Origin of the sequence: Rhodanobacter sp. Root179 (assembly GCF_001428465.1) — a bacterium.
Taxonomy (GTDB): domain Bacteria; phylum Pseudomonadota; class Gammaproteobacteria; order Xanthomonadales; family Rhodanobacteraceae; genus Rhodanobacter.
Window position 1 is genome coordinate 1 of the sequence record NZ_LMHR01000072.1, and the last position, 55,738, is coordinate 55,738.

General features: G+C 66.2%; 50 protein-coding genes, 2 tRNA genes and 3 pseudogenes (1 of these 55 cut by a window edge). 25 read left to right on the plus strand and 30 right to left on the minus strand.

Features of this window, described 5'->3' with window-relative positions; all coding sequences use genetic code 11:
* The 8 genes and pseudogenes from ASD82_RS07935 to grxD form a co-directional block, all read right to left on the minus strand.
* Positions 1-342, minus strand: a pseudogene (locus ASD82_RS07935) (nitrite reductase, copper-containing); the annotation flags it as partial.
* Between the two features lie 124 nt (positions 343-466).
* Positions 467-1,228 (minus strand): helix-turn-helix domain-containing protein, encoded by a 762-nt coding sequence (locus ASD82_RS07940; protein WP_007807994.1) that lies wholly within the window; start codon positions 1,226-1,228, stop codon positions 467-469.
* Positions 1,229-1,441: 213 nt separating this feature from the next.
* Positions 1,442-1,518, minus strand: a tRNA-Asn gene (locus tag ASD82_RS07945).
* A 71-nt stretch (positions 1,519-1,589) separates the two neighbouring features.
* Positions 1,590-2,990, minus strand: a complete 1,401-nt coding sequence (ppnN, locus tag ASD82_RS07950) for a nucleotide 5'-monophosphate nucleosidase PpnN (RefSeq protein ID WP_056717299.1) — start codon at positions 2,988-2,990, stop codon at positions 1,590-1,592.
* A gap of 129 nt (positions 2,991-3,119) precedes the next feature.
* Positions 3,120-6,416: a TonB-dependent receptor gene (locus ASD82_RS07955; RefSeq protein ID WP_056717300.1), complete on the minus strand. Its 3,297-nt coding sequence runs from the start codon at positions 6,414-6,416 to the stop codon at positions 3,120-3,122.
* A gap of 469 nt (positions 6,417-6,885) precedes the next feature.
* Complete coding sequence (locus ASD82_RS07960; protein WP_056717347.1) at positions 6,886-7,485, minus strand: YhgN family NAAT transporter; 600 nt, start codon at positions 7,483-7,485, stop codon at positions 6,886-6,888.
* A 70-nt stretch (positions 7,486-7,555) separates the two neighbouring features.
* Positions 7,556-8,326, minus strand: coding sequence for an SDR family NAD(P)-dependent oxidoreductase (locus ASD82_RS07965; protein ID WP_082585280.1), 771 nt, complete (start codon positions 8,324-8,326; stop codon positions 7,556-7,558).
* Complete coding sequence (gene grxD / locus ASD82_RS07970) at positions 8,323-8,646, minus strand: Grx4 family monothiol glutaredoxin (protein WP_056717302.1); 324 nt, start codon at positions 8,644-8,646, stop codon at positions 8,323-8,325. The genes ASD82_RS07965 and grxD overlap by 4 nt, the downstream gene beginning before the upstream one ends.
* 111 nt (positions 8,647-8,757) lie before the next feature.
* Between grxD and ASD82_RS07975 the strand changes: the two genes are divergently transcribed.
* Positions 8,758-9,336: a Fe-Mn family superoxide dismutase gene (locus ASD82_RS07975; protein ID WP_007807983.1), complete on the plus strand. Its 579-nt coding sequence runs from the start codon at positions 8,758-8,760 to the stop codon at positions 9,334-9,336.
* A 73-nt stretch (positions 9,337-9,409) separates the two neighbouring features.
* Here the strand turns inward: ASD82_RS07975 and ASD82_RS07980 are convergent, their stop codons facing one another.
* From ASD82_RS07980 to purE, 3 genes are all read right to left on the minus strand, one after another.
* Entirely contained in the window at positions 9,410-10,912 is a 1,503-nt protein-coding gene (locus tag ASD82_RS07980) for a SulP family inorganic anion transporter (protein WP_056717303.1), read from the minus strand.
* 156 nt (positions 10,913-11,068) lie between these two features.
* Positions 11,069-12,223, minus strand: a complete 1,155-nt coding sequence (locus tag ASD82_RS07985; RefSeq protein WP_056717304.1) for a 5-(carboxyamino)imidazole ribonucleotide synthase — start codon at positions 12,221-12,223, stop codon at positions 11,069-11,071.
* Positions 12,220-12,723: a 5-(carboxyamino)imidazole ribonucleotide mutase gene (gene purE / locus ASD82_RS07990; RefSeq protein ID WP_056717305.1), complete on the minus strand. Its 504-nt coding sequence runs from the start codon at positions 12,721-12,723 to the stop codon at positions 12,220-12,222. Before purE ends, ASD82_RS07985 begins: the two co-directional genes overlap by 4 nt.
* Before the next feature lie 64 nt (positions 12,724-12,787).
* On the opposite strand from purE, the gene ASD82_RS07995 reads away from it, so the two are divergent.
* From ASD82_RS07995 to ASD82_RS08010, 4 genes are all read left to right on the plus strand, one after another.
* Positions 12,788-13,057, plus strand: a complete 270-nt coding sequence (locus ASD82_RS07995; protein WP_056717306.1) for a Trm112 family protein — start codon at positions 12,788-12,790, stop codon at positions 13,055-13,057.
* A gap of 122 nt (positions 13,058-13,179) precedes the next feature.
* The gene (locus tag ASD82_RS08000; RefSeq protein WP_056717348.1) at positions 13,180-15,462 is read left to right on the plus strand and encodes a DUF1631 domain-containing protein; all 2,283 of its coding nucleotides are present in this window, start codon (positions 13,180-13,182) and stop codon (positions 15,460-15,462) included.
* Entirely contained in the window at positions 15,459-16,316 is an 858-nt protein-coding gene (gene nadC, locus ASD82_RS08005) for a carboxylating nicotinate-nucleotide diphosphorylase (protein ID WP_056717307.1), read from the plus strand. The genes ASD82_RS08000 and nadC overlap by 4 nt, the downstream gene beginning before the upstream one ends.
* A 70-nt stretch (positions 16,317-16,386) precedes the next feature.
* Entirely contained in the window at positions 16,387-16,773 is a 387-nt protein-coding gene (locus ASD82_RS08010) for a DUF3301 domain-containing protein (RefSeq protein ID WP_056717308.1), read from the plus strand.
* Positions 16,774-16,836: 63 nt separating this feature from the next.
* Here the strand turns inward: ASD82_RS08010 and ASD82_RS08015 are convergent, their stop codons facing one another.
* The 5 genes from ASD82_RS08015 to petA all read right to left on the minus strand — a co-directional run bounded on the left by ASD82_RS08015 (position 16,837) and on the right by petA (position 20,648).
* Positions 16,837-17,292: a ClpXP protease specificity-enhancing factor gene (locus ASD82_RS08015; protein WP_056717309.1), complete on the minus strand. Its 456-nt coding sequence runs from the start codon at positions 17,290-17,292 to the stop codon at positions 16,837-16,839.
* Positions 17,279-17,917: a glutathione S-transferase N-terminal domain-containing protein gene (locus ASD82_RS08020; RefSeq protein WP_007807971.1), complete on the minus strand. Its 639-nt coding sequence runs from the start codon at positions 17,915-17,917 to the stop codon at positions 17,279-17,281. The genes ASD82_RS08015 and ASD82_RS08020 overlap by 14 nt, the downstream gene beginning before the upstream one ends.
* Before the next feature lie 70 nt (positions 17,918-17,987).
* Positions 17,988-18,728, minus strand: a complete 741-nt coding sequence (locus ASD82_RS08025) for a cytochrome c1 (RefSeq protein ID WP_056717310.1) — start codon at positions 18,726-18,728, stop codon at positions 17,988-17,990.
* A 13-nt stretch (positions 18,729-18,741) separates the two neighbouring features.
* Complete coding sequence (locus ASD82_RS08030) at positions 18,742-20,043, minus strand: cytochrome bc complex cytochrome b subunit (protein ID WP_056717311.1); 1,302 nt, start codon at positions 20,041-20,043, stop codon at positions 18,742-18,744.
* Complete coding sequence (gene petA / locus ASD82_RS08035; RefSeq protein WP_007807968.1) at positions 20,043-20,648, minus strand: ubiquinol-cytochrome c reductase iron-sulfur subunit; 606 nt, start codon at positions 20,646-20,648, stop codon at positions 20,043-20,045. The genes ASD82_RS08030 and petA overlap by 1 nt, the downstream gene beginning before the upstream one ends.
* A 164-nt stretch (positions 20,649-20,812) precedes the next feature.
* Here petA and ASD82_RS08040 point away from each other — a divergent pair, with 164 nt between their 5' ends.
* Complete coding sequence (locus tag ASD82_RS08040; RefSeq protein ID WP_056717312.1) at positions 20,813-21,985, plus strand: trypsin-like peptidase domain-containing protein; 1,173 nt, start codon at positions 20,813-20,815, stop codon at positions 21,983-21,985.
* Positions 21,986-22,010: 25 nt separating this feature from the next.
* On the opposite strand, the gene ASD82_RS08045 is transcribed toward ASD82_RS08040, so the two are convergent.
* Positions 22,011-23,168, minus strand: a complete 1,158-nt coding sequence (locus ASD82_RS08045) for a lytic transglycosylase domain-containing protein (RefSeq protein ID WP_056717313.1) — start codon at positions 23,166-23,168, stop codon at positions 22,011-22,013.
* Positions 23,169-23,439: 271 nt separating this feature from the next.
* Here ASD82_RS08045 and miaB point away from each other — a divergent pair.
* Positions 23,440-24,783: pseudogene (miaB, locus tag ASD82_RS08050) on the plus strand (tRNA (N6-isopentenyl adenosine(37)-C2)-methylthiotransferase MiaB); the annotation flags it as partial.
* Positions 24,780-25,271, plus strand: a complete 492-nt coding sequence (locus ASD82_RS08055) for a GNAT family N-acetyltransferase (RefSeq protein WP_056717315.1) — start codon at positions 24,780-24,782, stop codon at positions 25,269-25,271. The pseudogene miaB and the gene ASD82_RS08055, both read left to right, overlap by 4 nt.
* Positions 25,272-25,291: 20 nt before the next feature.
* Here ASD82_RS08055 and ASD82_RS08060 read toward each other — a convergent pair whose 3' ends face one another.
* From ASD82_RS08060 to ASD82_RS08075, 4 genes are read right to left on the minus strand one after another with little or no spacing between them, the layout of a single operon-like run.
* The gene (locus ASD82_RS08060) at positions 25,292-26,401 is read right to left on the minus strand and encodes an ABC transporter permease (RefSeq protein WP_056717316.1); all 1,110 of its coding nucleotides are present in this window, start codon (positions 26,399-26,401) and stop codon (positions 25,292-25,294) included.
* Positions 26,398-27,357, minus strand: coding sequence for an ABC transporter ATP-binding protein (locus ASD82_RS08065; RefSeq protein ID WP_056717317.1), 960 nt, complete (start codon positions 27,355-27,357; stop codon positions 26,398-26,400). Before ASD82_RS08065 ends, ASD82_RS08060 begins: the two co-directional genes overlap by 4 nt.
* Entirely contained in the window at positions 27,354-28,322 is a 969-nt protein-coding gene (locus ASD82_RS08070; protein WP_056717318.1) for an HlyD family efflux transporter periplasmic adaptor subunit, read from the minus strand. Before ASD82_RS08070 ends, ASD82_RS08065 begins: the two co-directional genes overlap by 4 nt.
* The gene (locus ASD82_RS08075; RefSeq protein ID WP_056717319.1) at positions 28,319-28,993 is read right to left on the minus strand and encodes a TetR/AcrR family transcriptional regulator; all 675 of its coding nucleotides are present in this window, start codon (positions 28,991-28,993) and stop codon (positions 28,319-28,321) included. The genes ASD82_RS08070 and ASD82_RS08075 overlap by 4 nt, the downstream gene beginning before the upstream one ends.
* A 100-nt stretch (positions 28,994-29,093) precedes the next feature.
* Between ASD82_RS08075 and ASD82_RS08080 the strand changes: the two genes are divergently transcribed.
* The 6 genes from ASD82_RS08080 to ASD82_RS08105 all read left to right on the plus strand — a co-directional run bounded on the left by ASD82_RS08080 (position 29,094) and on the right by ASD82_RS08105 (position 34,595).
* On the plus strand, positions 29,094-30,074 hold the full coding sequence (locus ASD82_RS08080) for a PhoH family protein (protein WP_056717320.1): 981 nt from the start codon (positions 29,094-29,096) through the stop codon (positions 30,072-30,074).
* Positions 30,071-30,532: an rRNA maturation RNase YbeY gene (ybeY, locus tag ASD82_RS08085; RefSeq protein WP_056717321.1), complete on the plus strand. Its 462-nt coding sequence runs from the start codon at positions 30,071-30,073 to the stop codon at positions 30,530-30,532. Before ASD82_RS08080 ends, ybeY begins: the two co-directional genes overlap by 4 nt.
* A gap of 216 nt (positions 30,533-30,748) precedes the next feature.
* Complete coding sequence (locus ASD82_RS08090; RefSeq protein WP_056717322.1) at positions 30,749-31,588, plus strand: transporter associated domain-containing protein; 840 nt, start codon at positions 30,749-30,751, stop codon at positions 31,586-31,588.
* A gap of 75 nt (positions 31,589-31,663) precedes the next feature.
* Positions 31,664-32,866 (plus strand): DUF4105 domain-containing protein, encoded by a 1,203-nt coding sequence (locus ASD82_RS08095; protein WP_056717323.1) that lies wholly within the window; start codon positions 31,664-31,666, stop codon positions 32,864-32,866.
* A 33-nt stretch (positions 32,867-32,899) separates the two neighbouring features.
* Entirely contained in the window at positions 32,900-33,928 is a 1,029-nt protein-coding gene (locus ASD82_RS08100) for a magnesium and cobalt transport protein CorA (protein WP_082542796.1), read from the plus strand.
* 52 nt (positions 33,929-33,980) lie between these two features.
* On the plus strand, positions 33,981-34,595 hold the full coding sequence (locus tag ASD82_RS08105; protein WP_200950252.1) for an NUDIX hydrolase: 615 nt from the start codon (positions 33,981-33,983) through the stop codon (positions 34,593-34,595).
* 10 nt (positions 34,596-34,605) lie between these two features.
* On the opposite strand, the gene ASD82_RS08110 is transcribed toward ASD82_RS08105, so the two are convergent.
* The 6 genes from ASD82_RS08110 to rsmD all read right to left on the minus strand — a co-directional run bounded on the left by ASD82_RS08110 (position 34,606) and on the right by rsmD (position 39,536).
* A complete protein-coding gene (locus tag ASD82_RS08110) occupies positions 34,606-35,655 on the minus strand; it encodes a TMEM43 family protein (protein ID WP_056717325.1) in 1,050 nt (349 codons plus the stop codon).
* 101 nt (positions 35,656-35,756) lie between these two features.
* Positions 35,757-37,475, minus strand: a complete 1,719-nt coding sequence (gene ggt / locus ASD82_RS08115; RefSeq protein WP_056717326.1) for a gamma-glutamyltransferase — start codon at positions 37,473-37,475, stop codon at positions 35,757-35,759.
* Positions 37,472-37,732, minus strand: coding sequence for a YfhL family 4Fe-4S dicluster ferredoxin (locus tag ASD82_RS08120; RefSeq protein WP_056717327.1), 261 nt, complete (start codon positions 37,730-37,732; stop codon positions 37,472-37,474). The genes ggt and ASD82_RS08120 overlap by 4 nt, the downstream gene beginning before the upstream one ends.
* Positions 37,733-37,877: 145 nt before the next feature.
* Complete coding sequence (locus ASD82_RS08125; protein ID WP_056717328.1) at positions 37,878-38,381, minus strand: hypothetical protein; 504 nt, start codon at positions 38,379-38,381, stop codon at positions 37,878-37,880.
* Positions 38,374-38,925, minus strand: coding sequence for a pantetheine-phosphate adenylyltransferase (gene coaD / locus ASD82_RS08130; RefSeq protein ID WP_007807937.1), 552 nt, complete (start codon positions 38,923-38,925; stop codon positions 38,374-38,376). The genes ASD82_RS08125 and coaD overlap by 8 nt, the downstream gene beginning before the upstream one ends.
* A 29-nt stretch (positions 38,926-38,954) precedes the next feature.
* Positions 38,955-39,536, minus strand: coding sequence for a 16S rRNA (guanine(966)-N(2))-methyltransferase RsmD (gene rsmD, locus ASD82_RS08135; RefSeq protein WP_056717329.1), 582 nt, complete (start codon positions 39,534-39,536; stop codon positions 38,955-38,957).
* Positions 39,537-39,625: 89 nt separating this feature from the next.
* Here rsmD and ftsY point away from each other — a divergent pair, with 89 nt between their 5' ends.
* The 5 genes from ftsY to ASD82_RS08160 all read left to right on the plus strand — a co-directional run bounded on the left by ftsY (position 39,626) and on the right by ASD82_RS08160 (position 43,436).
* Positions 39,626-40,762, plus strand: a complete 1,137-nt coding sequence (ftsY, locus tag ASD82_RS08140; protein ID WP_056717330.1) for a signal recognition particle-docking protein FtsY — start codon at positions 39,626-39,628, stop codon at positions 40,760-40,762.
* Between the two features lie 23 nt (positions 40,763-40,785).
* Positions 40,786-41,874: an AsmA family protein gene (locus ASD82_RS08145; protein WP_056717331.1), complete on the plus strand. Its 1,089-nt coding sequence runs from the start codon at positions 40,786-40,788 to the stop codon at positions 41,872-41,874.
* Complete coding sequence (mutY, locus tag ASD82_RS08150) at positions 41,871-42,962, plus strand: A/G-specific adenine glycosylase (protein WP_056717332.1); 1,092 nt, start codon at positions 41,871-41,873, stop codon at positions 42,960-42,962. The genes ASD82_RS08145 and mutY overlap by 4 nt, the downstream gene beginning before the upstream one ends.
* 37 nt (positions 42,963-42,999) lie before the next feature.
* A complete protein-coding gene (locus ASD82_RS08155) occupies positions 43,000-43,278 on the plus strand; it encodes an oxidative damage protection protein (protein ID WP_056717333.1) in 279 nt (92 codons plus the stop codon).
* 82 nt (positions 43,279-43,360) lie between these two features.
* Positions 43,361-43,436, plus strand: a tRNA-Phe gene (locus ASD82_RS08160).
* Positions 43,437-43,667: 231 nt separating this feature from the next.
* Here the strand turns inward: ASD82_RS08160 and ASD82_RS08165 are convergent.
* A complete protein-coding gene (locus tag ASD82_RS08165; RefSeq protein WP_157599218.1) occupies positions 43,668-44,378 on the minus strand; it encodes a DUF4760 domain-containing protein in 711 nt (236 codons plus the stop codon).
* Between the two features lie 243 nt (positions 44,379-44,621).
* A pseudogene (locus ASD82_RS17700) lies at positions 44,622-45,002 on the minus strand (hexameric tyrosine-coordinated heme protein); the annotation flags it as partial.
* Between the two features lie 432 nt (positions 45,003-45,434).
* On the opposite strand from ASD82_RS17700, the gene ASD82_RS17705 reads away from it, so the two are divergent.
* The 3 genes from ASD82_RS17705 (at position 45,435) to ASD82_RS08175 (ending at position 47,944) form a co-directional block, all read left to right on the plus strand.
* On the plus strand, positions 45,435-45,800 hold the full coding sequence (locus ASD82_RS17705) for a hypothetical protein (protein ID WP_157599219.1): 366 nt from the start codon (positions 45,435-45,437) through the stop codon (positions 45,798-45,800).
* A 114-nt stretch (positions 45,801-45,914) separates the two neighbouring features.
* Complete coding sequence (locus ASD82_RS08170; RefSeq protein WP_056717335.1) at positions 45,915-46,208, plus strand: hypothetical protein; 294 nt, start codon at positions 45,915-45,917, stop codon at positions 46,206-46,208.
* Positions 46,209-46,291: 83 nt separating this feature from the next.
* Positions 46,292-47,944, plus strand: coding sequence for a M28 family metallopeptidase (locus ASD82_RS08175; RefSeq protein ID WP_056717350.1), 1,653 nt, complete (start codon positions 46,292-46,294; stop codon positions 47,942-47,944).
* Positions 47,945-48,015: 71 nt separating this feature from the next.
* Here ASD82_RS08175 and ASD82_RS08180 read toward each other — a convergent pair whose 3' ends face one another.
* The gene (locus tag ASD82_RS08180; RefSeq protein WP_056717336.1) at positions 48,016-49,638 is read right to left on the minus strand and encodes an alpha-glucosidase family protein; all 1,623 of its coding nucleotides are present in this window, start codon (positions 49,636-49,638) and stop codon (positions 48,016-48,018) included.
* Positions 49,639-50,067: 429 nt separating this feature from the next.
* On the opposite strand from ASD82_RS08180, the gene ASD82_RS08185 reads away from it, so the two are divergent.
* From ASD82_RS08185 to ASD82_RS08195, 3 genes are all read left to right on the plus strand, one after another.
* A complete protein-coding gene (locus ASD82_RS08185) occupies positions 50,068-52,968 on the plus strand; it encodes a TonB-dependent receptor (protein WP_056717337.1) in 2,901 nt (966 codons plus the stop codon).
* Between the two features lie 120 nt (positions 52,969-53,088).
* Positions 53,089-54,597 carry a tryptophan halogenase family protein gene (locus ASD82_RS08190; RefSeq protein ID WP_056717338.1) on the plus strand — a complete coding sequence of 503 codons (1,509 nt, stop codon included), beginning with the start codon at positions 53,089-53,091 and terminating at the stop codon, positions 54,595-54,597.
* Positions 54,598-54,619: 22 nt separating this feature from the next.
* A protein-coding gene (locus ASD82_RS08195; protein WP_056717351.1) for an alpha-amylase family glycosyl hydrolase crosses the window boundary here: on the plus strand, positions 54,620-55,738 show its 5' portion. Its footprint extends 414 nt past the window's final position; the window shows 1,119 of its 1,533 coding nt (coding positions 1-1,119); its start codon is at positions 54,620-54,622; the stop codon falls past the right edge of the window.

Sequence of the window (55,738 nt, forward strand, 5' to 3'; positions counted from 1 at the left end):
CTGGCGCACCCGGATGAAGCTGCCCGGCACGGTGCCGCCGAAGGTCCAGAAGGTGTAGCTGACACCTTCGGAAATCGGCATCTCCTTCTCGACCACTTCCAGCTCGACGATGACCTTCGCCGGGTAGTTGCGCTTCAGCGGTGGCGGCACGTGCGGCGGGCTGGTCAGCACCGCGTGGATCGGCTCGCCCTGGGGCGGGCCGAAGTCGCCGTGGGTGGCGGCGATCGCGGCCGGGCTGGCGGCCACCTCCCCCACCGGCGACACCGAAGACGACTTGCCCGAACAGCCGGCCAGCGTCAACGCACCCGCCGCGGCAAGAACGAGTAACAACGAACGTGACATGGGTTTCTCCCTGTGGTTTCTGGACGAAATCGTAGGGAGGCGTCGAAAACCGCGCTTGACGCAAGTCATCTTTGTCGATGGAAAACTGCGCGTGCGTCAAGCCGCCACAGGCACCGAAAATCGCTCAGCGCGGAAGCAGGTTCCTGCCGAGCTGTTGCAGGCGCTCGGGATCACGCAACACCAGCTCGCGACCTTCCAGTTCGATCAGTTCCTGCTGGCGGAAACGGCTGAGCACGCGACTCACGGTTTCCGCGGCCAGGCGCAGATAGTTGGCGATGTCGCCGCGCGACATGCTCAGGTGGAAGCGCGTGCCGGAGAAGCCCCGCTCCTCGTAACGCCGCGCAAGATCGGTGAGGAACGCCGCCATGCGCGCGTCGGCGTTGTGATCGCCGGCCAGCAGGGTGGCCATGCCCAGCTCCTTGCTGATCAGGCTGAACAGGCGCTGCTGCACCGCCGGCATGCGCGTGGCCAGCGCGCTCATCGCGGGGAACGAGAAGCGGCAGAAGTAGGCGGTGTCCAGCGCCACCGCATCGCAGGGGAAGTGGTCCGGATAGATCGCATTGAGGCCGATCACCTCACCCGGCAGATAGAAGCCCAGCACCTGCTCGTGGCCCTCGGCGTCGACCATGCTGGTCTTCACCGTGCCGGCACGCACCGCAAAGATGGAGCGGAACGGATCGCCGGTGCGGAAGACGTGCTCGCCGGCATGAAACGGCCCGACGTGCTCGACCAGGCAATGGAGTTCCAGCAGCTCGGGCTTGCCATAGCCTTCGGCAATGCAGGCGCCGGAAAACGCGCAGGTGCGACAGAAATGGGTTTCGTCGCCGTCGTCGGCAATCGGATTCGGTGGCTCGGGCAGGCGGCCTGCCGGGTTGTTGCGGCGCATGGGAGACCTTGCAAATCGCGCGAATCGGACCAGGCGCGCTGATGTCGGCATATCGCCACCGGCGCGCTGCGAATACCCCGCGATGATACGCAATGCCGACCGCCTCTGCGGCCCGGCCCGCCGGTCATGTCGTCGCACTGCCCCGGCGGCGCGCCGGTTTGCGTTCCGCAAAAAGAACAGGGGCCAGCATCACTGCCGACCCCTGTTTGCATTTGGCGCCCGAAGTTGGACTCGAACCAACGACCCCCTGATTAACAGTCAAGTGCTCTAACCAGCTGAGCTATTCGGGCGTGAGCTGCGTAGTTTGCTGAGCAGGCCGCTGGCTGTCAAGACATCACCGGCGATTCCTGCCACTTTTTCTTCAGGCACCGAGCACCCGGTAGCACGGCTCGTACGCGCTGCCGCCGGGAAGCTTCATGCGGTGCTGTGCCACGAAGGCCTGCAACAGCTTGTCCAGCGCACGCATGATGTCGGCATCGCCGTCGATGTCGAACGGCCCGTTCTTCTCGATCGCCTGCACGCCCTCCTCCTTCACGTTGCCCGCGACGATGCCGGAAAACGCGCGGCGAAGGTCCGCGGCGAGCTCGTGCAACGGCCGGCCATGCCGGATCTGCAGCGCGCGCATCGCCTCGTGGGTGGGCCGGAACGGTTGCTGGAATTCCAGCGGAATCTGCAGCGCCCAGTTGAAGAAGAACGCATCCTTGGTGTCGAGCCGGTTGTGACGCACCTTGTCCAGGCCCTTGATCATGGTGCGCGCCACTTCCTGCGGATCGTCCACGATGATCTGGTAGTGCTGCGCAACCTCGTCGCCCAGGCTCAGCCGCAGGAAACGGTCGATCTGCTCGAAATAGGCGGCCGACTGGCGCGGCCCGGTGAAGATCAGCGGGAAGGGCGTGCCGGCATTGTCCGGGTGCAGCAGGATGCCCAGCAGGTAGAGGATTTCCTCGGCGGTGCCGACGCCACCGGGGAACACGATGATGCCGTGCCCGAGGCGCACGAAGGCCTCCAGCCGCTTCTCGATGTCCGGCATGATCACCAGGTGGTTGACGATCGGGTTCGGCGATTCGGCCGCGATGATGCCCGGCTCGGTGATCCCGATGTAGCGGTTGTGCCGGCGGCGCTGCTTCGCGTGCGAGATCGTGGCGCCCTTCATCGGCCCCTTCATCGCGCCCGGGCCGCAGCCGGTGCAGATGTCCAGTCCGCGCAGGCCGAGCTGGTAACCGACCAGCTTGGTGTAGTCGTATTCCTCGCGCGAGATCGAGTGGCCACCCCAGCACACCACCAGGTTCGGATCCACCTGCGGCTTCAGGATGCGCGCGTTGCGCAGGATCTCGAACACGCCCTGGGTCAGCCCTGCGGATTCGTCCAGGTCGAAGCCGACCTGCTCCAGTTGGGTCGACACGTAGACGATGTCACGCACCACCGCGACCAGCAATTCGTTGATGCCGCGGATGATCTGGCCGTCCACGAAGGCCTGCGCCGGCGCGTTGGTCAGCTCGATCTTCATGCCGCGATCCTGCTGCAGCACCTGGATGTCGAAATCGGGGTACTGCTCGAGGATCGCCCGCGGGTCGTCGCTGATGTTGCCGGAGGTCAGCACCGCCAGCGCACAGCGCCGCAGCAGTGCGTGCAGACCGGAGCCGCTGGCACCGCGCAGGCGCGCCACTTCATGGCGCGAGAGCACGTCCAGGCCACCGATCGGCGAAATGCGGGCGCTCACGACGCCGGTTCTGGCTGGCGCGCCCTTGTAGGTGTCATTCATTCGATTGCTTCTCCATGGCCGCTCCATCGCGGCCGACCTGTTAGCTTCCTGCGTGAACCACGATATGGTCAAGCATAAAAAAACCGGCGCCCTCGCGGGCGCCGGTTGCGTTTCAGACCCGGGACCGAATCAGAACGTGTACTTCACCGTCAGCTGCACCGCCCAACGCTGAGCCAGATCGCTCGGGAAGGTCGAGGTCGGCACCTGCTCCGGGCTGTAGCTGCCATCGTGGAGGTACTTGGAGCCGGAGATGTCGTAGATGTACTTGCCGTCGGCATCCACGCCGTAGAAGTCAGCCAGGTTGCGGTAGCCCGGGAAGTTGGCGCGCTTCTCGATACCCCAGTGCTTGTTCAGCAGGTTGGTGAAGTTGTAGACGTCGAGCTTGATCTTGCCCTTGTTGCCCTTGAACAGGCCAGGAATTTCCTGACTGAAGCTCAGGTCGATCTGGTTGAGCCAGCCTGCATGATCGCCATTGCGGCCGGCGGGGCCGCCCTGATGATCCTTCAGGTAGTCGTTCCCCTTGATGTAGTCGTAGAACTGCTGGATCAGCGCCGGATCGGTACCGGTGCGGAACGACACCTGGCCCGGGTTCGGGATGAATACCAGGTCGTTGCTGAAGCCGTCACCATTGGCATCGTTGCCAAAGGTCCAGCTGTACGGCGAGGCATTGTGGCCGTCATAGAACACGCTGGCGCTGGTGGCGTAATCGCCGAAGAATCGATGCTGCCAGTTCAGGCCGGCGATCACGCGGCGCGGGATCGAGTAGTTCGACGGGCTCGCCTTGTCCTCGTTCGGGTTGAACACGTAGTTGTTGACGTAGTTCGAACGGGCGACGCTGCTGGTACCCGGGTTCACTTCCGTGGCGCGGCTCCAGGTGAAGCCCACCATGCCCGACCAGTCGGTCGAGAACGGCTTCTTCAACGACAGCGCCAGGCTGTCCGCACTGCCGCGGCTGCTGTTGGCCAGGTTGATGGTGCCGTCGGAGAAGGCGCCATTGGCGAGGTAACGCGACTGCTGACCCGACGAACGCGGATCCTTGGTCGGGTTCTTGTAGTAGGTGAAGCGACCATCCGGCAGCACACCGGTGGGAGCACCGATGTTCATGTTCTGATAGTAGATCGCGTCACGCACCTTGATGTGCTGGTAGTCGGCCGTGGCGACCAGGCCCCACCACGGCAGCTCCTTGTCCATGCCCACGCTGAACTTCCACACGCTCGGCAGGCGGAAGCCCGGCGAGACGGTGTTGACCGTCTGCTGACCCGAACCGACCACGCCGTCGTTCTGGTTGTGCGCATCCGGGCTGAACGCCGGCAGATTCGTATTGCAGGGAGCCCTCTGCGTCGGGCCACAGTTGAACTGGGTCTGCGTCGCACCCGAGTTGGAGAAGATGTTGCCGATCCACACGCCTGGCGGGTTGGAGATGAACAGGCCCGCGCCACCACGCAACTGGGTCAGACGCTCGGTGTCGAAGTTGTAGTTGAACGACAGGCGCGGCTGCACCACGCGGTTGCCGTTGATCGTGGTCTGGTTGGTACGACCAAAGCCGCCGGTGGCAGCACCGGTCACCGGATTGGTGCCCGGCGCCGCAGCGAACAGCGGGTTGTAGATCGGCTTGTCGCTCATCAGCGGGATGTCGACGCGGATGCCGTACTGGACCGACAGGTTGTTGGTGACCTGCCAGGTGTCCTGCAGGAACACGCCCCACTGCTTGAGCTCAAAGTTGGCGGCAACGTCATTCAGGCTCAGGCCATCGGCCGGGCGGCTGTAGCGGTACTGGTAATAGTCGCCATTCGCGAAGTTCTCAAGACCGCTCAGGCCGTTGCCGTCCTCGAACGTGTAGCTGCCGAAATAGTTCTGCAGGAACAGGTTGTAGGTCGTGTCGCGCTCGTAGTCGAAGCCGCCCTTGATGGTGTGGTCACCCGCGTAGTACGTGCCCGCCCAGGCGGCGTTCAGCGTCTTCACGTCCAGGATGTTGGCCTGGTACGAATAGTTGGTGCCGAATTCCACCTGCGCGCCGTCGCTGAAACCGACCGGATAGATGGTGATGTCCGGCAGGGCGCCGCCCGCCACTGGATTGCTGCCCTTGTGGAACTTCGCGTACGAGATGGTGGTGTCGGTCGAGAACGAATCGGACCAGTCGTCGTAGAAATGCAGCGCGTAGCTGGTGTTCTTGGTATCGGAGTTGTACCAGCCGCTGGACAGCACCAGCTTGCTGCTGCTGCCGCCGATGGTCGGCTTGCTTTCCTTGGTCTGGCTGAAGGTGAAGCTGGCACGATGGCTGTCGCTGATGTTCCAGTCGATCTTGCCCAGGTAGCGCTTGTCTTCCAGGTCGGTGTTGCCACCGCCCGCGGAGCCGATGTCGGTGATGCCGTACTTGCTGGCGGCAATGTCGCGCACCTGCTGGATCATGTCCGGGGTGAGCCCGTCCACGATGACGCTGGCGCCGCTGCCTTCCGCACCGTAGGGGCTGCCCGAACCGATCTGCTTGCTCTTCTCGGCCGAGATGAAGAAGAACAGCTTGTCCTTGATGATCGGGCCACCGACGGTGGCGCCGCCGGTCCACTGGCGATCGAAGCCATTGAACTTGGCGTCGGCCTCGTTCTTGCCGATCATGTTCTGGTTCTGGAATACGTAGTAGACCGAGCCGTGGAAATCGTTGGTGCCGCTCTTGGTCACCGCATTGACCACGGCGCCCACGCCGCGGCGGGTCGCCACGTCATAGTTCGCGGTGGAGATGTTGTATTCCTCGATCGTGTCCTGCGAAATCGGCGTGGACAGGGTCGGCAGGCCGTTCGCATTCAGGCCGAACGGATCGTTGGCGCTGACCGAATCGACGGTGATGTTGTTGTAGCGGCTGTTCTGGCCGATGGCCGAGAACGAACCGGCGGCGCGGTCGGTGACCACGATGCGCGGATCGAGGCGCACGATGTTCTGGATCGAGCGGTCCGGCGTCGGGGTCGCTTCGATTTCGCGGCTCGACACGTTGGTAGAGATGCCCTTGTTGTCAGCCGAAAAAGTCTGGGCCAGCGAGTTGGCCGAAACGGTGACGCCGCTGAGGTTGGTGGCTGCCTGCTCACTGGCGCCGCCCATCGTCAGATTGACCGGGGTTTCCTGAGCCAGCTGCAGATAGACGTTGTCCTGTTCCGCCTGCGCCATGCCGGCCTTGGAGACGGTCACGTCGAACGGACCGCCCACGCGCAGACCCTGCGAGGAATAACGGCCATCCGGACCGGTGGTGGTGATCTTGGTGGTGCCTGAGGGCTCATGCACGATCTGCACGGTGGCGCCGGCGACCGGCTGGCCGTTGGCGTCGAGCACGCGGCCGCTGATCGAGGAAGAGGTGTCCTGCGCCATGGCAGGCACCGACGCTGCCAGCAACGAGGCAATGGCAAACGGAAGGAGTTTGGTGCGAATTCGGTTATTCATTCTTGATCGACCCTCAGGCTCGCAACGAAAAGGAAACTCAGGTTTGAAGGTCAAAAGCGTGGCTCCGCCCGGCGCAGGCCAGGCAACATCGACACGATCTGCAACCCCAATTGATTTGCGCGGTTCCAAAAGCAGCACGAACCGCAAGAACTCCAGCACGCTGGACCAACCCGCCCGCGGCTTTGTTAAATGATTGTAACGACATTGTATGACATTTTTGTAACGTTTACACGTCACCCCGGCGCGGCGAACCCCTCCCCCAAACGCGAGCACGAAGCTTTTCAAATCAGTCACATGGCGAGCCTTCCCGGGATCGCCATGGCCGTCGTGCGACACCTTATCCAGGGACGCGCCTATACCGAACGGAGAATGTTTGCCGCGGTTTGGCGCACACCAGCCGGATGTCGATTTCGCGAAATCCTCGCGACCGCGTTGCCGCGCCGAAACAACTTGCGGCAGGGGCGAAAGCTCAGGTGCTCGCGTGCAGGAACGAGGCCACGCCGGCCATGAACATCTGCACCGAAAGCGCGATCAGCAGCATGCCCATCACGCGCTCCAGCGCCGTCAGCACGCTCTCGCCGAGCCAGCGGAACAGGTAGGTCGAGCTGAGCAGGATCAGCGCGGTGGCGAGCCATGCCAGCAGCAGGGCCAGCACCCAGTCGGCGGTGCGACCGGGCTGGGTGTTGGTCAGCAGCAGCAGCGCCGCCATCGCCGAGGGGCCGGCAACGCCAGGTATCGCCATCGGCACGATGAACGGCTCGCCGCCACCGGATTTGCCGAAGATGCCGCCGCCATCAGCGGGCGGGAACACCATGCGGATGCCGATCAGGAACAGCACGATGCCGCCGGCGATGCTGATCGACTCCTGCCTGAGCTGCAGAAGATGCAGGATGTACTGGCCGCCGAACAGGAAGGCCAGCAACACGCCCAGCGCGATCAGCAGCTCGCGCACCATCACGTGGCGGCGGCGCTTGGGCGGCACGTCCTTCAGCAGGCTGAGGAACAGCGGGATATTGCCCAGCGGGTCCATGATCAGGAACAGCAGGATGCCCGCGGACAAGGTGGTCATCTGCGCTTCCATCTCGACTCCATGTTTGATCGACGCCGGTGTGGCGCCCTTTCGGAGGACCTGCTGCCGATCAGCCGGCCCGCAGGTCCAGTATCGTGCCGCGCGCCGGGGCGCCCCGCGCGCCCAGCAGGTGAATCGCCGCGGCGGCGGTGGCATCTGGCAACGGTCGCTGCAGCAGGTCTTCGCCGAAGTAAGCCAGCTGCCGCAGCGCCGTGCGCATTGGCGCCGGCAACAGGGCATGCACCCGCAGCGGGCCGGTGTCGGTTTCCTCGTGGAGGATCGCCGCGAAACGCTCCAGCGCCGCCTTCGATGCGCCGTAACCGCCCCAGTGCGCGCGCTGCAGCAACTCGGGGTCGTCCAGCACGAACACCACGGCACTGTCATCGGCCTGGGTCAGCAGCGGCAGGCAGGCCTGGGTCAGCGCGAACGGTGCGTTGGCGTTGACATGCATCGCGCGCAGCCAGGCGTCCGGCTTGTGCATGGTGATCGGCGTGAGGCCGCCGAAACTCACGGCGGCGTGCACGATGCCGTCGAGGCGACCGAAGTCGCGCTCCAGCCCTTCGGCCAGCGCGGCATAGTCCTTCGGCGTGGCCACTTCCATGTCCAGCGGGTGGATCACCGGCTCGGCCAGGCCTTCGGCGAGCATCGCGTCGTAGAGTTGCTCGAGCTGGCGCTTGCGCTTGCCGGTGATGACGACGGTGGCGCCCGCACGCGCCGCGGCCCGCGACACCGCCCCGCCGAGGCCACCGTAGGCGCCGGTGACCAGCACCACGCGGCCGGCCAGGATATCGCTGGCGGGCTGCCAGTCATCGGGCAGGCGAGAAAAAGGCAGCATGCTCAAAGTGCGACTCCGGCAACGTCGCTGGCCATGCGCGACAGCTCGCCGGCAGCCTTCAGCTCCTCGATGATGTCGCAACCACCGATCAGCTCGCCCTGGATGAACAACTGCGGAAACGTGGGCCAGTTGGAAAAGTGCGGCAACGCGGCGCGGATGCGCGGATCGGCCAACACGTTCACGGCCTGGAACACCGCGCCGGCTTCGGTCAACGCCTTCGCGGCGCGACACGAAAAGCCGCACATCGGAAACTCCGGCGTGCCTTTCATGAAAAGCACGATGGGATGCGCGGCCAGCATCGCCCTGATTTGCTCGTTGATGTCCATAGTTCGGTGATTCATCTTTACAATGCAGGCAGAGCGCTATTGTATCAGCCAGCCGTCGGCTGCCGTCCGCTGCGCCGACCTTTTTCCCAGCCAACGTCAAGGAGCCTCAACATGGCGATCGAACTTCCCCCGCTTCCGTACGAAAAGAACGCGCTGGAGCCGCACATTTCCGCTGAAACGCTGGACTTCCACTACGGCAAGCATCACCAGGCCTACGTGACCAACCTCAACAAGCTGATCGAAGGCACCGAGTTTGCCGACGCACCGCTCGAGGACATCATCCGCAAGTCGTCCGGTGGCGTGTTCAACAATGCCGCCCAGATCTGGAACCACACCTTCTACTGGAACTCGATGAGCCCGAAAGGTGGCGGCGAACCCGGCGGCAAGCTCGCTGACGCGATCAACAAGGCGTTCGGCTCGGTCGACAAGTTCAAGGAAGAATTCAGCAAGTCCGCCGCCGGCAACTTCGGCTCCGGCTGGACCTGGCTGGTGCAGCGACAGGACGGTTCGCTGGGCATCGTCAACACCTCGAACGCGGCCACGCCGATCACCGGCACCGACAAGCCGCTGTTCACCGCCGACGTATGGGAACACGCCTATTACATCGACTACCGCAACGCCCGCCCGAAGTATCTGGAAGCGTTCTGGAACCTGGTGAACTGGGACTTCGCGGCAAAGAACCTCGCCTGAAGTCCGGCCATCTGAAAACGGGAAGCGGGGCCGCCAGCGGCTCCGCTTTTTTCATGCCTGCGCGAAACCCCGATCAACCGAGCCGATCATCGGCCAAGTGGTAGTGCGGGTCTTCGGCGGCGTTCGATTCGATCATGCCGCCCGCCTTCAGCAGCAACTCGGCGCAATCCGGACTCAGGTGGCGCAGCTGCAGTCGTTTGCCGAGCTTCTGATAGCGCTCGGCCAGCGTATCGATGGCCTCGATGGCGGAGTGATCCATCACCCTGGCCCGGCCGAATTCCACGATCACCTGCTGCGGGTCATCTTTGGGATTGAACAGGTTCTGGAAATTGCGGGTCGAGGCGAAGAAAAGCGTGCCCTTCAGCTCGTAGATGCGGCGGCCTTGCGCATCGGTGTGCGTGTCCACCTCGATCTGGCTCGCGTGCTGCCAGGCGAATACCAGCGCCGAGATCACCACGCCCAGCAGCACCGCCAGCGCCAGGTCGGTGAAGATGGTCACCACGGTGACCGCCACGATCACCAGCGCATCCGCGCGCGGCACCTTGCCCAGCACGCGCACGCTGCCCCAGGCGAAGGTCTTCGCCGACACCACGAACATCACCCCGATCAGGGCCGCCAGGGGAATCCGTTCGATCAGCGCCGAGCCGAACAGGATGAAACTGAGCAGGCCCAGCCCGGCGACGATGCCGGACAGGCGATGCGTCGCGCCGGCACCGACGTTGATCATGCTCTGCCCGATCATGGCGCAGCCGCCCATGCCGCCGAACAAGCCGGTCACCACGTTCGCCGTGCCCTGCGCCAGGCATTCACGGTTCGGCTTGCCGCGGGTATCGGTCATCTCATCGATCAGGTTCAGGGTCAGCAACGACTCGATCAGCCCGACCATGGCCATGATCAGCGCGTACGGAAACACGATGCGCAGCGTGTCGGCATTCCATGGCACATCGGGAAGGTGAAAGCTGGGCAAGCCGCCCCTGATCGACGCGAGATCGCCCACCGTGCGGGTTTCGATGCCGAAGGCATTGGTCAGCACCGCAACCGCCAGGATCGCCACCAGCGCCGAAGGCACTGCCCGGGTCAGCCGCGGCAGCAGGTAGATGATCACGATCGCCATCGCGACCAGGCCGAGCATCACCCACAGGGTGTGACCCGCAATCCACTGGCCATGCTGCTGGAAGTGCGGCATCTGGGCCAGGAAGATCACGATCGCCAGGCCGTTGACGAAGCCCAGCATCACCGGGTGCGGCACCATGCGGATGAACTTGCCCAGCCGCAGCGCACCGAACAGCAACTGCAGCAGGCCCATCAGCACCACGGCGGCAAACAGATATTGCACGCCGTGCTGCACCACCAGCGCCACGACCACCACCGCGATCGCACCGGTGGCTCCGGAAATCATTCCGGGCCGGCCACCCAGCACTGCAGTGATCAGGCACATCATGAAGGCCGCATACAAGCCCGTCAGCGGATTGACGTGGGCGATCACCGCAAAGGCGATCGCCTCGGGCACCAGCGCGAAGGCCACGGTGAGACCGGACAGCGTGTTGCTCTTCGCCTGGGCGAGCGAAAGGGACATGGGGGTTCCTGGAATGATGAATGGCCCCGACGGCGCACGTGGCTCGGGCCGGCAATCCGCCGTGCCGTCGGGCCGCGGGAATATCGGGAAGAAGGCGAATGACATGTCTGGCCGGCGTGGGCGTTCGGCCAGGCCGCCAGGTTTCGGACTGCGGCTTTAGGACAACGCCTCGATGGTCGGACGCGCCTGCGCCTGACGTCCCATCGCGTCCGCCATGTCCGCCAGCCGCGTGGCCAGCACGGCCGCCTCGTCGGCGCATACGGTGGCGTGTCCCACCTTGCGTCCGGGTCGTGCCTGCTTGCCGTAATCGTGCCAATGCGCGTCGAGGGTCCCCAGCACGCCGACCGGCTCGGGCAACTCACCGATCCAGTTGAACATCGCCGACACGCCGCGCGCACCGGTATCCCCCAGCGGCATGCCGAGCACGGCCCGCACGTGGTTCTCGAACTGGCTGGTGCGGGCGCCCTCGATCGTCCAGTGCCCGGAGTTGTGTACCCGCGGCGCCATTTCGTTGCCGAGCAACTCGCCATCCCTGACGAACAGCTCCAGCGCGAACACCCCCACATAACCCAGCCGTTCGGCCAGGATGCGGGCCAGTTCGGTGGCGCGCCCCTGCAGCACGTCGATGTCCGGCGCCGGCGCCAGGCTCATCGACAGCACGCCGTCGACATGCCAGTTGCGGGTCAGCGGCCAGGTGCGGAAGTCACCGTCGCGGCCGCGCACGGCAAGCACCGACAGCTCGCGCTCGAACGGCACGAAGGCCTCGAGGATCAGTCCATGGGCCGGTGCCTGTGCGCCGAGCGCCGCCCAGGCCGCGTCGGCATCGGCTGCCTCACGCAAGCGGAACTGGCCCTTGCCGTCATAGCCGAGCCGCCGCGTTTTCAGGATGGCCGGCGCGCCGACCCGGGCCAGGGCCTGGTCCAGCTGCTCACGGGTGTCCACCGTCATGAAATCGGGCGTGGGCAAACCGCATTCGCGGAACAGGGTTTTCTCCGCCAGTCGATCCTGCGCCACTGCCAGCGCCTGTGGCGCGGGAAACACCGCCACGCGCTCGGCCAGCCAGTGCGCGGTTTCGGCAGGCACGTTCTCGAAATCGAAAGTCACCACATCCACCTGCGCGGCAAACTTCTCCAGCGCCGCGTAGTCGGTCCAGTCGGCCACCACCAGCGGCGCGACCTGGCCTGCGCAGGCATCGGCCGCGCTGTCCACCACCAGCGACTTCACTCCCAGCGGCGCCGCCGCCAAGGCCAGCATGCGCGCCAGCTGGCCACCACCGAGTACGCCCAGTACGGGCTGCTGCCGTTCGCTCATTGGCGCGGGTCCGGCTGTTCCAGCACGGCCTGGGTCTGGCGCTGCCGCCAGTTCTCCAGCGCCGTCGCCAGGGAAGGATCGTGCAGCGCCAGCACCGCCGCCGCCAGCAGGCCTGCGTTCACCGCGCCGGCGCGACCGATGGCCAGCGTTCCAACCGGGATGCCGGCCGGCATCTGGGCGATCGACAGCAGGGAATCCATGCCGTTGAGTGCCTTCGACTGCACCGGCACGCCGAATACCGGCAGGCGGGTCTTGGCCGCCAGCATGCCTGGCAGATGGGCGGCGCCACCGGCGCCGGCGACCACCACCTGGATGCCGCGAGCCGCCGCCTGTTCCGCGTAGCTGAACAGCAAGTCGGGCGTGCGGTGCGCGGAGACCACCCTGACCTCATGGGCAACGCCCAGTTCGGTCAGCACGTCGACCGCGTGCTGCATGGTTTCCCAGTCCGAGCGCGAGCCCATCACGACGCCGACGCGCGGCTGCATGCTTGTTCCTGTCATGGCCGGAATGCCCAAAAACGGCTATTGTACGGGCTTTCTCCACCCCGGCACACCCAAGCGAACCATGGACAAGCGCCTGCTAGACATTCTGTGCTGCCCGGTCAGCAAAACTCCGTTGCGTCCCCTGAGCAAGCGTGAACTCGAGGCACTGAACGAGGGCATCGGCAGCGGCAAGGTCGACACCGTAGCCGGCGTGGCGGTGGGCCAGCGGGTCAGCGAAGGCCTGATCACCACGGACGGCAAGGTGATCTACCGGGTCGAGGACGGCATTCCGGTCATGCTGCCCGAAGAAGGCATCGGCACGCTGCAACTGGCCGATTTCCCTGCGGCCTGAGGCCGCAGCACCGGCCTGAAACGCCGGACCGCGCATGACACGGGGGCGTCATTTCGCTTATCGTCAGCACCTGCGCGATCCATTGTGGGTCCTGCCGCACGCCATGTTCCAGGGGTTTGGCGATGAATGAAGCCACCGATACGTCCCGAGTCGTCAGCCTGAGCCAGCGCATGGATCCGGCCAGTGAACGCGTGGGCGAATTGCTGAGTGCGGTGCGGAACATCGCCGGCAAGCACTTGCAGCAGTGGACCGGCAATGCGTTCGAGCACGTCGACGACGCCTTGTTCGACCTGGCCGAAAAGGCCGAGAACAATGCCACCCAGATGCACTATTTCGACGGCATGCGCGAGGTGCGCAAGCGCCGGCCCGCGGTGGAGCGCAGCTTCCTCGGCGCGGTAAGCCGCAACATTGCCGAGCTGGCCCATCCGCCCAAGACGGAATCGATGAACGTGCCGTCGCCGCTCGGTGGCGTAGAACTTTCGCTGGTGGCGGACAACGAACTGGAAGAATCGCTGGCAATCACCAGCATGATCGGCAAGAACGAATCGCGGCTTTCGCGCGACCTGTTCTCGGTCAACCAGCGGCTGTCGGTCATCTGCGGCGGCCACAAGGTGGACGATGCAGGCAATCCGGTGGGGCCGGCCGTGCTGGCGCAAGCCTTCCGGCAGGCCCTGCACGAACTCAGCGCCGACATGCGCGTCAAGCTGATCATCTACAAGCTGTTCGATCGCTACGTGCTGTCCTGCCTCGAAGAGCTTTACCAGGACATCAACACCGAGCTGGTGCGCGCCGGCGTGTTGCCGCAACTGCGCCACGAGATCACCCGCGGCGGCGCCAAGTCGGGGGCGTCGAGCGCGCTGGCCGGAGGCGCGGATTCCGCCAACGGTGGCGCCGACGAAGCCGGCGATATTCCGAGCGACCTGCTGCAGACCCTGCATGCCCTGTTCAGCGCGCGGCGCCCGCACGCCGGCGTCGGCCTGGGCGCGGCGAGCCTGCCCAGCGGCCCGCTGCCGTCGGCCAACGAGTTGCTCGGTGCATTGAGCGTGCTGCAGAGCCAGATCGCGACCGCCGGTCCACTGCCGCATGCGCAGCCGGATGATGCCGCGGAACTGAGCCGCGAGGTGCTGCAGCTGAAGGGCCAGTTGCTGACCCAGCTCGGCGCCCTGCGTGGCGAGAAGCCCAGCCACGTCGCCACCATCGATGAAGACACCATCGACCTGGTCGGCATGCTGTTCGAATTCATCCTGGAAGACCGCAACCTGCCTGCCGCGATGCAGGTGATGCTGGCGCGCCTGCAGATCCCCTACCTCAAGGCGGCGATCCTCGACCGCAAGCTGTTCGCCCATCGCCAGCATCCTGCGCGGCGGCTGCTCGATTGCCTGGCCGAGCAGGCCAAGGGCTGGTCGCAGGAATCCGACCGCGACCAGCGCCTGCACGACAAGGTGAAATGGATCGTCGACCAGTTGCTGCACGATTTCGACGATGACATGGGCATCTTCGACCGCCTGCTGGTCGATCTGCAGCAGTTCCAGGATGCCAACAAGCGACGCTCCGAACTGGCCGAGCAGCGCGTGGCCGAGTCCACCCGCGGCCGCGAAAAGCTCGAGCAGGCGCGCCGCCGCGCCGCCCGCGAGATCCTCGACCGCATCGGCGAGAACAAGTTGCCGCCGCTGGTGCACGGTGTGCTGGCGCGGGCCTGGGCCAACCACCTGGTGCTCACCCTGTTGCGCGAGGGCGAGGATTCGCCCGCCTTCAAGAGCGCCCTGCGCTTCATCGACGAATTCATCGCCAGCACGCGCACGCCACACGATGTCCAGAGCCAGCAGGTGCTGCGCCAGATGCTTCCGGGCATCGAGCGGGCGTTGCGGCAGGGCCTGGCCAACGTAGCGTTCCAGGAACAGGACGTGGAGCGCCTGCTGGCGCAACTGCACACGTACTACCGTCAACAACTGGGCGAAGCGCTCGGTCCGGCCGAGGTCGTCACCGTCGAGGAAGACGCTGCGATGCTGGCGATCCCCGACAACATCCAGCCGATCGTCGAAAGCCGCAATTCGCAGCAGGACGAACTGGAGGAAGAGGTCGCCGAGGTTCCGCTGGACAGCCCGGAATGGCATCAGGTGCTGGCGCTGCAACCCGGCACCTGGCTGGAGTTCTGCCTGCCCGACGAGGCCATGACCCGCGCCAAGCTGTCCTGGATCAGCCCGATGAGCGGCCGCTACCTGTTCGTCAACCGGCGTGGCCTGAAAGTGGCCGACTACTCGCCGCAGGAGCTGACCGGGCTGATGACCGATGGCCACGCCCGCGTGCTCGCCGCGAACGCGCTGTTCGACCGGGCGATGAGCGCGATCGTGGGCAAGCTCAGCCAGCCCGACCACCCGGCCCCCGCAGATACCACCACCGAATGACCCAGCCGTCGCCGCTCACGCCACCTGCCGCCGATCAGATTGCCCTGGATATCGAACGTGCCCTCGCCGAGGATCTCGGTGCAGGCGACGCGACGGCGGACCTTCTTCCCGTCGATGCCCAGGCCCATGCGGTCCTGACCTGCCGCGACGATGCCGTGATCGCCGGCACGGCCTGGTTCGACGCCTGTTTCCGCCGCATGGACCCCGCAGTGCGGATCGACTGGCAGGTCCGTGATGGTGAGCGCGTGGCGCCGGGCACGGTGATCTGCCGGCTTTCCGGCCATGCCCGCTCGCTGGTCACCGCCGAACGTTCGGCGCTGAACTTCCTGCAGCTGCTTTCCGCCACCGCCACCCTCACCGCAAGCTACGTGGCAGCGGTGGCCGGCACCGGCACGCGCGTGCTGGATACCCGCAAGACCATCCCGGGCCTGCGGATCGCCCAGAAATACGCGGTGCGGTGCGGCGGTGGCCACAACCATCGCATCGGGCTGTACGACGCGATCCTGATCAAGGAAAACCACATCATCGCCGCCGGCAGCATTGCCGCCGCCGTCGCGGCGGCGCGCCGCTCGCACTCCAGCCTGCTGCTGGAGATCGAGGTGGAGAATCTCGACGAGCTGGAGCTGGCCCTCGAGGCCGGCGTGGACCGCGTCATGCTGGACAACTTCACGCTGGCGGACATGCATGAAGCGGTGAGCCGTACCGCCGGACGGGTGGCGCTGGAGGTCTCCGGCAACGTCGACCTGGGGACGATCGGCGAATACGCCCGCACCGGCGTGGACTTCATCTCGGTCGGCGCGCTGACCAAGCACGTGCACGCCGTCGACCTGTCGCTGCGCCTGCAACTGGGCTGACCGGAGCGCCGGCCGGGGCCATCGGCTCCGGCGGCTTGCACTGGGTCGGCGGCACCCACACACTGAAGGCATGAGCGACGTCTTCAACCTCCTGCTGCTGCTTGGCCTTGTCGCCATCGTGGCCGCGTGGCTTAAGCTCAGCACTGCCCGCGAGCGGGCGGTGCTGGAGGCCCGGCGCCAGTGCGAGCAACACGGCCTGCAACTGCTCGATGAAACGGTCGGGCTGCGCGCCCTGCGGCTGCGCCGGGTCGATGGCCTGCTGCGGGTCGAACGCTGCTACGGTTTCGAGGTGAGCATCGATGGCCACGATCGCGAGCCGTGCCGACTGTGGATGCTGGGAAACAGCCTCAGCGGCCTCAGCCTCCCGGTGATCGAGCTGCTGCCCCACGAGGTCCCGGCCAACCGGACCGACAATGTGGTGCCGCTGCGTCCACGCAAGATCGACCGCCTGCACTGACCGGCGGTCACGCCGGCCCGCCGGCCCGCCGGCCCGACGGCGCGGGGCCGCGAATCCTCCGCGCTACTTCACCACCCGCAGATGCGGCGCGCTGCGCTTCGGCTTGGAACCCGCATCCTCCGCGCCGCCGGTGCCCGGCGTGCTGTCGTCCGGCTCGGGCGCGGACGGCGGCGGGTCGCCGCCCTCCTCGTCGGCGGGGAACATCATGCCCTGGCCGTTCTCCTGCGCGTACAGCGCCAGCACGGCCAGCACCGGGATCTGGATGGACTGGCTGACACCGGAGAAACGCGCCTGGAAGCTGATCCAGTCATTGCCCAGGTCGAGGTTCGCCACCGCCCGCATCGCCAGGTTCAGCACGACCTGGCCGTTCTTGATCACCTGCGGCGGCACCCGCACGCCGGCAAACGTCGCATCCACCAGGATGTAGGGGGTCAGTTCGTTGTCGCTGATCCAGTCGTAGATCGCCCGCAGCAGATACGGCCGATTGGACGTCATTGGCACTACTTCATTCTTGCTCATGGTCCTGCCGCATCGCCTTTTCCTGATCGGTCATGCTGCGCGCAAAACCCTGACTGTGAAACAACCGCTCGCCGTAATCGATCAGCGGCTTGCCTTCCCTGCCCAGATCCACGCCCAGCCACGGCAGTCGCCAGATGACCGGCGCCACCAGGCAATCGGCCAGGCTCATTTCGGGATTGAGGAAGAACTTCGCCGCCTTGAACAGCGGCACGGAAGCCAGCAGGTGCTCGCGCAGGCGCTTGCGGGCCGCGTCCGCCGGCCGGCCACCGGCACGGATGATGTCGACCTCGACCAGCCAGTCCTTCTCGATGCGCACGGCCGCCACGCGCAGCCGCGCCCGCGACTGCGGATCGATCGGCATCAGCGGGGGGTGCGGGTAGCGTTCGTCGAGGTACTCGCAGACCACCGAGGTATCGAACAGGGTCAGGTCGCGATCGACCAGGGTCGGCGTGCTGGCGTAGGGATTGAGGTCGATCAGGTCCTCGGGAGGACGTGCCGGATCAACCAGGACGCGTTCGTAGCTGACCCCCTTGGCGGCAAGAACCAGCCGGGCGCGATGACATTGCACGTCATCGGCGGTGGTGTAGAGCGTCAATACGGTACGCGAGCGAGCGCTTGGGACCATGCGCAATTCCCCATCGGTGAGACGACTGCGGCGGCTCGTGGCCGCCGCAGTCGGTTGATGCCATCGGGCTTCAGTGAACGTCCTTCCAGTATTCCTTCTTCAGCATGGCTGCCAGCAAGGTGAAGAACGCCAGGAACAGCAGCACCCAGATGCCGTAATGGTGACGCTCCAGCGCCGCCGGCTCGGAGGCATATTCCAGGAACGTGGTCAGGTCGCGACTGGCCTGCTGGAACTGGGCCGGCGTCAGCTTGCCCGGCTGCGACAGCACCAGCTTCTCGACCCTGGCGTCCTCGCCCGGCTTGGCCTCGGTCATCACCGCCGTCTGCAGGCCCTGCAATTCCCACAGCGGGAACGGCATCGATGCGTTCGGGAATACCGTGTTGTTCCAGCCGACCGGACGGCTCGGGTCCAGGTAGAACGAGTTGAGGTACGCGTTGACCCAGTCCGGGCCCTTGGCGCGCACTTCCAGCGAAAGATCCGGCGGTGCCTTGCCGAACCACTTGGCCGCCATGTCCGCCGGCATGTGGGAAACCACGGGTTCACCGAACTTGGCGCCGGTGAAATTGAGGTTTTCCATCACTTCGGCTTCGGTCAACCCCAGGTCGCTGGCGATCCGCTCGTAACGCATGTACTTGAGCGAGTGGCAGCCGACGCAGTAGTTGAAGAACAGCTTGGCACCGCGCTGCAGCGAAGCCTGGTCCTGCACGTTGGTGCCGGCGGGCGGCAGGCCGCCCTCTTCCGACGCCTGCACCGAGGCACTGCCGACGATCAAACTGAACGCCAACGCCACCGGGAAGATGTATCGCTTCATTAGCAGCTGCCGCTTAGTCATGCGTCGTCACCCGTTCCGGAACCGGCTTGGTCTTTTCCCAGCCGAAGTGTGTATAGACCCAAAGGAATGCGAAGAAGCCGAAGTAGATCAGCGTCATCAGGCGACCGAACAGGTTTTCCCAGAACGTCACGTCGACATCGCCGAACCAGACCGGGATCACTTCGGCGGTGATGCCCGCGCCGACCGCACCCAGCGCGATGAACGACACCACGAACAGGCCCAGTGCCACCTTGAAGCCGGTGCCGCGGTAGCGGATCGACTTGACCTTGCCGCGGTCGAACCAGGGCAGCGCGAACAGCACCGCGATGGCGCCGAACATCGCCAGCACGCCCCACACGGCGGAGCCGAGGAAGGACGGGATCATGCGCACGATCGCGTAGAACGGGGTGAAGTACCACACCGGCTTGATGTGCGACGGGGTCGCCAGGTTGTTCGCCGGGATGAAGTTGTCGTGCTCGAGGAACCAGCCGCCGAAGGTCGGCGCAAAGAAGATGATGAAGGCGGCGATCAGCAGGAAGAAGCCCACGCCAACCAGATCCTTCACCGTGTAGTACGGGTGGAACGGGATGCCGTCGGCCGGCTTCAGCGCATCCCAGCGGTTGCCCTTGGGACCCTTCTTGATCTCCACGCCATCGGGGTTATTCGAACCCACTTCATGCAGGGCCGCGATGTGCAGCACCACCAGCAGCAGCAGCACGATCGGCAGCGCGATCACGTGCAGGGCGAAGAAGCGGTTCAAGGTGGCGTCGGCGGGCAGGAAGTCGCCCATGATCCATTCCACCAGCGTGTTGCCGATGTAGGGAATGGTGCCGAACAGCGAGATGATCACCTTGGCGCCCCAGAACGACATGTTGCCCCACGGCAGCACGTAGCCCATGAAGGCTTCCGCCATCAGCACCAGGAAGATCAGCATGCCGAGCAGCCACACCAGCTCGCGCGGCTTCTTGTACGAGCCGTACATGATGCCGCGGAACATGTGCAGGAACACCACCACGAAGAACAGCGAGGCGCCGGTGGAGTGCATGTAGCGGATCAGCCAGCCCCACTCCACGTCACGCATGATGTACTCGACCGAGTTGAAGGCTCCCGCCGCACTCGGGTTGTAGTTCATGGTGAGGAAGATGCCGGTGACGATCTGGTTGATCAGCACCAGCAGGGCGAGCGAACCGAAGTAGTACCAGAGGTTGAAGTTGTTCGGCGCGTAGTACTCGGTCATGTGCGCGCGGTACATCGGCGCCATGCCGGGTGCGCGTTCGTTGACCCAGTCACCGACTCTCGTGAATACGTTGGCCATTAGCCAGCCTCCTTCGGATCCACGCCAATCTGGATGGTGCTGTCATCGATGAAGTGATACGGCGGCACCGGCAGGTTCTTCGGCGCCGGAACGCCCTGGAACACGCGACCGGCCAGGTCATAGCGCGACTTGTGGCAGGGGCAGTAGAAACCGCCCTTCCATTCCGGATCGAACGGCTCGGGCTTGATCTCCGGCACGAAGTCCGGGACGCAGCCCAGATGCGTGCAGATGCCGATCATGACCAGCCATTCCGGCTTGATCGAGCGCGCTTCGTTCTGCGCGTACTTCGGCTGCTGGTCGGCGGAAGCGCCGTCGGACTTGGGGTCGACCAGACGCGAGTCAACCATCGGCAGGGTCGCCAGCTGGGCCTTCGTGCGGTTGAGCACGAACACCGGCAGGCTGCGCCACGATACGGTCAGCAATTGCCCCGCCTCGATCTTGGCCAACGATTGGGTAACCGGAGCGCCAGCGGCCTTGGCACGCGCGCTGGGTTCCCACGACTTGATGAAGGGCACAGCCGCCGACACGATTCCGATACCACCAACCACCGCAGTGGTTGCTGTCAGGAAACGGCGGCGGCCATGATCGACGACTTCGTTCGCCATCAGGCTCTCCGGATTACATTGCTTGCCATTGAGACACAGGCGTTTTGGTGCCTGCAAAAATCGCGTTAGTGTAGCGTCAGGCCCTGCCCCGTACAATAAACGGCATCACGGCGAAGTCCAGCCGCCACACCACTCGCCACGATCGCCGGGACCCATCCTCCGACATGAAACATGCCGCCGGCACGCTCCTGTTCATCGCCCGCTTCGCCATTCTCGGCCTGGCCATGGCCTTCGTGGTCGGCCTGTTCTGGCCGGGCAGCGGCGAACGGCTGCGTGCGCGCTTCGGGCTGACCGAACCGGCGCACGCACCGGCGACCAGCCAGCCCCGGGTCGGCAACGGTCCCGTCTCCTACGCCGACGCGGTGGCCGCCGCAGCGCCCTCAGTGGTCAACATCTACGCCAACAAGATCGTCACCGAGCAGGCCGTGCGGATGTACGACAACCCGGTGCTGCAGCAGTTGTTCGGTGGCCAGCCGACGACCTACCAGCATCGGGAACAGACGCTGGGCTCGGGGGTGATCGTCAACGCCCAGGGTTACGTGCTGACCAACAATCACGTGATCGCCCATGCGGCCGACATCCAGGTGCTGCTGTATGACGGTCGCATCGCCCAGGCCCGCCTGGTCGGCGCCGACGAGGAATCCGATCTGGCCGTGCTGAAGATCGACGCCAGCAATCCGCCGGTGATCCCGATCGCCAGCGAAGACCCGAGGCCCGGCGACGTGGTGCTGGCGATCGGCAACCCGCTCGGGCTCAACCAGACCGTGACCATGGGCATCGTCAGTGCGATCGGCCGCCAGTTGAACAGCTCCAGCGCCGAGGATTTCATCCAGACCGACGCGGCGATCAACCTGGGCAATTCCGGCGGCGCCCTGGTCAACGCCGAGGGCCAGCTGGTCGGCATCAACACCTTGCTGATCGGCAAGGCCGCCGGCGCCGAAGGCATCGGCTTCGCGATACCGGTCACCACCGCGAAGAAGGTGCTGGACCAGATCATCGCCACCGGCCACGTGGTGCGCGGCTGGCTCGGCGCCGACTATGCCTTCGTGCCGGTCGCGGCCAACAGCGGCTTGCCGGCGGCAGCCCGCGGCGCCCTGGTCACCAACGTCTATCCAGGCAGTCCGGCCGCCGTGGCCGGCATCAAGCCGCGCGACATCCTGCTGCGCATCGGCAGCGAGGACATCCTCGATCCGGCCAGCCTGCGCCGCTCCGAGGCGGCGCTCAAACCGGGCAGCGAGGTCGAGATCTCGGGCTTGCGCAACGGCAGCCCGTTCCACGTCGAGGCCACCGTGGCGCAACGACCCGCGATGGGCACGAACGCGCTGTCCAGCGACTGACGGCATCCGGCGAGAACCTTCCGGCTCAGGGCGCGGAGTTCGGTCCCCGCGCAGCCAGTGACTGGTGGATCGCCGCGCCGTAGCGCTTGCGCAAGGTCCCCACCCGCTCCACGTAGACCTGGGTCTCCGCATACGGCGGCACGCCGTTGTAGCGCTGCACGGCACCGGGGCCGGCGTTGTAGGCCGCGGCGGCCAGTCGCTCGTCGCCGTTGAAGTCACGCAGCAGCAGGCTGAGGTAACGTGCGCCGCCGCGGATGTTCTGATCGCTGTCGAACGCGTCCAGCACGCCCATGTCACCCGCCGTACCGGGCATCAGCTGCATCAGTCCCTGCGCGCCCGCGATGGACAATGCGCGTGGATTGAACGCGCTCTCCGCATGGATGATCGCGCGCAGGAACGCTTCGTCGACTCCATACTCCACGCTGGCGGCGCGAATCGTATCCGCGTACGCGGTCAGGTTGAGAGCCACGCTGCCCCAGCGCACCGTCGAATGCAGGTTGCATGCGGCGCAGGTGGCAATATAGGTGAACAGCATGGTGACGGCGCGGCCACGCGTGCCACCGACCTGGGGCAGGTTGGTGTATTCCACGCTGCCATCCGCCCGCACGATGCGGTAGACCGCACCGCGCAGCACCTTGTCAGCCGCTTGCTCGGTCGCCTTCGGCGCAGCGACGGGAGCCGGTGACTCGCGATAATTCCACTGGCCGGACATGGCTGCGGCGGGGCTTCCGATCGCGGTCGCTGCGGTGGCCACCGAGCCCTGCACGGAAGCCAGGGACACCTTGCCGGCCGGCGCGGGGCCGATCGGCGTCGCGCTGGTCTCGACCGTTCCATGCACGTCGGTCAGCGCCGCGGCTTCCACGCTGCCGTCCACCAGCTTGCGGGCGGAGGTCGTCACCGCGGAGGACACCCCGGTCAGCGACACCCGGGGCCGCGGTGCCGGCTTGCGCCGGAACGCGGGCGCAGCGTAGCTGCTGATCGCGCGGCAACCGTGATAGCCGACCTTGCTGCTGCTGTACACCGTCTCGCCGTTGGCGCCGGTGCATTGATACAGCACGCCGGCCCGGGCGGACGGCCACCACAGCAGGCCGCAGGCCAGCGCGACCCCGCAAAGGATCGTGCGTAATGGGAAGCCCCGGAGCAGTCGACCGACGCTTCCCCCATGACCTGCGACGTCGAACATGGGCGCAGTGTGCCGCCATGCGTCGCCAGCGCCAAGTCCGCGACGGCGATTTCGTGCGCCATGCAGCGTTCCGGCCCCTGGCCGACGCGTGGCCGGCACCGCGTACGGCGGCACCGGGCTGCCGGCCGACAAGCCGCAAGTGCTTGATCCGGCATGGCGAATTACTGGCAGGCGGGCGCTCGCGCGGGTAAACTGCACGGCTAACACGACGGCACCTCGTGCCTCACGAACCACGGTATCCCCAGTCATGAGCGGCAACCCGACGCCTCCAAAACTCTTCATCAAGACCCACGGTTGCCAGATGAACGAGTACGACTCGGCCAAGATGGCCGACGTGCTGAAGGCGTCGCACGGCATGGAGCTGACCCAGGACGAATCCGAGGCGGACGTGATCCTGATCAACACCTGCTCGATCCGCGAGAAGGCGCAGGAAAAGGTGTTCAGCCAGCTCGGCCGCTGGAAGCAGCACAAGAAGGACGGCAAGCCGGTGCTGATCGGCGTCGGTGGCTGCGTGGCGAGCCAGGAAGGCGACGCCATCGTCAAGCGCGCGCCGTACGTCGACCTGGTGTTCGGCCCGCAGACCCTGCACCGCCTGCCCCAGCTGATCGAACAGCAACGCGCCAGCGGCAAGCCGCAGGTCGACATCAGCTTCCCCGAGATCGAGAAGTTCGACCGCCTGCCCGAGCCACGCGCCGAAGGCCCGACTGCCTTCGTCTCGATCATGGAAGGCTGCTCGAAATACTGCAGCTACTGCGTGGTGCCGTACACCCGCGGCGAGGAACTCAGCCGTCCATTCGACGACGTGATCGTCGAGGTGGCCAAGCTCGCCGCCCAGGGCGTGCGCGAAGTGAACCTGCTCGGCCAGAACGTCAACGCGTATCGCGGCGCCACCTTCGATGGCGGCATCGCCGACCTGGCGGTACTGATCCACGCGATCGCCCAGATCGACGGCATCGGCCGCATCCGCTTCACCACCTCGCATCCGCTGGAGTTCTCCGACTCGCTGATCGAGGCCTACGCCAACGTGCCGCAGCTGGCCAACTACCTGCACCTGCCGGTGCAGGCCGGCTCCGACCGCATTCTCTCCGCGATGAAGCGCGGCTACACCGCGCTGGAGTTCAAGCAGAAGATCCGCAAGCTGCGCGCGGTGCGGCCGGACATCTGCGTGTCGTCGGATTTCATCGTGGGCTTCCCCGGCGAGACTGCCGAGGATTTCGAGAAGACCATGAAGCTGATCGACGACATCGGCTTCGACCAGAGCTTCTCCTTCATCTTCTCCTCTCGTCCGGGCACGCCGGCAGCAAACCTCGCCGACGACACGCCGGCCAGTGAAAAGCATGAGCGCCTGTCCCGTCTGCAAGCCGCGATCAACGCGAATGCGAAAGCGATCAGCCAGGCGATGGTCGGCAGCGTGCAGCGCGTGCTGGTCGAAAAGCCCAGCACCCGCGACGCCAGCGAACTGACCGGCCGCACCGAGAACATGCGCTTCGTCAACTTCCCCGGCCATCCGCGCCTGATCGGCCAGTTCGTCGACGTGGAGATCACCGAGGCGATGAGCAATTCGCTGCGCGGGCGGGTAAAGCTGGCCGACGAAGTCGCCGCACTGGCGTCATGAGCGAGCTGGTGATCCGGGAAATCGGCGCGGACGAGTTCGTGCGCGTGTGGCCGTTCTTCCAGGCGATCGCCGCCGGTGGCGATACCTACGCCTATCCGCGCGACATCACCCTCGAACAGGCCCGCTCCATGTGGACCACGCCTCCGGCACGCTGTTTCGTGGCCGAACGCGACGGCCAGGCACTAGGCTGTTACCGGCTGGCGCCCAACCAGATGGGTCCTGGCGACCACGTGGCCAACGGCAGCTACATGGTGGCGCCGCAAGCGCGCGGCCAGGGCGTGGCGTCGGCTTTGTGCGAGCACTCGCTGGAACAGGCGCGCCAGGCCGGCTTCAGCGCGATGCAGTTCAATGCCGTGGTGGCCAGCAACACCACCGCCGTGCGGCTGTGGCAACGCCACGGCTTCAGCATCGTCGGCCAGGTGCCCGGTGCGTTCCGTCACGCGCAGCTCGGCCCCACCGATCTCTACGTGATGCATCGAACCCTGTAGCCGGCGGGCGACGAAGCGGCTCAATCCAGCCGTTTGCGGAAACGCAGGATCGCCAGCGTCATCATCACCAGGGTAAACGTCGCCAACGCGAGCACGTCGCCCCACATCTCCCACAGCCCCGCGCCACGCAACATCACGCCGCGGATCAGCCGCAGGAAATGGGTCAGCGGCAGCAGCTCGGCGATCCACTGCACCAGCTTCGGCATGCCGGCGAACGGGAACATGAAACCGGACAGCAGGATCGACGGCAGGAACACGAAGATCATCATCTGCATCGCCTGAAACTGCGACTGCGCGCGAGTGGAGATCAGCAGGCCCAAGGTAAGGTTGGCAAGGATCAGCAGGCTCGATGCCAGGTACACGTCGAGCAGGCTCCCGCGGATCGGCACGTCGAACAGCCACATGCCCAGCGCCAGCACCACGCTGGTCTGCACCAGGCCGATCGCCACGTAGGGCAGCACCTTGCCGACCATCAGTTCGGAACGGGTCAGCGGCGTGGCGATCAGCAGCTCCATGTTGCCGCGCTCGCGTTCGCGCACGATCGCGATGGCGGTGAACAGCACCATCGTCATGGTCAGGATCACGCCGATCAGGCCCGGCACGATGTTGACCGCGGAGCGGCGCTGCGGGTTGTAGAACGCGACCACGCTGATCCGTCCGCCCGCCGGCGTGCTGGTCATCGGCGCACGCGTATCCGGCATGGCACTGTCGATCGGCACCTGCGCCAGTTGCGCTGCGGCGCCCTGCACCGCCGTGTCGCTGCCGTCGACCAGCACCTGCGCCAGCTCGCGCCCATCGATGCGGCGACGCTCGAAGTCCGGCGGCACCACGATGCCGATGCTGATCTTTCCGCCCCGGATCATCGCCATCAATTCCTGCGGCGTGTCCGCTTTCGCGACCGGTGCGACCACGCCAGTCGCCAGCATGTCCATCACCAGTGCCCGCGAGCCGGCGGTGTTGGCCTGGTCGGCGATGCCGGTGGCCAGCCCGCGCAGGTTGGTGTTGATCGCGTAGCCGAACAGCACCAGTTGGATCACCGGGATGCCCACGATCATCGCCAGCGTGACGCGGTCGCGACGCATCTGGCGCAGCTCCTTGATCACGATCGCCCACAGCCGGCGCCAGTTCATGCGGCGCGCTCCTCGTCCGCATCGCCCTTGCGCGTGGCGGCAACGAACACGTCTTCGAGGTTGGGTGGCGCCGGCGCCACCTCGGCCTTCGACCCGGCGGCCGCCAGTGCCTCGTCCATGCGCTGCGTCGCGTCGCCGGCGTCTTCGGCAATCAGCACGCGCAAGGTGTTGCCGACCTGGGCCACGCCGAGCACGCCCGGCACGTCGACCAGCGCGCGCTGGGCTGCCCGCGGGTCGGCCGTGTCGACAACGAAGGTGCGTCCATCCAGCTCGGCGTTGAGTTCGCCCGGCGTGCCGTCGGCGACCAGCACACCGCGATCGAGGATCGCCAGCCGATGGCAGCGCTCGGCCTCGTCCATTAGATGTGTGGACACCAGCAAGGTAGTACCGATGTCGGCCAGCTCGAACAACTTTTCCCAGAAGTCGCGGCGCGATTCGGGATCGACCGCGCTGGTCGGCTCGTCCAGGAACAGCAACTCCGGCTCGTGGATCACCGCGCAGGCCAGCGCGAGGCGCTGCTTCTGGCCACCGCTCATGCTGCCGGCGAGCTGCTGCTGGCGATCGCCGAAGTGGTATTGCTCGATCAGCTCGTCGATGCGGGCTTTCGTCTTCGCCTTCGGCACGCCCTGGATCGCGGCCAGGAATTCCAGGTTCTCGCGCACACTGAGGTCCTCGAACAACGAGAACTTCTGCGTCATGTAGCCGATGTGCGGACGCAGCTCGTCGGCCTGCGCGGGGATCTTCAGGCCGAGCACCTCGATCTCGCCGTCGGTCGGCTTCAGGAGGCCGCATAGCATGCGGATCGTGGTCGACTTGCCTGAACCGTTCGGGCCGAGGAAGCCATAGACACGCTTCGCCGGCACTTCGAGGTCGACGTGATCGACCGCCACCAGCTTGCCGAAGCGCCTGGTCAGGCCACGCGCACGGATCGCCACGCTGTCGGCATCGGTGGTCATTTCGCGGACTCGTGGAACTCGACGCGCACCGGCAGACCGGCGGGGAGCTGGGCCGCATCCGCACCCAGCGTCACTTCAGCCAGATAGCTCAGCCGTGCTGCGTCGTCGCCGATCAGCGCGTAGTACGGGGTGAAGTCCGGCTCGCTGCGGATCATCCGCACCTTGCCGGCATACGGCTGTTCGCGGCCGCTCACGAAGACCCGGATCGCGTCGCCGACGTGCACGCCGGCACGCTGCTGCACCGGCACGTAGATGCGCGCATACGGCGCATCGCCGGCCAGCAGGAGCGCCACCGGCGCACCCACCGGCGCCTGGTCGCCCAGCTTGTACGGCAGGCTGTCGATTCGCCCGGCGAGCGGCGCCACGATGGCCAGCTTGCCCAGCAGCACCTGCTGCGCATCGACTTGCGCCTGCGCCGCCGCCACCGCGGCCTGCGCCTGCGCGAGCTGCTCGGGGCGCGTGCCGTGCAGCAGTTCGTCCAGCGCCGCGCGTGCGGCGGCCACCTGGCCGTCGGCGTTGCCGGCCGCGGCGCGGGCGCGATCCAGGTCGGCCGCGGCCACGTAGTTCTGGCCCTTCAGCGGAAGCAGGCGGTTGTAGTACGCGCGGGCTTCGCGCGCCTGGGCCTGCGCCGCCGCCAGGTTCGCCCGCGCCTTGGCGATGTCCTCGCTGCGCGGTCCGGTCTGGAGTTCGACCAGTACCTCGCGCTGCTGCTGCAGCTGGGCCTCGGCGGCCGCGAGCTGGGTGCGGGTATGCGCGGGGTCCAGTTGCAGCAGCGGCTGGCCCGTCTTGACCTGCTCGCCCTCGCGCACGTCGACCGCCACGATGCGTTCGGCGGCTGGTGCCGGCAGCGTGATGCGGTCGAATTCGAGCGTGCCCAGCGCCTGCGGCGCCTGTTTCCCGCAAGCGGCGGTGATGACGAGCAGCAAGGCCACCAGCGAGCGGCAAATCACGGCTGCGATCTTCATGCGGTTTCTCCCGGTTCTGCCGTACCAATACCGTGTCCGAGCAAGGCCAGTGTGTGCCTGAGCATGACCTCGGCTCCCAGCTCTTCGGCGCCGAACGCGCGTCGCCAGATCGGCGCACCCGCGGCGGGGAACAGGGTGAGTCCGACCAGCGAGACGACCAGCAGGCGCGGGTCCAGCGCCGCATTCAGCCGTCCATTCGCCTGCGCCGCCGCGAAGCGTTGCGCCAGCAACTGCGGCACGCCCGGTACGCCCTGGGTGAACAGCACTTCGCGCAGCGCACCGCCTTCGCACAGCACCTCGCGCACCCACAGCGGCGGCAGCCACGGATGGTGCACGACCAGTTCGCCGGTGCCGCGCACGAAACCCTCGATCAGTGCGGCAGGATCGTCCCCGGCATGTTCAAGTTGCGTGCGCAGCGGCGCCAGCGCCGGCAGCAGACGCTCGTCGATCAGCGCCTGCTGCAGTCGCGCCTTGTCGCCGAAGTAGTAATGCAGCATCGCCGGTGTGACGCCGGCCTCGGTGGCGATCGCCCGCAGCGAGGTGGCGGCGATCCCGGTGCGCGCGAACTGCGCGATCGCCGCATCCAGCAGGCGCCGGCGCAGGTCCTGATCGTCACCGCTGGGTCGTCCGGCACGGCGACCCGCTTTTGCGCGCTTGTTCGAAGTGGCCATGCACGCAAATTAATTCATCAATTAATTATTTGCAAATTGCCTGTCATGTGGGCTTTCGGCAATGGCCCTTCCGGCAGCGGCGCGCTACTCTCGCGCCCCTATGAGCGAACTCAACCAGCGCGACTTCACCCTCGACCCCGAAGACAACGCCCGCCTCGCCAACCTGTGCGGGCCGTTCGACGAGCACCTGCGCCAGATCGAACTGCGCCTCGGCGTGGAGATCAACCACCGCGGCAGCATCTTTCAGGTGATCGGCGCGGACGACCCGGCCAGGGCCACCGAGAAAGTGCTGCGTGCGCTGTATGCCGGCACCGAGGACGAGGCGCTGACCGGCGCGAAGATCAACCTGCACCTGGCCGAATCCGGCGTCGATGCGATCGCCGAAGCGGACGCCGGGGAAGCGCAGGAAGTGGTGATCAAGGTCAAGCGCGGCGTGATCAAGGGCCGCGGCCCGAACCAGGCGCGCTACCTGCACGCGATCGCCAGCCACGACATCAACTTCGGCGTGGGCCCGGCCGGCACCGGCAAGACCTATCTCGCCGTGGCCAGCGCGGTCGAGGCGCTGGAGGCGAACCGGGTGCAGCGGCTGATCCTGGTGCGCCCGGCGGTCGAGGCCGGCGAGAAGCTGGGCTTCCTGCCCGGCGACCTGTCGCAGAAGGTCGACCCCTACCTGCGCCCGCTGTACGACGCGCTGTACGAGATGCTCGGCTTCGAGAAGGTGGCCAAGCTGATCGAGCGCAACGTGATCGAGATCGCGCCGCTGGCCTACATGCGTGGTCGCACGCTCAACGATTCCTATGTGATCCTCGACGAGGCGCAGAACACCACGGTCGAGCAGATGAAGATGTTCCTGACCCGGATCGGTTTTGGCACGGTGGCGGTGATCACCGGCGACGTCACCCAGGTCGACCTGCCGCGCCAGACTCGCTCCGGCCTGCGCCAGGCGATCGAGGTGCTGCGTGGCGTCAGCGGCATCAGCTTCACCTTCTTCACCTCGCGCGACGTGGTGCGCCATCCGCTGGTGGCGAAGATCGTACGGGCGTACGAGGCGTTCGAGCAGAAGGACGAGGGCGGCGAATGAGCGCACCGGTGACCCTCGCCATCGGCTACGCCGTACCGCGCGCCGGCTTGCCCGCGTCGGCCAGTTTCCGCCGCTGGGTGGAGGCGGCGCTGCGTGGCGCCAGACGTCGCAAGAGCGTCGAGCTGGCGATCCGCATCGTCGACGCTGACGAAGGCCGCGCGCTCAATCGCGATTACCGCGGCAAGGATTACGCCACCAACGTGCTGTCGTTCCCCGCCGAACTGCCGCCTGGCATGAACCTGCCGCTGATCGGCGACCTGGCGATCTGCGCGCCGGTGGTGCTGCGCGAGGCCGCCGAACAGAGCAAGGCACCGCGCGACCACTGGGCCCACCTCACCGTCCACGGTGTGCTGCACCTGCTCGGCTACGACCACCTCGTGGACGCCGAAGCCGAGGCGATGGAAGCGCTGGAAACCCGCATCCTGGCCGGCCTCGGCATCGCCGACCCCTACGCCTGACGTGCTTGCTCCCTCCCCTGCAAAGCAGGGGAGGGCCGGGGTGAGGTTCGCTCTTGATCTTCCCCGCCCCCGGAGCAACCCCCTCACCTGAAGGACTCCCTCCGGTCGCCAACCTCCTCCTGCACACAGGGGGAGGAGCAACAGTGCCCTGAACCGTCACGATTTTTCCGCTAGAATCGAGCTTCCGCCCGTTTTCGGGCAGAATCCCAACGAGTGATGAGCGACGACCCCGGCAGTACCAGCGGCCCGGCCCACCGAACCTGGTGGGATCGACTGGGCCACATGTTTTCCGGCGAGCCACGCAACCGCGACGAACTGATCGAGGAGTTGCGTTCCGCCCAGACCAACGGACTGCTGTCCGTGAACACCCTCACCATGGTCGAGGGTGCGATCAAGGTCACCGAACTCAGCGTTGACGACGTGATGGTGCCGCGCGCGCAGATCGTGATGCTGGCGGCCGAGTCACCGCTGCCCGACATCCTCGCCGCCGTGGTCGAATCCGGCCACTCGCGTTTCCCGGTGCACGGCGAGGACAAGGACGAAATCCTCGGCATCCTGCTGGCCAAGGACCTGTTGAAGTATTTCGGCGCCGCCGAACACTTCGACATCCGCGCGATCCTGCGCCCGGCCGTGCTTATCCCCGAGTCGATGCGGCTGAACGTGTTGCTGGAAGAATTCCGCCTGAGCCGCAACCACATGGCGCTGGTGGTCAACGAATACGGCGGCGTCGCCGGCCTGGTCACCATCGAGGACGTGCTCGAGCAGATCGTCGGCGAGATCGACGACGAGCACGACGACGAGGAAGAACCGGAGCTGATGCACGAGCAGCCCGGCGGCGACTGGCTGGTCAGCGCCTTGACGCCGATCGAGGATTTCAACGAACAGACCGGCGCCGACTTCTCCGACGAGGAGTACGACACCGTGGGCGGCATGGTCACCTCCGAGTTCGGCCACCTGCCCGAGGTCGGCGAGGAAGTCAGCATCGGCGACTACCTGTTCCACGTTACCGAGGCCGACGATCGACGGGTGCAGGGCTTCCGCGTGGTGCGCCAGTAGACTCCATCACGCCCGCTGCGCGGGGCCGGATCACCGGGCCCGCCACTCCCGCAGCACCACGACAAGGTTGAACCCATGCGACAAACCGGTCTCGCGTTCCTGCTCCTCGCCCTGTGGTTGGCCATCGCGCCGGCGCATGCCAGCGTGGCCAACGCGCCGGGAGCGAACCTCGAAGTGTCGCTGATCACCTATGGCCCGGGTGAAACCTACTGGGAGCGCTTCGGCCACGATGCCATCGAGGTGCGCGACACGGTCTCCGGCGAAGCGGTCAGCTTCAACTACGGCGTATTCGACTTCAACGAGGCCAACTTCTTCGTCAACTTCGCCCGCGGCCGCATGCACTACCTGATGGATGCGGCGCCGACCAGCCTCGACGAAAGCTATTACGTCGAGGCCGGCCGCTCGATCACTCGCCAGCCGCTGGCGCTCGACGCGAACCAGGCCGCTGCGCTGCGCGACTTCCTGTTGTGGAACCTGCGCCCGGAGAACGCGGGCTACAACTACGACTACTACGCGGACAACTGCACTACCCGCGTGCGCGATGCGCTGAACCAGGCGCTGGGCGGCATCGTGGCCACGCAGATGAAATCACGCGCCGGCGGCATGACTTACCGCCAGCAGACCGATCGCCTGATGAGCGGCCAGCCATGGCTGATGCTGGTACTGGACCTGGGCCTGGGGCCGTATGCCGACCAGCCGCTCGATGCATGGCGGGAAAGCTTCCTGCCCGAAGTGCTGCAGTCGCAACTGCGCGAGGTGAAGGTGGACGACGGCCACGGCGGCCTGCATCCGCTGGTGATCGGCGAACAACTGGTTTCGGCAAACCGGCTCGAAGTGCCGCCGACCGTGCCGCCCGACCTGCGCCTGCCCCTGGCGCTGGCCGGGCTGTTGCTGGCGGCGCTGCTCGTGCTGGGCCGTCGCCACTGGCCCACTAGCTACGCCCTGCTCGGCACGATCTACCTCGTTGCCGCGGGCCTGGTCGGCATCGTGCTGCTGGCGCTGTGGACGCTGACCAGCCATCACTCGGCCTGGGCCAACGCCAATCTGCTGCTGTTCAATCCGCTGGCCTTCCTGTTGCTGTCGACGCTGTGGCGCGCGCGCCGCGGCCTGGCAGCCTCGCGCTTCATCGATGGCGTGATCGCGATCCAGCTGCTGGCCTGCATGGTCGCGGTGCTGCTGCACCTGCTGCCCGGCACCGTGCAGCAGAACCAGCCGTGGCTGCTGTTCGCGCTGCCGGCCTGGCTCGCCCTGGCCTGGAGCCTGCGCCACCGCCGCTGATCCGCGTTGCCCCACCGGCGGACGGGGGGCATCATGCACGGCATGAATCCGACTTCGCCTCCAGCAGACTCCGTGGCGCGCACCGACCAGCCCATGGTGGTGAACTGCATCGCCTATCGCCAGGACGGCAGCCGCATCGGCGACGTCACGCTGGATGCGATCAGCGATGTACTGGCCGAACCGGACACCTTCGTCTGGGTCGGCCTGCACGAACCGGACGAAGCCCTGCTGCTGAAGATCCAGGACGAATTCGGCCTGCACGACCTGGCCATCGAAGACGCCCATGCCGCGCATCAGCGCACCAAGATCGAGGCCTATGGCGACTCGCTGTTCCTGGTGGTGCAGACCGCCCAGCTGATCGATGGCCAGCTGGCGTTCGGCGAAACGCACATCTTCTTCGGCCCGCGTTACCTGGTCACCGTGCGCCACGGGGCCTCGCTGTCGTATGCGCCGGCCCGACGCACCTGCGAACACACCCCCGAGCTGCTGGCCAACGGCCCCAGCTACGGACTCTACGGCGTGCTCGACTTCATCGTCGACAACCTGCTGCCGATCGTGCGCGACTTCCGCGAAGAGGTGCAGCAGCTGGAGCACGACATCTTCGGCGAGACCTTCAAGAGCAGCACGATCCGCCGGCTGTACGACATGCAGCGCGACCTGATGACGCTGCGGCTGGCAGTGGCGCCGCTGCAGGACATCGTGCAACAGCTGATCCGGCTGTATCCGAACCTGATCCCCGAGGAACTGCGCGCCTATTTCCGCGACGTCTATGACCACGCCTTCCGCGTCAACGAGGCGATCAGCGCGATGCGCGAAATGCTCACCGCGGCGATCAACGTCAACCTGTCGCTGGTCAGCCTGCGCCAGAACGAGGTGATGAAGAAACTTGCCGGCTGGGCCGCGATGCTGGCCGCGCCCACCCTGCTCACCAGCTGGTACGGCATGAACTTCACCCACATGCCCGAACTCAGCCGCCCGTGGGCGTATCCGGCGATGATCGTGCTGATGGGCTGCATCGTGGGCGGCATCTACGTGGGGCTGAAACGCGCACGCTGGCTGTAGCGGCCGGTCGCGAACCGGCAGGCTGTTGTCGATCCGGCGCCGAACCGCCAACATGACGCAAGCTTCCAGCATGGCGCCGCGACTGATGACCCACCCCACCGACCGCATCCCCGCCGACGCCAGCGCGCCGGTGGAAACCCTCTACGAGGGACGCTGGCTGAGCCTGCGCAAGCGCGGCCGCTGGGAGTATGCCGAGCGCAACAATCCCGGCGGCGCGGTGATCATCCTGGCCGTGACGCCCGAGGACAAGGTGCTGTTCGTCGCGCAGTACCGCGTGTCGATCCTGCAGAACACCATCGAGATGCCGGCAGGCCTGGTCGGCGACCTGCCCGGCCAGGACGACGAGGACATCCTGCTGGCGGCGCAGCGCGAGCTGGAGGAAGAAACCGGCTATCGCTGCGAACGCGTGGAATTCATCCACCAGGGGCCGTCGTCCTCGGGCATGAGCACCGAGATGATCGCATTCGCCCGCGCCTGGGACCTGCACAGGGTCGGCCCCGGTGGCGGCGACGAAAGCGAGAACATCGTGGTGCACGAGGTACCACGCAGCGTAGCGGGCGCGTGGCTGTTTGCCCGCGCCGCGGAAGGCTATTCCATCGATCCCAAGCTGTTCGCGGGGCTGTGGTTCATCGAACACGGCGGGCGGCCCGGGGCCGCCGGCGCCTGAGCGGAAACCTTCAGTCGCGCCCGGTCCTCAACAGCGGCCCGCGCAAACGCCAGACCGCAATGCCCAGGCCCACCAGCGACACCGCCAGCCAGCCGCCCATCGCCTGCGTATCGCCCAGCCAGAGCACGGCGGCCACCACGCCCACCACCAGCACGCCCAGGCTCAGCGCCAGCAGCGGATCGCGCTGCTCGCGATGGGCCGACAACAGCGCGAACGCACCCAGCGACGCCAGCAGCACGGAAAGGATCCGCCACGTCCAGATGAACTCCGGCGGCACCGGCAGGTCCGGAAAGATGTCCAGCACCGGCACGTCGCCCAGCTGCACCACGTAACCCTTGCCGTCGGCCGCGTCGGCGGCCGCCTCCAGCCGGTCGCCATCGATGCGCCCGACCACGGTCAGCTGCTGCAGCGGCACCTCGTTCCAGCTCACCCGCACATCGCCAAGCCGCGGATCGCCGGGGTGCGCGCTGGTGACCAGGTAGTTCTGGTACCGCGAGAAGCTGGCCGCGAGATTTTCCGGCAGCACGGTGGCATCGGGTGTCACCTGGACGATGCCGGGCATCGCGTGCAGCAGCACCGGGTCCAGCTTGAATCCGCCCAGTTGCACCAGGCCCGCATCGAACTGCTTGCCATCGATCGGGAAGCCGACCGGATTCGCGTGTCCCTTCGGCTCGACGAAGTGACCGGCGTCGAGCAGGTGATCGACCCAGTCGAGCTCGTAGTGCACGCTGTCGCCCACCCGGATCTCGCGCCACTGGAACATCTCCACGTGACGCACCAGCACCGGCGTGCTCACCCGCAGGTTGAAGTCCGGATCATGCGGCGCCTCGACCACCCGCGGCGTGCCGACCAGGCGGGCCATGGTGCCGTGCTGGCCAGCTTCCGGCCGTGCGTTCTCGCCCAAGTCGATCACCTCGCCGCCATGTGCGCTGGCGGCGACCCGGTAATCCTGCAGGCCACGCGCCGTGGTCGCCATCAGTCCGATGCCCGCGAACACCAGCAGCGCGCCGACGACGTTCAACGCCAGCGCACGCAGCGAAATCCCCTTGCGCAAATCCATCAACCTGCTCCGATCGTGCCCGGCGGCAAAATGCCCGCGGCCATGACCGCATCATGCAGCATTCGGGGAAAGTAGCGAATCCGGCAGCGCTGCATGTCCTTTCACTGCACCTTGCCCAGCCCCGACGGCCGGCGCGGATCGCTGGCGGCGTCGAGCTGGTTGGTCTTGCGGTCCCAGGTCACCACGTTCATGAAACCCCAGGGTTCGCGGGGCTTCAGCGTGTAGCCCATCTTCGTCAGCGCATCGCTGGTTGCGGCATCGAACACGCCCGCCTCGACATTCACCACGTCCGGCAGGTACTGGTGATGGAAGCGCTTGTGCGCGGCGATCTGCCGCGCGCTCTCGCCGTCGATGAAGTGCAGGATGCCCTCGAGCACCTGGGTGATGATGGTCGAGCCGCCGGGCGAGCCGATCACCGCGGTGCGGTCGGCGCCGATCACGATGCTGGGCGACATCGACGACAGCATGCGCTTGCCACCGACCGGCGCATTCGCCTTGCTGCCCAGCAGGCCGTAGACGTTCGGCTTGTTCGGCACCAGCGCGAAGTCGTCCATCTCGTCGTTGAGCAGCACGCCGGTGCCTTCGGCGACAAAGCTCGAACCCATCGTGTAGTTCACCGTGGAGGTCACCGCCGCCATGTTGCCGTCGGCGTCGATGATCGAGAAATGGGTGGTGTGCATGCCCGGCTCGGCCGCCTCGGCGCGTGGCAGCATCGACGATGGCGTGGCCTTGTCCGGCAGGATGCTCTGGCGCAGGCCGTCGGCGTAGAACGGCGACAGCAGCATGTCCAGCGGCATCTTCACGAAATCCGGGTCGCCCAGGTAATCGTTGTGGTCGCGGAACGCACGGCGCATCGCCTCGATGATGTAGTGCGTGCGCGTGGCGGCGTCCATCTTCGTCAGGTCGTAACCGGACAGGATGTTGAGGATCTCGGCGATCGCCACGCCACCGGACGAGGGCGGCGGCGCGGTGACGATCCGGTAGCCGCGGTAGTCGACCGTGATCGGCGTGCGCTCCTTCGCCCGGTAGCTGGCCAGGTCCGCCAGCGTCCAGTTGCCGCCGGCCGCGCGCACCGCGGCGACCAGTTTCTGCGCCGTCTCGCCGTGATAGAAACCCTGGTCGCCGTGACTGGCGATCAGCTCCAGCGTGCGCGCCTGGTGCGGGTCCTTCCAGATCGCGCCCGCTGCCGGCGGCTTGCCGCCCGGCAGGTATTTCGCGGCCGACGCGGGCCAGCGCTGCAGATCCTTCTGCATGCCGGCGATGGCTTCGCGCAGGCGCTCGTCCGGCTCGAAACCCTCGCGCGCGATGCGGATGGCCGGCGCCAGCGACTGCTTCAGCGGCAGCCGTCCATAACGCTTCGCGATCAGCACCAGTCCGGCCGGCTCGCCCGGGATGCCGGCCGACAGCGGCCCCTTCAGCGCGGTGTCGCGATTGGGGCTGCCGTCAGGGTTGAGGTAGTCCTGCGCATCCACCGCCGCCGGCGCGGTTTCGCGCGCGTCGATGAAAACGTTGTGGCCATCGCTGGCCCGGTGCAGCACCGCCATGAAGCCGCCACCGATGCCGGAGCTTTCCGGTTCCACGATCGACAGCGTGGCCGCCACCGCCACGGCGGCGTCGAACGCATTGCCGCCCCTGGCCAGCACTTCGAGGCCCGCCTCGGTGGCGTGGAAATTCGCGCTGGCGATCGCCGCGTGTCCCGGTGCCCGGGTCGAGGCGTGGCCGCTCGCGGCCTTTGTCGGTGCGCCGTCGGCAGCGAACGCGCCGCCTGCGACCAGCAGCAGGCCCAGCGCCGCCGCCCGCCAGTTCATCGCCAGGCTCATGCCGCGGACTCCCTGGTCATCAGGTGCCGGTACTTCAGTTCGAGTTGCTGCGGTGATTCGACGTGATCCGGGTCGCTGATGATGCATTCGACCGGACACACCACCACGCATTGCGGTTCATCGTGATGGCCCACGCACTCGGTGCACAATGCCGGATCGATCACGTAGAACTCTTCGCCCAGCGAGATCGCCTTGTTCGGGCAAGCCGGCTCGCAGACGTCGCAATTGACGCAGGTGTCGAGAATTTTCAGGGACATGGCTGGATATTACAGGCCGGGTTGCGACGCCGTGGAAAGCGTCCGGGCCGCCGGTGCAATCACGACGGGCAGTCACCCGGCGCCCGCGCAGGTCGCGGGGCGACGGTTCATCCCGCCGCGCCGGAAACCGGCGCGGCGGTCGTGCTTACATCGCGACGAAACGGACCGTGGCGCCGGTCGGTTTCAGCACGTCGTCGACGCGCTGCTGGTCGGCGGTGTCACCGATGAACAGCACGATCACGTCCTTGAACGAACCGGGCTTGGCATCCTTGAATGCCGCGATCACCAGGTCGGCGGTCTTGGCCGAATCCGGGCCGGCGAACACCAGCATGTTGCCCGGCAGCACGCCGCGAGCGACGGTGTCCTGCACGTTCGACAGCTGGCGGCCACGACGGGCGACGTCGTCCTCCGTATCACCGGCCGGCACCAGATACGGGTACGGACGATCGGCCTTCATGCCCTGCATGTTGTTCTGCACGATCTGGCCGAGGTAGGCATTCCACGCCTTGGTGTCGTTCGGATCGGTCGGCTTGGTTGCCTGCTGGCTGGACTGCTGGTCGGCCTGCTGGGCTTCTTCGTGCTTGCCGCAGGCGCTCAGGGCCAGGCTGGCGGTCAGCGCGAGGGCAGCAATGAGAGCGAACTTACGCATGGTTATCACCTTCTGTTTCGGGTTGCTTGTTGGAGCCGGCGCGGCTCTTCTGCCAGCGCTGCCGCATGGCCTGTTGTACCGCCGGATGCACGAAACCGGAAATGTCCCCGCCGAGGCGGCCGATTTCGCGTACCAGCGAGGAGGAAATGAAACTGTATTGCTCGGCCGGCGTCAGGAACAACGTCTCGGCCTGGGGAATCAGGTGCCGGTTCATGCTGGCCAGCTGGAATTCGTATTCGAAATCCGACACCGCGCGCAGACCGCGGATGATCACGCCGGCGCCAATCTGCTCCACGAAGGTGGCTAGCAGGCAATCGAACCCGCGCACTTCCACGTTGGGCAGGTCGGCCAGCGCCATCCGCGCCAGGGTGATCCGTTCGCCGATGCTGAAGGCCGGCCCCTTGCTGGAGCTGTCGGCCACCGCGACCACCACGCGATCGAACAGCGCCGCGGCACGGGCCACCAGATCGGTATGACCGTTGGTGATCGGATCGAAGGTGCCCGGATACACGGCCAGGCGAGGATTGCCGATGGATTTGCTCACGAGAGGGAAAGTGGCAGTGGTTGTGAGCACTAGCTTAACGGAAGCGCACGCCGATAGAGCGCAAAACGCACCTCGCCGGCATGGCCTTCGCGGTGCAGCTGCCAGGTCGGCGGCAGGTCGGGCACCACGGCACGGGGCGATTCCACGTAGATCCACGCCCGCGCGGCCAGCCAGCCGCCCCGTTCCAGTTGCCCGGCCAGCGCCGCCCACAGGTCCAGCGCGAACGGCGGGTCGAGGAACACCAGGTCGTGGGCCCGGGCGGCCGGCTGCAGGAAGCTGCCGGCGTCGGTGACGTTCACCGGAGCCTGGTCCGCCTTCAGCCGCACCAGGTTCGCCCGCAGCGCCTGTGCCGCGCGGGCATCGCGTTCGACGAACTGCACCGACGCGGCGCCCCGCGAAAGCGCTTCGATCCCCAGCGCGCCGGTGCCCGCGCACAGATCCAGGCAGTCCATGCCTTCGATGACCGGCGCCAGCCAGTTGAACAGGGTCTCGCGCACCCGCTCGGCGGTGGGTCGCAACCCCGGCACGTCCGGCACCTCCAGCCGCGAATTGCGCAGGCTGCCGCCGATGATGCGCACCCGTCCCGGGCCAGCCTTGCGTGGCCCGTTCATGCGCTTGCCACGATGGCGCGCCGCCCCTCAGCGGCCAGTACAGGTTGGAGTGTTAGCATGCCGCCCATTGTCTTTGAATCACGCCCGCAATGCTCAAGTTCTGGAAGAAAAAGCCCGCCGACAAGGACGCGGAAGCGCCGGCCACCATCACGCCGGTCGACGCTGTCGCGCAGGCCAGCGACGCCCCCGTCCTGCGCGAGGCGCTGGCCGAGACACCCTCGCCCGCCGACAACCCCACCGACCACGAACATTTCCAGGTCCCGGCACCCGCCGCCGATGAGCCCGCCGCCGCACCGGCCAGGCGCAGCTGGCGCGAACGCCTGGCCGGCAGCGTGTTCTCGCGCAGCCTGGGTTCGCTGTTCGTGCGCCATCCGAAGCTCGACGACGACCTGCTGGACGAGCTGGAAACCACCCTGATCACCGCCGACGTCGGCATCGAGGCCAGCACCGATCTGGTCGAGAACCTGCGCAAGCGCATGCACAAGCGCGAGTTCGCCGACTCCCCCGCGCTGCTGGCCGCCCTGCGCCAGTCGCTGGTCGCCCTGCTCAAGCCGGTCGAGCAGCCGCTGGACGTGGCGCATCGCAGACCGTTCGTGGTGCTGGTGGTGGGCATCAACGGCGCCGGCAAGACCACCACCATCGGCAAGCTGGCCCGCCGCTGGCGCGACGAGGGCCGCGCGGTGATGCTGGCCGCCGGCGACACCTTCCGCGCCGCCGCGGTGGAGCAGCTGAAGACCTGGGGCGAACGCAACCAGGTGCCGGTGATCTCGCAGGGCCAGGATGCCGATTCGGCCAGCGTGATCTTCGATGCCTTGCAGGCGGCGCGTTCGCGCGGCGCCGACGTGCTGGTCGCCGACACCGCCGGCCGCCTGCACACCCAGGGCGGCCTGATGGACGAACTGGGCAAGATCGCCCGCGTGCTGAAGAAGCTCGATGCCGATGCGCCGCACGAGGTGCTGATGGTGATCGACGGCACCACCGGACAGAACGCCGTCAACCAGGTGCGCCAGTTCCGCCAGATCGTGGGCGTCACCGGCCTGGTCGTGACCAAGCTCGACGGCACCGCCAAGGGCGGCGTGGTGTTCGCCCTGGCGCGCGAGTTCGGCCTGCCGATCCGCTACGTGGGCCTGGGTGAAACCGCCACCGACCTGCGCAGCTTCGACGCGGAGGCCTTCGTCGATGGCCTGCTTCCGGCCAGCCTCGGCGAGGTGCCGACGCATGACTGAACCGCGACGACGGGGCTGAGCGGATGTCGCGCCGACTGCGATTGACCCTGCTGGTGCTTGGCGGCCTGATGCTGGCACTGGTGCTGGCCGCGGTGATCGCCGTCTACCTGTTGCTGCAGCCGGAACGCTTCACCCGGATGCTGCAAACCCAGGCGCGCGCTGCCGGACTGGAACTGAGCCTGGCCAGCCCCGCCAGCCCCACCCTGTTTCCACGCCCGGCCCTGCAGCTGGATGGCATCACCCTGAATGCGGCCGGCGCCACCGCGCCGATCCTGCTGGCCGCGCATGGCCAGCTTGCCCTGCCATGGCACACCCTGTTCGGCGGCCCCACGGTGATTTCGCAGCTGGAGATCGATTCGCCACGGGTCGACCTGGATGCGCTGCAGGACTGGCTGGCCGCGCTGCCCGCAAAACCCGAGGGCGCGCCCCCCAACATTCCGCGCATCGATACCGGCGTCAGCATCAGCCACGGCAGCGTGGTGCGTGGCAATGAAGTGCTGCTGGGCAGCGTCTCGCTGCAGGCCGGCAACCTGGTGACCGGCCAGCCATTTCCGCTGGCGCTTTCGGCCGTCACGGCGGCGGGCACGCCGGTGCAACTGCGCCTGTCGGCGACCCCGCGCATCGAAGGCAATGCGCTGCAACTGCAGGACATCACCCTGCACCTGACCCAGGGCAGCACGGTGAAACTCGCCCTCACCGGCAGTGCGTACTGGCATGGCGCCGCCGATGCCGAGGCCAGCCTGAGCGGCAAGCTCGAGCAGGCCAACGCCGGCCAGTACGACATCTCGCTGCGACTGACGCCCGCCGACCAGAGCAACCCGTTGCTGCTGGCGCTGAAGCTGGACGGCCCTGCCAATCATGCGGATCTGAAGCTGCCGCCGCTGGCGTTGGCGCGCTGGTGGAACGGGCTTGGCGATCCCCGGGGGCCGCAATTGAGCGTGCCGCCGGGCAGCGGCCACGCCGAAATCGCCAGCCTGGAGATGGCCGGCATCAGCATCGAGGGCCTCACCGTCCAGGCCGGTATCGATGCGCCCGCAGCGGCCGGCACGGTGGCGGCACCCGCCTCGAAACCGGCGGCCGGCAAGAAACCGACAGCCGGCAAGAAACCATGACCGCTTCATTCGCGAACCGGTTGTTGCGCTGGTTCGACCGGCACGGCCGCAAGGACCTGCCGTGGCAGCAGGCGCTCGACAACGACCAGCGCGACGCCTACCGCGTGTGGTTGTCCGAAGTGATGCTGCAACAGACCCAGGTCGCCACCGTGGTTGGCTACTTCGATCGTTTCGTCGGCGCGCTGCCCACACTGGAAGCGCTGGCTGCCGCCCACGAAGACACCGTGCTGGCGCTGTGGTCGGGACTCGGCTACTACCGCCGCGCCCGCTTCCTGCACCGCGCCGCGCAACTCTGCGTCGAACGGCATGGCGGCGAACTGCCGCGCGACTTCGACGCATTGAACGCGCTGCCCGGCATCGGCCGCTCCACCGCCGGGGCGATCCAGGCGCAGGCGCACGGCCTGCGCTTTCCCATCCTCGACGGCAACGTCAAGCGCGTGCTGGCGCGCTACCACGGCATCCACGGCCACCCCGGCGAAAGCGCGGTGGAAAAGCAGCTGTGGCAACACGCCGAAGCACACACCCCGGGCACCCGCGTCGCCGACTACACCCAGGCGATCATGGATCTCGGCGCGACGGTCTGCACCCGTGCGCGCCCGCGCTGCGATGCCTGCCCGCTGGTCACGGATTGCATCGCGCACCGCGACGACCTCACCGCCGCCCTGCCTGGCCGCAAGCCGGCCCGATCGATCCCGACCCGCGCCACCGTGATGCTGATCCTGCGCGACGCAAGCCATCGCGTGTTGCTGGAACGACGGGGCCCGCAAGGCGTGTGGTCGGGCCTGTGGAGCCTGCCCGAGGCGAGCGACCCGAACGAAGCCTGGCGAGTGGCGCGGCAACACGCGCACATCGATGACGCGCAGGCGCTCGCCCCGTTCACCCACGTCTTCAGCCACTATCGGCTGGCGATCGAGCCGCTGCTGTTCGATCGCGCGACAGCCGCACGCGGCGTCGCCGATAATCCGCACTGGCGCTGGTGCGGCGTCGACGAACTCGATGCGCTTGGCCTGCCCGCGCCGGTACGCAGTCTCTTGCTGCAGATCAGCGACGCCGGCCGAACGCATGCCGCAAGCTTGCGCACCAACTGATCCGCCAGCCCCCGAGGGCCGCAACAGGAATGACCCCATGAGCCGCACCATCCACTGCAGCAAACTCCACATCGACGCCGAAGGCCTCGACTTCGCCCCCTGGCCCGGCCCGCTCGGCCAGCGCATCTACACCGAGATTTCCAAGCCCGCCTGGCAACAGTGGCTGGCCCACCAGACCACCCTGATCAACGAGTACCGGCTCAATCCCCTCGACCCGAAATCGCGCAAGTACCTCGGCGAACAGATGGAGAAATTCCTGTTCGGCGGCGACGTCGACCAGGCCGCCGGCTTCAGCCCGCCGCCCACCGAGTCTTGACGAAACGCCGCGCTTTCGGTCTAATGCGCGGCTCCACGCATCAACAGCGACCTTGCCGGTTCTGCTTGATCGCCAGGTTCCCGGCCGGGTAGCTCAGTTGGTAGAGCAGGGGATTGAAAATCCCCGTGTCGGCGGTTCGATTCCGTCCCCGGCCACCATAGAAACAAGGACTTAGCCCGCTATCACTCAGCGGGCTTTTTCTTGTGTCCGGCTCGCATCCGGCTGGAAGATGGACATGAAAAAACCCGCTCGGTAGAGCGGGTTTTATAAAGAGATCCTGACGCTTGTCGTGGCGATCTGGTCGCATTCGCGTCGAGGAAGTTCGTGGCTTAGAATCCCGTCGTGTCACGCATCGTATGTTCTCCTCAGGTTACGGCTGGATGGTATCACTACTTAGGACTGCGAATTTTAGTATCAGTTCCGCTACCTACCCCTAAGGCGAACACGTTCGCCTCATGATCCACCCGGCGCTTCATCGCCCATTTGGTGGCCAACTTCTCCAATTCAACGTACGCAAGTCCATTTCCTCTCTGAAAGTGCTTGATCAGATCCTCAAACACTGTGTAGTTACGAATTATGCGAGTTCCCTGCAGTGACAGCGCATACACTTCGTTCACAATCCCCGAGTTCACGGCACCGCAGAATTTTTCAAATTCGTCCAAGTACGGCCGAATGACTTGTCGCAGCTCGCTCTCTTTGACGCATTTGTCAAAAACAGCCGTCGGCATCTTCGCTCCCAAGTCATCGAAACAATCAATGAAGTCGCACTGGGTGGCGAGGTCATACATAGGTTTTCTTATGTTTTCGTCCGGAACCCCACCCGAAAAAAGCTGGTGATATGAGACGATTGTCTTCCACTTATGGTCATCGACCATCTGCTGATGGTTGTCTTCCAGCTGCTTCTTTTGTGCGATCAGCTGGTCGCGGATCAACAGAACTGAGAACAAGCCAGCAGCTAATACCGCTAACTCTGCTGCTTTCGATGCCACATCATAGAAATCGTGTGCCGTTCCCCGACTGAACACGCCGCCAGCAAAAAGAAGTGCAGCAAGTCCATACCAGACAGCCATCACTTTGGTTGTCACCTTGGTACCGTCCATCCATCTCCCCCTTTTCGCTCCACTGCTGCTCACGTCCAGAGCAGCCGCGACTTAGTCTCATCCACCTAAGGTCTGGGCCCTCTAACTTCCACTCAACAAAGCGCGGACATTTGCCACCCAATCATACGCAGAATATTTACCGCCAACATAGGTCGTAGATCAAGCAATTTGGCCGGAGTCGCCTCGTTCGCGCCGCCCCACGACCAACACCCGGCTCGCGTCGGCTGGTGACTATCATGGCGGTCAAACGCGCCAGCTTGGCTGGGTGGAAATTGGCCCGGGCGCTGTGGAACTCCACGAACAGCGACGCAGCAATCTCCAGATACCCCCGGTCACGATCGGCCAAGGCGCAGTCGAGCAGCACTTCGCGATGTATTTCCACGCCTGCGCGAACGTAATCTCCGCTTGCTTAGGTGCGCTTCCAATGCCTGCATAGGTCGGCGAATCAGTGCGGTGCGCGGCGGTTTTTTTGTCGAATGCGCCAACCAGCCTGTCAGAAACGTGTCTCGACGCCGCCTTATCGATGGTGGCGAATTCCAGCGCGACCACCTGGCCGATCTGGATCAATGCAGAAGCATCATTGGCGTAGACGTCGCGGAGCCTTCCGCGAACCGCCTCGTCGGGCTGGGTGGCCTTGAATCACCAGACGCGCCAACTCAGGGCGCGCTGGCGGCTAGCCTCGGGGCTGTCGGTGATCAGGGAATTGTCGGGTATCAGGGTGACATCCATGGACGGACTCCTTCGGGTTGACGGGAAAACCTCGTGACTTCTTCCGTGCCAAACATGTGCGGCAGCCGCGTCGGCAGTATTGTTCAATCCTGATCAGGGTTGGCAAAATCGACGCAGAGACATCCCGTCTGGTCGATTTGGGTCACTCCGCTACCCGTTTTGGATCACCGGACGTCGTCGCCGGTCGAGTTCCGGCTTGCGACTGGCACCGATTCCCGCTCATCGCGACTGCCCGTCGCCCACGCGAATCAAGCCTCTAGCGTAAAAGTGCACCATGAAAATGTGACGTACATCGCAAATTATAGAATTGGCACAGATGCTGCTTGGATGTGCATCGAACCCCGTTGGGTTTTCTTTCGAGTAGCCGCCATGGATGCATGCAACGCAGTACCCGGCACAGGCCGTACCCAGCAGCTTTTGGCCGAGCGCCTGCGGCAGCGTTATGCCCGGTGCCGCGAATCGCTGGCCAGCCGCAGCAGTGAATCGCCAGTGCAGGCGAAAGCCGTCGACGCGTCGCCGCTTCGTCCAGTTGCATGGATAGCGAATGGCAGCGCAGCGTCGGAACTACCGCCGACCGCTTCGGCAGAGCGCTTTTCCACCTTGTTCTCGCAAGCCTACAGTGCCGCACGGGAGTCACAGGACAACGCCCTCGCCGTCACCCTCGATCGCGGCAGACAGCACGCGGCGGCCTGACCCCATCGCACCGCAACCGCCGGGCCGACACGGAATCCAGCAGGCGCGGCGCGCAAGGCGCCATGGGGAAGGACGTGCGAAAATCCCCCATCCATCGACGACACCACCGAGTTCATGACTTCCCAGAAATACGATTTCCGCCAGTTCCAAGAAGAACTCGCCAGGCTCGAACAGAAGGTGGAGAAGCAGCAGGCCGCCAAGCCGCCCGGCACGAAACCGCTTGGCAAGAAGGCGCTGGCCGCCCAGCGGATGGCGATGGCCCGCGAGGAATTCCTGGCCCTGCGCAAACGGCACGAACTGACCGTGGCCGACGTGGTGGCGTTCTTTCCGGAGGAGGAAGGCATCGCCTACCTGCAGGAACTGATCGCCGCCGCGCAGACGAAACCGCGGCGCAGCCGCAAGGCCTGAGTCCGCACCACCGCTGGCGGATGGACCCGCAGGAAGTTGCTGACTAGTATCGGAGCACTCTGCCCTTACGACAGGTGAAGCCCGTGAAGCGACTACTCCTCAGCGCCGTGATCATGGCCGCGTTCTCGACCGCCCAGGCCACCGACCAGCCCGGCTTCAGCACCGAGCGGCTTTCGGCCGCGGTGAAGACGCTTTCCTCGGATGCATTCGAAGGCCGCGGGCCGGCCACGCCGGCCGAGACCAAGACCATCGACTACGTGGTGGCGCAGATGAAGGCCGCCGGCCTGCAACCGGGCGGCGACCTCAAGGACGGCAAACGCGGCTGGACCCAGGCAGTGCCGTTGCGACGCAGCGCGATCGTTGGCACGCCGGTGTTACGGCTGGCGCTTGGCGACCAGCATGAAAAACTGACCCAGGGCGAGCAGATCGCGATCCGCGCCCCGATGAACGGTTCGACCGAGGTGGCGATCCGCAACGCGCCGTTGGTGTTCGTCGGCTACGGCGTGAAGGCGCCGGAGCGCCACTGGGATGATTTCAAGGGCGTCGACCTGCACGGCAAGATCGCCGTGGTGCTGATCAACGATCCGGATTTCGAGACCGGCCACGGCGACTTCGGCGGCAAGGCGATGACCTACTACGGCCGCTGGACCTACAAGTTCGAGGAAGCCGCGCGGCAGGGCGCGCTCGGCCTGCTGGTGATCCACGAGACCGCGCCCGCTTCGTACGGCTGGGCCACGGTGAAGAACTCCAACACCAACGCGATGTTCGACATCGTGCGCGACAAGCCCGCCGCCGTGCACCCGGAACTGGAAGGCTGGATTCAGCGCGACCTGGCCGTGCGGATGTTCAGTCACGCCGGGCTGGATTTCGATGCGCTGAAGAAGCAGGCGCAGACGCGCGACTTCAAGCCGGTCACGCTGAAGGATGAAAGTCTCTCGGCCCACTTCAAGGTCGATTCGCAGGTGATCACCTCGCACAACATCGTCGGCCGCGTGGAAGGCAGCAAGCGCCCGGACCAGACGGTGATCTACAGCGCGCACTGGGATCATCTCGGCGTCGGCGCGCCAGACGCCAGCGGCGACCGCATCTACAACGGCGCCGTCGACAACGCCACCGGCACTGCTGCGCTGATCGAGATGGGGCGCGCCTTCGCCCAGGGCCCACGGCCCGAGCGCACGGTGGTGTTCCTCAACGTCACCGCCGAGGAAAAGGGCCTGCTCGGCTCCGAGTACTACGCGGCCAATCCGCTCTACCCGCTGGCCACCACGGTCGGCGTGCTCAACATGGACGCACTCGATCCGCATGGCCCCGCGCGCAACTTCACCATCTCCGGCAGCGCGAAGCTGGGCCTGCTGGACGACCTGATCGCCGAGGCGAAGAAGCACGACATGAGCTACACCGCCGACCCGAAACCCGAGGCGGGCTACTTCTTCCGGTCCGATCACTTCTCGTTCGCCAAGCGCGGCGTGCCGGCGGTCTCGTTCGGCTCGGGCAATGACTGGATCAATGGCGGCCTGGCAGCCGGCAAGGCCGCCGAGGACGAGTACACCGCCAAGCGCTACCACCAGCCCGCCGACCAATGGGAAGCGGACTGGTCGTTCACCGGCATGGCGCGCGACCTGCAGGTGCTCCACGACGTGGGCAGCGACCTGGCCAATTCCGACCAGTGGCCGGACTGGAGCAAGGACTCCGAATTCCGCAGCATCCGCGACGCCAGCAGCGCCGAGCGGAAATAGCACAGTGTTCCCTCCCCTGCTTTGCAGGGGAGGGCTGGGGTGGGGTCAACGCAAAAGCCGCAGCAACACCATCACGCCACGCCGGCAAACCATGCGCCGTAGCCGGGAAGCTGCAGGCGGCTTCCTTCGAGGCTGCCCGACAACAGGCCGTGCCCTTCCAGCGGACGCAGTCGCGCAAGCTCCCCGGGAAGATCGATGCCGACCGGCGCGTCGCCGAGGTTGAACACCACCAGCACGGTTCGTTCGGCCCAGTGGCGGGTGAAGGCCAGCACCGGTTCGACGGTATCGATGAAGGCGATGTCGCCCCAGCGCATCGCCGGTCGCGACTGGCGCCAGTGCATGAAGGTGCGGAAACCGTTCAACACCGAATGCGGATCACCGTCCTGGCGGCTCACCGCCAGCTCGCGATGTTCGTCCGGCACCGGCAACCACGGCGTGCCGTGGCTGAAGCCCGCGTGCGCCGCGGCATCGCTCCACGGCATCGGCGTGCGGCAACCGTCACGACCCTTGAACTGCGGCCAGAACGCGATGCCGTACGGGTCCTGCAGCGCCTCGAACGGCAGCTCCGCCTCGGTCAGGCCCAGCTCCTCGCCCTGGTAGACGCAGACCGAGCCGCGCAGCGAGCAGACCATCGCGGTGAGCAGGTTGGCCAGTGATGCGGATGACCGCCCCTTGCCCCAGCGCGTCAGCACGCGTTCGACATCGTGGTTGGAGATCGCCCAGCATGGCCAGCCTTCGGTCATCTGCGCTTCCAGCGTCTGCACCGTGCCGCGGATGTGCGCGGCGCTGAAGTCGTCGGTGAGCAGCTCGAAGCTGTAGCCCATGTGCAGCCGGCCGGGACGGGTGTATTCGGCCATCGTCGCCAGCGAATCCTCCGAGGAGATCTCGCCCAGCGTGGTCGCGCCCGGATAGCGGTCCATCAGCGCGCGCAACTCGCCGAGGAAGGCCAGATTCTCCGGCTGCGTGTTGTTGTAGTAGTGGTACTGGAACGCGTACGGGTTGTCCGGGCTGAAGCCGCGGCCCACGCGCTTGTCCTTGGGCTTGGGCGGGTTGTCGCGCAGCTGGCGGTCGTGGAAGCAGAAGTTGATCGCATCCAGGCGGAAGCCGTCGACGCCCTTGTCCAGCCAGAAGCGCACGCTGTCCAGGATCGCCGCGCGCACTTCCGCGTGGTGGAAATTCAGGTCCGGCTGCGAGGTCAGGAAGTTGTGCAGGTAATACTGGCCGCGGCGCGGCTCCCACTGCCACGCCGAACCGCCGAACAGCGACAGCCAGTTGTTCGGCGCACTGCCATCGTCCTTCGCGTCGGCCCACACGTACCAGTCGGCCTTCGCGTTGTCGCGGCTTTGCCGGCTTTCGCGGAACCACGCGTGCTCGGCCGAGGTGTGGCTGAGCACCTGGTCGATCATCACCTTCAGGCCCAGCCCGTGCGCCTTTTCCAGCAGCGCATCGAAGTCGGCCAGCGTGCCGAACAGCGGATCGACGTCGCGGTAGTCGGCGATGTCGTAGCCGAAGTCGGCCATCGGCGACTTGAAGAACGGCGCCACCCAGATCGCGTCCACGCCAAGGCTGGCCACGTAGTCGAGACGCGCGATGATGCCCGGCAGATCGCCCACGCCGTCGCCATCGGTGTCCAGGAAACTGCGCGGGTAAATCTGATAGGTGACGGCGCCGCGCCACCATGGTGCATCGATCATTTGGACGTGTCCCTGGGACATGAGGCGGGGGCGTTCGGCCACCCGTCTTCGGATGCGATCAGCTTAGCGGCGGCACCGCTGCAACCGGCACGGGTCTGCATACGTATTCATTCTTGCTGCAGTTGCGACATGCGATGCGCGCGACGGCGTTGTCCGCCATCCGGTCGCGACGGGCCAAGCCCAAGCGGCATCCGGGTTCGCCCTGTCGTCACCCACGCTCCGGGCACGCGCCACCGCATTGCAACATGCCGGGTTTCGCGCCCCCCATGAATACGTATGCAGAAAATGCTTCACCGCAGAATCGTCGGCCTACTATGCGACCACGCCGCCGAAAACCTCGGCAGCGCACCTGCCGACGGTCGTCGCCGACGGAAGCGCGGGGACTCCAACAACCGAGATCGACGGCGACACATTGCGGGAGGGGATTACATGGTTCTGAAACACAAGTTGCTGGCGCTGGCGATCGCATCGGTGTGCCTTGGCGCAAGCGCCACGGCTTACGCGGGCTCCGCGTCGCGGTCCGATCAACCGCAGAGCACGCAAGATCAGACACAGGCGCCATCGGCCGACAACAACAGCGACCAGGACAAGGCCGACGCCAAGCGCAAGACGCAGAAGCTGCAGTCCGTCGAGGTCAACGGCTTCATCAGCAGCATCGAGAACTCCACCGCGCTGAAGCGCAACGCCAGCAGCATCGTCGAGGCCGTGTCGGCCGAACAGATCGGCAAGCTGCCCGGCGTCAGCATCGCCGACACGCTCGGTCGCCTGCCCGGCCTGGCCGTGCAGACCGTCAGCGGTCGTCCGCAGGTGCTGACCATCCACGGCCTGGGCCCGGACTTCTCCACCGCGCTGATCAACGGCGGCCAGCAGGTTTCCACCTCCAACAACCGCGACGTGCAGTTCGACCAGTACCCGTCGAGCTGGTTCGACAACGTGGTCGTGCACCTGACCCCGCAGGCCAACCTGATCGGCCAGGGCCTCACCGGCACGGTGGACATGCACACCATCCGTCCGCTGGAAAAGAGCGGTCCCGAAGCGGCGGTGAACGCCCACTACATCTGGGACGGCATGTCGCAGCAGGCCGACGGTCCCGGCGTCAGTGACCGGGGCTACAACCTCAACGGCGTGTGGGTGCACCAGTTCGCCGACCACACCCTCGGCGTCACCCTCGGTGTGGATCTCGAATCCAATCCCGCGCAGATCCAGCACCAGGCACCGTGGGGCTACCCGACCGACGCCAACGGCAATGCCGTGATCGGCGGCTCGAAGAACTACGGCATCTCCGACACGATGAAGCGCCGCGGCGTGCTGGCCACCGTGCAGTGGCAGCCGAACGAGCACTACACCGGCACCGTCGACGTCACCTACGACAACTTCAAGGAAGTGCAGCAGGCCAAGGGCATGGAGTTCCCGCTGTTCTGGGGCAACGCCACGCTGCAGCCGAATGGCAACGTGCAGAACGGCTTCATCCAGAGCGGCACCTACGACGGCGTCAAGGCGGTCATCCGCAACGATTACAACAGCACCAGCGCCCGGGTCTACAACTTCAACTGGGACAACAAGTTCACCATCAACGAGGACTGGACGGCCGACCTCGACGCGAACTACTCGCGCGCCACCCGCCGCGACATCAACCTCGAAAGCTATTCCGGCACCGACTTCGGCGCGAACAACGGCGCCCGCGACAGCCTCGGCTTCATCGAGCGCAACAACGGCTTGTTCTACGTCAACCCCTCGCTGGATTACGGCAGCGGCATGGTGCTGACCGACCCGCAGGGCTGGGGCGGCGGCAACGACGTGGTGCAGGCCGGCTTCATCAACGCGCCGCACACGGTGGACTACCTGGCCAACCTGCACCTGGCGGTGGAGCGCAGCTTCTCCAGCGGCCCGTTCTCCAGCATGGAGTTCGGCGTGGCGCACAGCACCCGCGACAAGACCTACAACATCGACCAGAGCTTCCTGACCCTGGGCGGCGGCACGATCAGCAGCGGCACCGCGGTCGAGACCGCGCCGTTCGGCGGCAGCAGCTGCAGCCCGCTGGCGTGGATGGGCGTGGGTTCGCAGACCTGCTACAACCCGTTCGACCTGATCCGCGACGGCACCCTGGTCAGCGTGCCCACCTTCGGCTCGTCGCTGTCGATGCCGCCGAACTGGAAGGTGCGCGAAAAGACCCTGACCCCGTACTTCCAGTTCAACCTGGACACCTACATGGGTGGCGTCAGCCTGCGTGGCAACTTCGGCGTGCAGGCACAGCACACCTCGCAGCGTGCGGAAGGCGAGCGCGTGGCGCCGGGCAGCGCGATCACCGGCAACGCGATCACGCTGATCCCGGTGGTGGGCAATACCAGCTACACCAAGGTCCTGCCCAGCGCGAACCTGATCTTCGGCTTCAGCGACAGTGATGACCTGCGTGTCAGCGCCGCCCGTACCCTGGCCCGCCCGCGCATGGACCAGATGAACGCCAGCCTCGGGGTGAGCGGCAACATCACCCACCTGACCAGCACCGATCCGAACCAGGCGTACTTCAGCGCTTCCGGCGGCAATGCCCAGCTCAAGCCGACCATGGCCGACAACTACAACGTCAGCTACGAGCACTACTTCTCGAACGAAGGCGGCTATGAATGCAAGGCCGGTGACGCGAAGAACTCGGACCTGTGCCGCAGCGCCGGTGGCGGCTACTTCGCGCTGTCGGGCTACTACCTGAAGCTGACCGACTACATCAATCCGAACGCGGCCTACCTGTACGATTTCAGCTCGTTCCTGCCGTTCGGCCTGACGCCGGCGCAGCAGGCCCAGCTGGGCACCACCCTGGGCACCGTCTCCGGCCCGACCAACGACGGCCACGGCTACGTGAAGGGCGCCCAGCTCACCCTGAACCTGCCGTTCAACCTGTTCACGCCATCGCTCAACGGCTTCGGCGCGATCCTCACCGGCAACCGCACCAACAGCTCGCTGGTGTTCGCCGGCAACAGCAACCCGATCACCGTGCCGGGCCTGTCGAAGTGGGTCGCCAACGGCACGCTGTACTACCAGCATGACGGCTTCGAGGCCCGTGTCAGCGACAGCTACCGCTCCAGCTTCCTGGGCGAGGTGTCGGGCATCAGCGCCTCGCGCATCGAGCAGACCATCCAGGGCGGCAGCACCTACGACGCCCAGGTGAGCTACACGTTCGACAGCGGCGCGCTCAAGGGTCTGACCCTGGTCGCGCAGGGTTCGAACCTGTCCAACAAGACCTTCATCACCTACCAGAACAACGATCCCCGCCAGGTGCTGACGTGGGAACGTTACGGCCGCCGCTTCGATATCGGCGTCTCGTACAAGTTCCAGTAAGGCGTAGCGACGTACCTCCCCAACCTGCCCCGCTGAGTGACTTCCAGCGGGGCTCTTTTTTTCGGCGGCGCCAGGACAGCGGCGCGGCAACCGCGGCGGAACCTTCCGGAGCAGAGCGGCATGAACGATCCGAGAATCCGGCAGGTGGTGATCGTCGGCGGCGGCACGGCCGGCTGGATGACGGCAGCCCTGCTCGCCCAGGCGCTGGGCCCGCAACTGGACATCCGGCTGGTCGAGTCCAGCGAGATCGGCATCGTCGGCGTGGGCGAGGCGACCATCCCGCAGATCCGCCACGTCAGCCAGTTCCTCGGCATCGACGAGGACGAGCTGCTCAAGGCCAGTCGCGGCACGATCAAGCTCGCGGTGCAGTTCAACGACTGGCGACGGATCGGCGACTCCTACCTGCACGCGTTCAGCGACATCGGCCTGCCGCTGGGCCTGGCCGCGTTCCAGCACTACTGGCTGAGAGGCCGCGAACTGGATCCCGAGGCGCCCGACCTGTGGGCGTACTCGATCAACGCCCAGGCCGCCAACGCCAATCGCTTCGCCCGGATGGACAAGGTCGGCGACAGCCCGCTCACCGGCATCCGCTACGCCTACCACTTCGATGCCGCGCGCTTCGGCCAGCTGCTGCGCCGGCACGCCGAACAGCGCGGGGTGAAACGCACCGACGGCAAGGTGGTCGACGTCGCGCTGCGCGGCAGCGACGGTTTCATCGAATCGATAAGACTCGACAGCGGCGAGACCATCGCCGGCGACCTGTTCATCGACTGCTCCGGCTTCCGCGGGCTGCTGACCGAAGGCGCGCTGAAGACCGGCTACGACAGCTGGCAACACTGGCTGCCGTGCGACCGCGCCGTGGTGGTTGCCAGCGAACACGGCGACACGCTGCGCCCGTACACCCAGGCCAGCGCGCAGCAGGCCGGCTGGCAGTGGCGGATTCCGCTGCAGCACCTGGACAGCAACGGCCACGTCTACAGCAGCAGCCACCTCAGCGACGACGAGGCCTGCGCCACCCTGCTCTCCCATCTCGAAGGCCCGATGATCGGCGAGCCACGCCAGCTGCGCTTCCACACCGGCATCCGCAAGCAGGTGTGGAACCGCAACTGCATCGCGATGGGCCTGGCCAGCGGCTTCATCGAACCGCTGGAATCGACCAGCATCCACCTGATGCAGTCCGCGGTCGGCCGCCTGCTGACGATGTTCCCGGACAAGCACTTCGACCCCGCGCTGATCGCCGAATACAACCGCCAGACGCGTTTCGAATACGAGCGCACGCGCGATTTCATCGCCCTGCACTACAACGCCACCGAGCGCGACGACACGGCGTTCTGGCGGCAATGCGCCACGATGGCCCTGCCCGAGGGACTGGCCCACCGGATCGAACTGTTTCGCCAGAGCGGCCACATCTTCCGCGACGGCGAAGAGCTGTTCACCCCGACCGGCTGGCTGCAGGTGATGATCGGCCAGGGCATCGTTCCTCAGCGCCATTCGCCGCTGGCCGACGGCCTGCCGCAGGCGCAGCTCGGCGAGTTCCTGGGCAATATCCGCACCCTGGTCGACCGCGCCGTCGCCAGCATGCCCGGCCACGCCGACTTCATCGCCCGCCACTTCAAGGCGGCCGACTGATCCGCCATTGCTGGAGTCGCAGATGATCCGTTACCTGCTGTTGGCACTGCTGATCCTCGGCACGACGCTGCCCGCGGCGGCAGCGCGTCCGTCACCGGATCCGGTCGGCTCCGGCGTCTGGTACGAGATCTTCGTGCGCAGCTGGGTCGACACCGACGGCGACGGTGTCGGCGACCTCAACGGCGTCACCGCAAAGCTCGACTACCTGCAGTCGCTCGGCGTCGACGGCATCTGGCTGATGCCGATCAATCCCTCGCCCAGCTACCACGGCTACGACGTCACCGATTACTACGGCATCAATCCGCAGTACGGCACGATGGCCGACTTCAAGCGCCTGCTGCGCGAGGCGCACCGGCGCCACATCAAGGTGATCATCGACCTGGTGATCAACCACACCAGCGACCGGCACCCGTGGTTCATCGCCGCCCGCGATCCCGCCGACCCGCATCACGACTGGTACAGCTGGGCCGGCCCGCACACCGACCTGCACGCCGAGGATGCCGCGGGCGCGCAGGCCTGGCACGCGCTCGGCAAGGCGCACTACCTGGGCGACTTCTCCGCCAACATGCCCGACCTCGACTACGACACGCCGGCGGTGCGCAGGGAGATGGTCAGGCTCGGCCGGTACTGGCTGAAGAAAGGCGTCGATGGCTTCCGCCTCGACGCGGCCCAGCACATCTACTACGACTTCAAGGCGGACATGAACAATCCGCTGACGCTGCAGAAGAACCTCGCCTGGTGGTCGGAATTCCGTCGCGGCCTGGACGCGGTGAACCCTGCGGCCTACGTCGTCGGCGAAGTGACCCGCGACTCCGCCGATGCACTGGCGCCGTACTTCAAGCCGCTCAGCGCGGTGTTCGATTTTCCGCTGGCGGTGCAATTGATCGACAGCGCGCGCAATGAACGCGCCGGTGAGCTCGGTGCGCTGCTCGCACGCACCGATGCCGCCTACCGCAAGGTCGCCGGCAAGTCCGGCGTCGATGCGCCGTTCCTGTCCAATCACGACCAGGACCGCGTGATGAGCCAGCTCGACGGCAACCCGCAGCACATGCGCATGGCCGCCGCGATGCTGCTCACCCTGCCCGGCCATCCGTTCGTCTACTACGGCGAGGAGCTGGGCATGCGCGGCAGGAAACCCGAC

What these genes read in the sequence shown, in the direction of transcription:
- ASD82_RS08010 (WP_056717308.1), top strand. Translation starts at nt 16,387, where the DNA reads ATGAGCGACGTCTTCAACCTCCTGCTGCTGCTTGGCCTTGTCGCCATC.
- ASD82_RS08170 (WP_056717335.1), top strand. Translation starts at nt 45,915, where the DNA reads ATGACTTCCCAGAAATACGATTTCCGCCAGTTCCAAGAAGAACTCGCC.
- nadC (WP_056717307.1), top strand. Translation starts at nt 15,459, where the DNA reads ATGACCCAGCCGTCGCCGCTCACGCCACCTGCCGCCGATCAGATTGCC.
- ASD82_RS07960 (WP_056717347.1), bottom strand. Translation starts at nt 7,485, where the DNA reads ATGACCACCTTGTCCGCGGGCATCCTGCTGTTCCTGATCATGGACCCG.
- ASD82_RS07940 (WP_007807994.1), bottom strand. Translation starts at nt 1,228, where the DNA reads ATGCGCCGCAACAACCCGGCAGGCCGCCTGCCCGAGCCACCGAATCCG.
- ASD82_RS08095 (WP_056717323.1), top strand. Translation starts at nt 31,664, where the DNA reads ATGCGACAAACCGGTCTCGCGTTCCTGCTCCTCGCCCTGTGGTTGGCC.
- mutY (WP_056717332.1), top strand. Translation starts at nt 41,871, where the DNA reads ATGACCGCTTCATTCGCGAACCGGTTGTTGCGCTGGTTCGACCGGCAC.
- petA (WP_007807968.1), bottom strand. Translation starts at nt 20,648, where the DNA reads ATGGCGAACGAAGTCGTCGATCATGGCCGCCGCCGTTTCCTGACAGCA.
- ASD82_RS08075 (WP_056717319.1), bottom strand. Translation starts at nt 28,993, where the DNA reads ATGGCCACTTCGAACAAGCGCGCAAAAGCGGGTCGCCGTGCCGGACGA.
- ftsY (WP_056717330.1), top strand. Translation starts at nt 39,626, where the DNA reads ATGCTCAAGTTCTGGAAGAAAAAGCCCGCCGACAAGGACGCGGAAGCG.
- ASD82_RS08065 (WP_056717317.1), bottom strand. Translation starts at nt 27,357, where the DNA reads ATGACCACCGATGCCGACAGCGTGGCGATCCGTGCGCGTGGCCTGACC.
- ASD82_RS07975 (WP_007807983.1), top strand. Translation starts at nt 8,758, where the DNA reads ATGGCGATCGAACTTCCCCCGCTTCCGTACGAAAAGAACGCGCTGGAG.
- ASD82_RS08015 (WP_056717309.1), bottom strand. Translation starts at nt 17,292, where the DNA reads ATGAGCAAGAATGAAGTAGTGCCAATGACGTCCAATCGGCCGTATCTG.
- ASD82_RS08030 (WP_056717311.1), bottom strand. Translation starts at nt 20,043, where the DNA reads ATGGCCAACGTATTCACGAGAGTCGGTGACTGGGTCAACGAACGCGCA.
- ASD82_RS08155 (WP_056717333.1), top strand. Translation starts at nt 43,000, where the DNA reads ATGAGCCGCACCATCCACTGCAGCAAACTCCACATCGACGCCGAAGGC.
- ASD82_RS08080 (WP_056717320.1), top strand. Translation starts at nt 29,094, where the DNA reads ATGAGCGAACTCAACCAGCGCGACTTCACCCTCGACCCCGAAGACAAC.
- ASD82_RS08185 (WP_056717337.1), top strand. Translation starts at nt 50,068, where the DNA reads ATGGTTCTGAAACACAAGTTGCTGGCGCTGGCGATCGCATCGGTGTGC.
- ASD82_RS08025 (WP_056717310.1), bottom strand. Translation starts at nt 18,728, where the DNA reads ATGAAGCGATACATCTTCCCGGTGGCGTTGGCGTTCAGTTTGATCGTC.
- ASD82_RS08105 (WP_200950252.1), top strand. Translation starts at nt 33,981, where the DNA reads ATGACGCAAGCTTCCAGCATGGCGCCGCGACTGATGACCCACCCCACC.
- ASD82_RS08040 (WP_056717312.1), top strand. Translation starts at nt 20,813, where the DNA reads ATGAAACATGCCGCCGGCACGCTCCTGTTCATCGCCCGCTTCGCCATT.
- grxD (WP_056717302.1), bottom strand. Translation starts at nt 8,646, where the DNA reads ATGGACATCAACGAGCAAATCAGGGCGATGCTGGCCGCGCATCCCATC.
- ASD82_RS08165 (WP_157599218.1), bottom strand. Translation starts at nt 44,378, where the DNA reads ATGGACGGTACCAAGGTGACAACCAAAGTGATGGCTGTCTGGTATGGA.
- ASD82_RS07955 (WP_056717300.1), bottom strand. Translation starts at nt 6,416, where the DNA reads ATGAATAACCGAATTCGCACCAAACTCCTTCCGTTTGCCATTGCCTCG.
- ggt (WP_056717326.1), bottom strand. Translation starts at nt 37,475, where the DNA reads ATGAGCCTGGCGATGAACTGGCGGGCGGCGGCGCTGGGCCTGCTGCTG.
- ppnN (WP_056717299.1), bottom strand. Translation starts at nt 2,990, where the DNA reads ATGAATGACACCTACAAGGGCGCGCCAGCCAGAACCGGCGTCGTGAGC.
- ASD82_RS07980 (WP_056717303.1), bottom strand. Translation starts at nt 10,912, where the DNA reads ATGTCCCTTTCGCTCGCCCAGGCGAAGAGCAACACGCTGTCCGGTCTC.
- ASD82_RS08045 (WP_056717313.1), bottom strand. Translation starts at nt 23,168, where the DNA reads ATGTTCGACGTCGCAGGTCATGGGGGAAGCGTCGGTCGACTGCTCCGG.
- ASD82_RS07995 (WP_056717306.1), top strand. Translation starts at nt 12,788, where the DNA reads ATGGACAAGCGCCTGCTAGACATTCTGTGCTGCCCGGTCAGCAAAACT.
- ASD82_RS08000 (WP_056717348.1), top strand. Translation starts at nt 13,180, where the DNA reads ATGAATGAAGCCACCGATACGTCCCGAGTCGTCAGCCTGAGCCAGCGC.
- ASD82_RS07985 (WP_056717304.1), bottom strand. Translation starts at nt 12,223, where the DNA reads ATGAGCGAACGGCAGCAGCCCGTACTGGGCGTACTCGGTGGTGGCCAG.
- ASD82_RS17705 (WP_157599219.1), top strand. Translation starts at nt 45,435, where the DNA reads ATGTGCATCGAACCCCGTTGGGTTTTCTTTCGAGTAGCCGCCATGGAT.
- ASD82_RS08055 (WP_056717315.1), top strand. Translation starts at nt 24,780, where the DNA reads ATGAGCGAGCTGGTGATCCGGGAAATCGGCGCGGACGAGTTCGTGCGC.
- ASD82_RS08110 (WP_056717325.1), bottom strand. Translation starts at nt 35,655, where the DNA reads ATGGATTTGCGCAAGGGGATTTCGCTGCGTGCGCTGGCGTTGAACGTC.
- ASD82_RS08090 (WP_056717322.1), top strand. Translation starts at nt 30,749, where the DNA reads ATGAGCGACGACCCCGGCAGTACCAGCGGCCCGGCCCACCGAACCTGG.
- ASD82_RS08125 (WP_056717328.1), bottom strand. Translation starts at nt 38,381, where the DNA reads ATGCGTAAGTTCGCTCTCATTGCTGCCCTCGCGCTGACCGCCAGCCTG.
- ASD82_RS08120 (WP_056717327.1), bottom strand. Translation starts at nt 37,732, where the DNA reads ATGTCCCTGAAAATTCTCGACACCTGCGTCAATTGCGACGTCTGCGAG.
- ASD82_RS08060 (WP_056717316.1), bottom strand. Translation starts at nt 26,401, where the DNA reads ATGAACTGGCGCCGGCTGTGGGCGATCGTGATCAAGGAGCTGCGCCAG.
- rsmD (WP_056717329.1), bottom strand. Translation starts at nt 39,536, where the DNA reads ATGAACGGGCCACGCAAGGCTGGCCCGGGACGGGTGCGCATCATCGGC.
- ASD82_RS08180 (WP_056717336.1), bottom strand. Translation starts at nt 49,638, where the DNA reads ATGATCGATGCACCATGGTGGCGCGGCGCCGTCACCTATCAGATTTAC.
- ASD82_RS08070 (WP_056717318.1), bottom strand. Translation starts at nt 28,322, where the DNA reads ATGAAGATCGCAGCCGTGATTTGCCGCTCGCTGGTGGCCTTGCTGCTC.
- ASD82_RS08020 (WP_007807971.1), bottom strand. Translation starts at nt 17,917, where the DNA reads ATGGTCCCAAGCGCTCGCTCGCGTACCGTATTGACGCTCTACACCACC.
- purE (WP_056717305.1), bottom strand. Translation starts at nt 12,723, where the DNA reads ATGACAGGAACAAGCATGCAGCCGCGCGTCGGCGTCGTGATGGGCTCG.
- ASD82_RS08190 (WP_056717338.1), top strand. Translation starts at nt 53,089, where the DNA reads ATGAACGATCCGAGAATCCGGCAGGTGGTGATCGTCGGCGGCGGCACG.
- ASD82_RS08100 (WP_082542796.1), top strand. Translation starts at nt 32,900, where the DNA reads ATGCACGGCATGAATCCGACTTCGCCTCCAGCAGACTCCGTGGCGCGC.
- ybeY (WP_056717321.1), top strand. Translation starts at nt 30,071, where the DNA reads ATGAGCGCACCGGTGACCCTCGCCATCGGCTACGCCGTACCGCGCGCC.
- ASD82_RS08145 (WP_056717331.1), top strand. Translation starts at nt 40,786, where the DNA reads ATGTCGCGCCGACTGCGATTGACCCTGCTGGTGCTTGGCGGCCTGATG.